Source organism: Vibrio sonorensis (assembly GCF_001854765.1).
In the GTDB taxonomy this organism is placed as follows: Bacteria; Pseudomonadota; Gammaproteobacteria; order Enterobacterales; family Vibrionaceae; genus Vibrio; species Vibrio sonorensis.
Map to the genome: position 1 here is coordinate 1 of NZ_LJJE01000029.1, position 42,804 is coordinate 42,804.

Annotated in this window: 41 protein-coding genes, 1 tRNA gene and 2 pseudogenes; 28 read left to right on the forward strand and 16 right to left on the reverse strand. The window is 43.4% G+C overall.

Annotated features, from left to right (window positions below; translation table 11 throughout):
- From BLO31_RS05300 to luxS, 7 genes are all read left to right on the forward strand, one after another.
- On the forward strand, positions 1 to 184 hold a 184-nt coding region (locus BLO31_RS05300), incomplete at its 5' end, for a biotin/lipoyl-containing protein (RefSeq protein WP_342668965.1).
- A gap of 9 nt (positions 185 to 193) precedes the next feature.
- A complete protein-coding gene (locus BLO31_RS05305; protein WP_070963232.1) occupies positions 194 to 1,324 on the forward strand; it encodes a sodium ion-translocating decarboxylase subunit beta in 1,131 nt (376 codons plus the stop codon).
- 113 nt (positions 1,325 to 1,437) lie between these two features.
- Complete coding sequence (locus BLO31_RS05310; protein ID WP_070963234.1) at positions 1,438 to 2,388, forward strand: NADP-dependent oxidoreductase; 951 nt, start codon at positions 1,438 to 1,440, stop codon at positions 2,386 to 2,388.
- Positions 2,382 to 2,843: a YqaA family protein gene (locus tag BLO31_RS05315; RefSeq protein ID WP_070963237.1), complete on the forward strand. Its 462-nt coding sequence runs from the start codon at positions 2,382 to 2,384 to the stop codon at positions 2,841 to 2,843. Before BLO31_RS05310 ends, BLO31_RS05315 begins: the two co-directional genes overlap by 7 nt.
- 9 nt (positions 2,844 to 2,852) lie before the next feature.
- Positions 2,853 to 5,720 (forward strand): M16 family metallopeptidase, encoded by a 2,868-nt coding sequence (locus tag BLO31_RS05320; protein ID WP_070963239.1) that lies wholly within the window; start codon positions 2,853 to 2,855, stop codon positions 5,718 to 5,720.
- 103 nt (positions 5,721 to 5,823) lie between these two features.
- Positions 5,824 to 7,392 carry a glutamate--cysteine ligase gene (gene gshA, locus BLO31_RS05325; RefSeq protein ID WP_070963241.1) on the forward strand — a complete coding sequence of 523 codons (1,569 nt, stop codon included), beginning with the start codon at positions 5,824 to 5,826 and terminating at the stop codon, positions 7,390 to 7,392.
- An 81-nt stretch (positions 7,393 to 7,473) separates the two neighbouring features.
- Positions 7,474 to 7,992 (forward strand): S-ribosylhomocysteine lyase, encoded by a 519-nt coding sequence (gene luxS, locus BLO31_RS05330; protein ID WP_070963243.1) that lies wholly within the window; start codon positions 7,474 to 7,476, stop codon positions 7,990 to 7,992.
- A 64-nt stretch (positions 7,993 to 8,056) separates the two neighbouring features.
- Here the strand turns inward: luxS and BLO31_RS05335 are convergent, their stop codons facing one another.
- Entirely contained in the window at positions 8,057 to 8,533 is a 477-nt protein-coding gene (locus tag BLO31_RS05335; protein WP_070963246.1) for an RDD family protein, read from the reverse strand.
- Between the two features lie 195 nt (positions 8,534 to 8,728).
- Here BLO31_RS05335 and BLO31_RS05340 point away from each other — a divergent pair.
- From BLO31_RS05340 to BLO31_RS23730, 3 genes are all read left to right on the forward strand, one after another.
- Positions 8,729 to 8,813 (forward strand) — tRNA-Leu (locus tag BLO31_RS05340).
- A 756-nt stretch (positions 8,814 to 9,569) separates the two neighbouring features.
- Positions 9,570 to 9,977: a hypothetical protein gene (locus BLO31_RS05345; RefSeq protein WP_139158945.1), complete on the forward strand. Its 408-nt coding sequence runs from the start codon at positions 9,570 to 9,572 to the stop codon at positions 9,975 to 9,977.
- Positions 9,978 to 10,323: 346 nt separating this feature from the next.
- Positions 10,324 to 10,464 carry a hypothetical protein gene (locus BLO31_RS23730; protein WP_175443175.1) on the forward strand — a complete coding sequence of 47 codons (141 nt, stop codon included), beginning with the start codon at positions 10,324 to 10,326 and terminating at the stop codon, positions 10,462 to 10,464.
- Positions 10,465 to 10,573: 109 nt separating this feature from the next.
- On the opposite strand, the gene BLO31_RS05350 is transcribed toward BLO31_RS23730, so the two are convergent.
- Positions 10,574 to 11,539: a ChbG/HpnK family deacetylase gene (locus tag BLO31_RS05350; RefSeq protein ID WP_070963250.1), complete on the reverse strand. Its 966-nt coding sequence runs from the start codon at positions 11,537 to 11,539 to the stop codon at positions 10,574 to 10,576.
- 440 nt (positions 11,540 to 11,979) lie between these two features.
- The gene (locus BLO31_RS05355) at positions 11,980 to 12,333 is read right to left on the reverse strand and encodes a hypothetical protein (RefSeq protein WP_175443176.1); all 354 of its coding nucleotides are present in this window, start codon (positions 12,331 to 12,333) and stop codon (positions 11,980 to 11,982) included.
- Between the two features lie 354 nt (positions 12,334 to 12,687).
- Here BLO31_RS05355 and BLO31_RS05360 point away from each other — a divergent pair, with 354 nt between their 5' ends.
- Positions 12,688 to 13,134, forward strand: coding sequence for a MarR family winged helix-turn-helix transcriptional regulator (locus BLO31_RS05360; protein ID WP_070963255.1), 447 nt, complete (start codon positions 12,688 to 12,690; stop codon positions 13,132 to 13,134).
- 64 nt (positions 13,135 to 13,198) lie between these two features.
- Here BLO31_RS05360 and BLO31_RS05365 read toward each other — a convergent pair whose 3' ends face one another.
- Complete coding sequence (locus BLO31_RS05365) at positions 13,199 to 13,885, reverse strand: hypothetical protein (RefSeq protein ID WP_070963257.1); 687 nt, start codon at positions 13,883 to 13,885, stop codon at positions 13,199 to 13,201.
- A 210-nt stretch (positions 13,886 to 14,095) separates the two neighbouring features.
- Here BLO31_RS05365 and BLO31_RS05370 point away from each other — a divergent pair, with 210 nt between their 5' ends.
- From BLO31_RS05370 to BLO31_RS05385, 4 genes are read left to right on the forward strand one after another with little or no spacing between them, the layout of a single operon-like run.
- Complete coding sequence (locus tag BLO31_RS05370) at positions 14,096 to 14,806, forward strand: hypothetical protein (RefSeq protein WP_084659607.1); 711 nt, start codon at positions 14,096 to 14,098, stop codon at positions 14,804 to 14,806.
- 17 nt (positions 14,807 to 14,823) lie between these two features.
- A complete protein-coding gene (locus tag BLO31_RS05375; RefSeq protein WP_245688397.1) occupies positions 14,824 to 15,543 on the forward strand; it encodes an SDR family NAD(P)-dependent oxidoreductase in 720 nt (239 codons plus the stop codon).
- A 2-nt stretch (positions 15,544 to 15,545) separates the two neighbouring features.
- Complete coding sequence (locus BLO31_RS05380) at positions 15,546 to 16,127, forward strand: VTT domain-containing protein (RefSeq protein WP_070963264.1); 582 nt, start codon at positions 15,546 to 15,548, stop codon at positions 16,125 to 16,127.
- 8 nt (positions 16,128 to 16,135) lie between these two features.
- Positions 16,136 to 17,080: a helix-turn-helix transcriptional regulator gene (locus BLO31_RS05385; protein ID WP_070963266.1), complete on the forward strand. Its 945-nt coding sequence runs from the start codon at positions 16,136 to 16,138 to the stop codon at positions 17,078 to 17,080.
- Positions 17,081 to 17,143: 63 nt separating this feature from the next.
- Here the strand turns inward: BLO31_RS05385 and BLO31_RS05390 are convergent, their stop codons facing one another.
- The 7 genes from BLO31_RS05390 to cysP all read right to left on the reverse strand — a co-directional run bounded on the left by BLO31_RS05390 (position 17,144) and on the right by cysP (position 24,364).
- Positions 17,144 to 18,160 carry a FecCD family ABC transporter permease gene (locus tag BLO31_RS05390; protein ID WP_070963268.1) on the reverse strand — a complete coding sequence of 339 codons (1,017 nt, stop codon included), beginning with the start codon at positions 18,158 to 18,160 and terminating at the stop codon, positions 17,144 to 17,146.
- A gap of 6 nt (positions 18,161 to 18,166) precedes the next feature.
- A complete protein-coding gene (locus BLO31_RS05395) occupies positions 18,167 to 19,108 on the reverse strand; it encodes an ABC transporter substrate-binding protein (RefSeq protein ID WP_070963270.1) in 942 nt (313 codons plus the stop codon).
- Positions 19,105 to 19,914, reverse strand: coding sequence for an ABC transporter ATP-binding protein (locus BLO31_RS05400; protein WP_070963272.1), 810 nt, complete (start codon positions 19,912 to 19,914; stop codon positions 19,105 to 19,107). Before BLO31_RS05400 ends, BLO31_RS05395 begins: the two co-directional genes overlap by 4 nt.
- Positions 19,915 to 20,407: 493 nt before the next feature.
- The gene (locus tag BLO31_RS05405) at positions 20,408 to 21,538 is read right to left on the reverse strand and encodes a sulfate/molybdate ABC transporter ATP-binding protein (RefSeq protein WP_070963275.1); all 1,131 of its coding nucleotides are present in this window, start codon (positions 21,536 to 21,538) and stop codon (positions 20,408 to 20,410) included.
- An 8-nt stretch (positions 21,539 to 21,546) separates the two neighbouring features.
- Positions 21,547 to 22,401, reverse strand: a complete 855-nt coding sequence (cysW, locus tag BLO31_RS05410) for a sulfate ABC transporter permease subunit CysW (protein ID WP_070963277.1) — start codon at positions 22,399 to 22,401, stop codon at positions 21,547 to 21,549.
- Between the two features lie 12 nt (positions 22,402 to 22,413).
- Positions 22,414 to 23,271 (reverse strand): sulfate/thiosulfate ABC transporter permease CysT, encoded by an 858-nt coding sequence (gene cysT, locus BLO31_RS05415; protein WP_070963279.1) that lies wholly within the window; start codon positions 23,269 to 23,271, stop codon positions 22,414 to 22,416.
- A gap of 82 nt (positions 23,272 to 23,353) precedes the next feature.
- Entirely contained in the window at positions 23,354 to 24,364 is a 1,011-nt protein-coding gene (gene cysP / locus BLO31_RS05420) for a thiosulfate ABC transporter substrate-binding protein CysP (protein WP_070963280.1), read from the reverse strand.
- Positions 24,365 to 24,545: 181 nt separating this feature from the next.
- On the opposite strand from cysP, the gene BLO31_RS24820 reads away from it, so the two are divergent.
- Positions 24,546 to 24,674, forward strand: a complete 129-nt coding sequence (locus BLO31_RS24820) for a hypothetical protein (RefSeq protein ID WP_281182205.1) — start codon at positions 24,546 to 24,548, stop codon at positions 24,672 to 24,674.
- Between the two features lie 20 nt (positions 24,675 to 24,694).
- Positions 24,695 to 25,437 (forward strand): annotated as a pseudogene (cysM, locus tag BLO31_RS05425) (cysteine synthase CysM).
- A gap of 49 nt (positions 25,438 to 25,486) precedes the next feature.
- On the opposite strand, the gene BLO31_RS05430 reads toward cysM, so the two are convergent.
- Together BLO31_RS05430 and BLO31_RS05435 are read right to left on the reverse strand one after the other, a co-directional pair.
- The gene (locus BLO31_RS05430; RefSeq protein ID WP_070963282.1) at positions 25,487 to 26,635 is read right to left on the reverse strand and encodes a DUF418 domain-containing protein; all 1,149 of its coding nucleotides are present in this window, start codon (positions 26,633 to 26,635) and stop codon (positions 25,487 to 25,489) included.
- 151 nt (positions 26,636 to 26,786) lie between these two features.
- Positions 26,787 to 28,676 (reverse strand): methyl-accepting chemotaxis protein, encoded by a 1,890-nt coding sequence (locus BLO31_RS05435; protein ID WP_070963284.1) that lies wholly within the window; start codon positions 28,674 to 28,676, stop codon positions 26,787 to 26,789.
- Positions 28,677 to 29,226: 550 nt separating this feature from the next.
- Between BLO31_RS05435 and BLO31_RS05440 the strand changes: the two genes are divergently transcribed.
- From BLO31_RS05440 to BLO31_RS05450, 3 genes are all read left to right on the forward strand, one after another.
- Complete coding sequence (locus BLO31_RS05440; RefSeq protein ID WP_070963287.1) at positions 29,227 to 29,922, forward strand: VC0807 family protein; 696 nt, start codon at positions 29,227 to 29,229, stop codon at positions 29,920 to 29,922.
- A gap of 276 nt (positions 29,923 to 30,198) precedes the next feature.
- A complete protein-coding gene (locus tag BLO31_RS05445) occupies positions 30,199 to 31,413 on the forward strand; it encodes a WD40 repeat domain-containing protein (protein WP_070963289.1) in 1,215 nt (404 codons plus the stop codon).
- The gene (locus BLO31_RS05450; RefSeq protein ID WP_084659610.1) at positions 31,413 to 32,897 is read left to right on the forward strand and encodes a sensor domain-containing diguanylate cyclase; all 1,485 of its coding nucleotides are present in this window, start codon (positions 31,413 to 31,415) and stop codon (positions 32,895 to 32,897) included. Before BLO31_RS05445 ends, BLO31_RS05450 begins: the two co-directional genes overlap by 1 nt.
- Positions 32,898 to 32,933: 36 nt before the next feature.
- Here BLO31_RS05450 and BLO31_RS05455 read toward each other — a convergent pair whose 3' ends face one another.
- From BLO31_RS05455 to BLO31_RS05465, 3 genes are all read right to left on the reverse strand, one after another.
- Positions 32,934 to 33,536 (reverse strand): TetR/AcrR family transcriptional regulator, encoded by a 603-nt coding sequence (locus BLO31_RS05455; protein WP_070963291.1) that lies wholly within the window; start codon positions 33,534 to 33,536, stop codon positions 32,934 to 32,936.
- A 9-nt stretch (positions 33,537 to 33,545) separates the two neighbouring features.
- Positions 33,546 to 34,112: a hypothetical protein gene (locus BLO31_RS05460; RefSeq protein ID WP_070963293.1), complete on the reverse strand. Its 567-nt coding sequence runs from the start codon at positions 34,110 to 34,112 to the stop codon at positions 33,546 to 33,548.
- 112 nt (positions 34,113 to 34,224) lie between these two features.
- Positions 34,225 to 34,971: a substrate-binding periplasmic protein gene (locus BLO31_RS05465; RefSeq protein ID WP_070963295.1), complete on the reverse strand. Its 747-nt coding sequence runs from the start codon at positions 34,969 to 34,971 to the stop codon at positions 34,225 to 34,227.
- A 514-nt stretch (positions 34,972 to 35,485) separates the two neighbouring features.
- On the opposite strand from BLO31_RS05465, the gene BLO31_RS05470 reads away from it, so the two are divergent.
- The 8 genes and pseudogenes from BLO31_RS05470 to BLO31_RS05505 all read left to right on the forward strand — a co-directional run bounded on the left by BLO31_RS05470 (position 35,486) and on the right by BLO31_RS05505 (position 42,667).
- Positions 35,486 to 35,791 (forward strand): PTS sugar transporter subunit IIB, encoded by a 306-nt coding sequence (locus tag BLO31_RS05470; protein ID WP_070963297.1) that lies wholly within the window; start codon positions 35,486 to 35,488, stop codon positions 35,789 to 35,791.
- Positions 35,792 to 35,884: 93 nt separating this feature from the next.
- A pseudogene (locus BLO31_RS05475) lies at positions 35,885 to 37,215 on the forward strand (PTS sugar transporter subunit IIC).
- Between the two features lie 60 nt (positions 37,216 to 37,275).
- The gene (locus BLO31_RS05480) at positions 37,276 to 37,584 is read left to right on the forward strand and encodes a PTS lactose/cellobiose transporter subunit IIA (protein ID WP_070963301.1); all 309 of its coding nucleotides are present in this window, start codon (positions 37,276 to 37,278) and stop codon (positions 37,582 to 37,584) included.
- Positions 37,585 to 37,593: 9 nt separating this feature from the next.
- Positions 37,594 to 38,907 carry a 6-phospho-beta-glucosidase gene (locus tag BLO31_RS05485; protein WP_070963304.1) on the forward strand — a complete coding sequence of 438 codons (1,314 nt, stop codon included), beginning with the start codon at positions 37,594 to 37,596 and terminating at the stop codon, positions 38,905 to 38,907.
- A 39-nt stretch (positions 38,908 to 38,946) separates the two neighbouring features.
- The gene (chbG, locus tag BLO31_RS05490; RefSeq protein ID WP_070963306.1) at positions 38,947 to 39,705 is read left to right on the forward strand and encodes a chitin disaccharide deacetylase; all 759 of its coding nucleotides are present in this window, start codon (positions 38,947 to 38,949) and stop codon (positions 39,703 to 39,705) included.
- Between the two features lie 81 nt (positions 39,706 to 39,786).
- Positions 39,787 to 40,788: a LacI family DNA-binding transcriptional regulator gene (locus BLO31_RS05495; protein WP_070963308.1), complete on the forward strand. Its 1,002-nt coding sequence runs from the start codon at positions 39,787 to 39,789 to the stop codon at positions 40,786 to 40,788.
- 69 nt (positions 40,789 to 40,857) lie between these two features.
- Positions 40,858 to 41,265 carry a VOC family protein gene (locus BLO31_RS05500; protein WP_070963311.1) on the forward strand — a complete coding sequence of 136 codons (408 nt, stop codon included), beginning with the start codon at positions 40,858 to 40,860 and terminating at the stop codon, positions 41,263 to 41,265.
- A 148-nt stretch (positions 41,266 to 41,413) separates the two neighbouring features.
- Positions 41,414 to 42,667, forward strand: coding sequence for an HD-GYP domain-containing protein (locus tag BLO31_RS05505; RefSeq protein ID WP_070963313.1), 1,254 nt, complete (start codon positions 41,414 to 41,416; stop codon positions 42,665 to 42,667).
- Positions 42,668 to 42,804 lie beyond the last annotated feature (137 nt).

Consider the following 42,804-nt stretch of genomic DNA (forward strand, 5'->3'; position numbering starts at 1 on the left):
TAACATCTTTAAGGTGAATGTTGCCAGTGGCGCATCGGTTGCTGAAGGCGATGTGCTGTTGATTCTTGAAGCGATGAAGATGGAAACTGAAGTGCGCGCTGCTCGCGGCGGAATCGTACAAGATCTTCACGTCAAAGAAGGCGACTCCGTAACGGTTGGCGCACCTCTACTTAGCCTGGCGTAAGGGAGAATCATGGAAGGATTAATGACCCTTTGGTCAGAAACAGGGATAGCCAACTTTGAGTTTGGTCAGATCTGCATGATCTTGGTTGGCTGTGCGTTGCTGTTTTTGGCGATTCGCAAAGGATTTGAACCACTATTGCTACTGCCTATCGGCTTTGGTGCGGTGTTAGCGAATATTCCAAACGCGGGCTTCACCGAGCCTGGCGGTCTGCTTTACTACGTCTATTACGTTGGTATTGAGTCAGGAATTTTCCCGCTGCTCATCTTTATGGGCGTTGGTGCAATGACGGACTTTGGCGCTTTAATCGCCAACCCAAAAACGCTTTGGTTAGGTGCTGCGGCGCAGTTTGGTATCTTCGCTACGCTATTTGGCGCTATTTTGCTTAACTATGTTCCGGGAATGGAATTTAGTATGCAAGATGCTGCTTCGATTGCGATTATCGGTGGTGCAGATGGCCCAACCGCTATCTTCTTGGCAAGCCAACTATCTCCCGATTTACTGGGTGCGATTGCGGTTGCGGCATACAGCTATATGGCTCTAGTGCCAATTATTCAGCCGCCAATTATGAAAGCCTTGACCACACCAGAAGAGCGTCAGATCAAAATGGCTCAGTTGCGCCACGTAGGTAAAGCGGAGAAGATCTTGTTCCCTCTGGCAGTGCTACTGATGACCATCTTGTTCCTACCTGCAGCAACACCGCTGGTTGGTATGTTCTGTTTGGGTAATTTGATGCGTGAAGCCGGCGTTGTGGATCGATTGTCAAAGACCGCTCAAAACGAACTTATCAATATCGTTACCATTTTCCTTGGTTTGGGTGTTGGTTCAAAGCTACAGGCAGACGAGTTTTTGAACGTAGAAACGCTAGGTATCTTGGCGCTTGGTGCAGTGGCATTTAGTATCGGTACCGGTGGTGGTGTTCTTATGGCTAAACTTCTGAACAAATTTTCTAAAGAAGACATCAACCCGCTTATCGGTGCCGCTGGTGTATCCGCTGTACCTATGGCAGCACGTGTGGTGAACAAGGTGGGCTTAGAAGCGAACCCACAGAACTTTTTGTTGATGCACGCGATGGGACCAAACGTTGCTGGTGTACTCGGCTCGGCTGTTGCTGCCGGTATTTTGTTAGCTTTGGTTAATTAAGCGGTGATCCTAACTGGATTATGACGTTCAACTGCTAACGAAATAAAAAGAAATGGTATATATTCAAAGGGATGCTTTCGCATCCCTTTTTTGATCAGTAGGGAACACTTGAGATGGAAAACAAACAAATTGCGATTACAGAATTTGGTTCACCAGAAGTATTAGCGATTCAGTCGTCTGATATTCCAGAACCCAAACAAGGTGAAGTGTTAATCAGGGTGGCTTTTGCTGGCGTGAACCCTATTGATGTTAAAACGCGCGCAGGCCTAGGATGGGCGGCGAGCCAAAACAAAGACAAGCTACCTTGGGTGCCAGGCTATGACGTTTCTGGAGAGGTGGTTTCTGTTGGTGAAGGGGTGAGTCGTTTCTCCAAAGGAGATAATGTCGCTGGATTTATTGGTTTCCCACTAGTTGGTGGTGGATACAGCCAGTATGTTTGTGTACCTGAAAGCGAGCTAAGCGCAGTTCCTGATGCAGTAACATTGGAAGCGGCAGCAGTACTGCCTCTTGCTGGGCAAACCGCGGCTCAAGCTCTGGACAAAGCTGGAGTGAAAGAGGGCGAAAGAGTCCTTATTCTGGCTGGTGCTGGTGGTGTTGGTCATATAGCGGTTCAAATTGCAGTAGCGGCGAAAGCGGAAGTCTTTACCACTTGTAGTGAAGCCAACCTCGATTATATGGCGACTCTTGGGGCTCATGCGGTTAACTACCAGTTTTCGCCAGTTTCAGAGCGAGTTGAAAATGCAGATGTGCTGATTGACTTAATCGGTGGCGATGCTGCGTTAGACGCACTGAAATGCTTGTCTGACAAAGGTCGCGTTGTCACGGTTCCAACACTAAGCGCTGAAATGATATGTGAAAAAGCGAAACTACTAGGTTTTGAAGCGACAGGAATGCTAGTAGACCCTAATCCAGAGCAATTGGATACCATGCTATATATGGTGAGTGTTGGTTTGTTGAAAACTGAAATTCAGGCAATCTACCCAATGGCAGAGGTTGTTTCTGCACACGAGCAAATCGAAACCGGACACACAAGGGGCAAGGTGCTTCTTGATATGCAATGCTAGAGTGGTTTAACACCGCTTTTCAATCTTTCGCATATTGGTTCTCAGACTCTGCTCTATGGGTACTCTTCTTTAGTGGTTTCCTGAGTGCCACTTTACTGCCCGGAGGCTCAGAAGCTGGCTTAATCGCTACTTTGAGCCTTGAGCAGTTTTCTATTTTTCATATTATTCTTATTGCGACTATCGGCAATACTCTAGGTGGCTTGACCAATTATTGGATTGGAATTTGGTTACCAAATAGAAGCCATACAGAAAAACATCGCAACAAAGCACTATACTGGTTGAATAGATACGGCTATTCAGCCCTTCTATTTAGTTGGTTGCCCATTATTGGCGACCCCCTTTGCTTAGCGGCAGGTTGGTTAAGGTTGAGATTTTGGCCTAGCTTGTGGCTAATTTTTATCGGAAAGGCGCTTCGCTATAGTTTACTGACGGCGCTTTATTACGGTCTGTTTTAAGGAAACGTTATGAGAAGCATGTTGTTAGCTGTCGCTTCTTCAGCAATTTTATTGGGTTGTTCGACCGTTTCGATCCCCACTCTTCCTTCTATTTCCTTTTTTTCGTCGTTGCCAGAAGGCGTCACACTGGTTGAAGAGGTTGAATCTAAGTCTAGTACTCCTTCGATATCCTATTCGAAATACCAGTTAGACAATGGTTTGACGGTTATCCTATCCCCTGATAGTTCGGATCCTTTGGTACATGTTGACGTTACGTATCACGTCGGTTCCGCTAGAGAAGAGGTGGGTAAGTCAGGTTTTGCTCATTTTTTTGAACACATGATGTTCCAGGGCAGTGAACATGTAGGGGATCAGCAACACTTTAAATTGATTACTGAAGCAGGTGGTACAGTGAACGGCACCACCAACCGAGACCGAACCAATTATTATCAAACTGTACCTTCAAACCAGTTGGAAAAAGTACTCTGGCTTGAAGCGGATCGAATGGGATTTTTACTTGATGCAGTGTCACAAGAGAAGTTTGAAATCCAAAGGGATACGGTAAAAAACGAACGGGCACAGAATTTTGATAATCGCCCTTACGGTTTAATGTGGGAGCAAATGTCTGAGGCTATGTACCCAGAAGGCCACCCTTATTCTTGGCAGACTATCGGTTATGTAGAGGATTTGGATAGAGTTGACGTCAATGACTTAAAGGCTTTTTTTCTGCGCTGGTACGGGCCAAATAATGCGGTGTTAACCATTGGTGGTGATATCGACAAAACGGAGACGTTAAAGTGGGTTAAGCGTTACTTTGGTTCAATTCCTCGCGGGCCAGAAGTGGAGAAAGCGCCCAAGCAACCGGCCGTTTTAGAAGCAGATAAATACGTCACGCAAACCGACCGAATTCAACAGCCTATGGTTTTGATTGGGTGGCCTACTCAATATCGAGGACACCCAGATCAAGCATCCATCGATATACTCGCACAAGTATTGGGTGGTGGCGCAAATGGACTCCTCTATCAGGAGCTAGTGAAAACGCAAAAAGCGCTCAATGCTGGTGCGTTCCAAGACTGTGCAGAGCTGGCTTGTACCTTTTATGTTTACGCGATGGGGAAATCAGGGGATAACAGCCAACTGACCCCACTTTACAATGAGCTTATAAGAGTGTTGGATGAGTTTGCGCTTGATGGTGTAAAACCCAAACGCTTATCTGAAATTAAGGGGATGGCGGAAGCCAACGCCGTGTTTGCGACGCAAAGTGTACGGGGTAAGGTGACTCAATTAGCCGCTAATGAGACTTTTTTTGGTCAACCAGACCGTCTGCAAAGCCAACTTGAGCAGCTTCAAAATGTGTCAATTTCCTCAATCTCTCAGGCCTTCGATAGATACTTAGCCGATAAACCCAAAGTGGTATTAAGTGTGGTTCCAAATGGCAAACTATCTTATGCAGTACGCGATGCAAATTTTGTTACCCCACCGAGAACTTTGCCCAACTACGCGAAAGTGGATCCTGCGACGCTTGACCTTAGAAAGCCTGTCGATGACTTTGACCGTTCAGTCGTGCCTCAGGTTTCCGAGGGGATAAAAGCGAGCATGCCCGATCTTTATCGTTTTTACTATGAAAATGGCATCGAGGTATTGGGAACCGAAAGCAGAGAGACACCAACAGTCCAACTTCTTATCAAACTTCCCGCTGGTGAACGATACGCAATAAAAGGGAAGGAAGGGTTAGCAAAACTGACCGCAGCAATGATTCAAGAAGGCAGCAAGCAGAGAACGTTAGAAGAACTTAGCGCAGCATTGGATGAACTGGGAAGTGAAGTTTCCATCAATGCTGGTAACTATACCACCAGTATTTCTATTTCCGTTTTGGAACGCAATTTGTCGCCAACGTTAGATATTGTTGCTGAGGTGCTCTTTGCTCCTGCTTTCGAACCTGCTAGCTTTGACCGGTTGAAGAAACAGATGTTAGAGGGGGTTGTTTTTCGCCACCAGAAGGCTTCTTGGTTAGCTTCACAAGCGACAAGACAAGTGCTGTTTGGCGACACGGCGTTTGGTCGCTCCAACGACGGCACCGAAGCTTCGTTACAGTCATTAACTTTAGAAGATGTGAAAACCTTTTATAAAGAGCATTACGTTCCTCAAGGTACGCAGATTGTGGTAGTTGGTGATATTCGCGAGAAAGATATCAATCGAGAGCTGGCCTTTCTCAACACGTGGAAGGAAGCTCAGGGGCACTTATTACGACCTCAAATTGTGCCTAAAGTACAGGGTCGAAAAATCTATTTAGTGAATAAGCCTGATTCTTTTCAGAGTGTGGTGCGATTTGTCCGTCAGGGGCTGCCCTATGATGTCACGGGGGAAGTGTTCTTAACGCAACTGGCTAACTTTAATTTAGCGGGAAACTTTAACAGCCGTCTTAACCAAAACTTACGTGAAGACAAAGGCTATACCTATGGAGCGTCGGGCTACTTTGCCTCGAACAGAGAAGTAGGTGCCTTGATTTTTAATGCTCAGGTTAGGGCTGATGTAACCGTGCAATCGATTGAGGAAATACACAATGAGTTAGCTAACTTCGCCAACAACGGGTTAACTCAGCAAGAGCTTTCTTTTATGCGCTTGGCAGTGGGGCAACAAGATGCGCTTAAGTACGAGACGCCGTCCCAAAAGGCTCAGATGCTCAGTATGATTCTCGCTTATGGGTTGGACGAGAACTACCTAAAGCAGCGCAATGAAGTGGTCGAAAATATCCCGATGGGCACGCTAAACTCGATTTCGAGTAAGTGGTTTAACCCCGAAGACTTCCAAATTATTGTGGTTGGAGATGCCGCATCTTTGAAGCCACAACTAGAAAAGTTAGATATTCCCATAGAAGAGCTTGAAATCATCCGTTAGAGTACACATTAATTAGAGCATCAAGATGAAGGAACGATCTTCCTTCAATCATCGTTAAAGACAACGAGATACTTTCTCGTCGCAATAGATAGGCGAACGCATTTTGACTGACTTTGCTGCACGACTTGAAAAAGTCGCTTGCGATACCGAACTGTTTAAGCAACTAACGCGAGGTGTAGAGCGAGAGACGCTGCGCTACACTGATTCAGGGCTTTTGGCCACCACACCACATCCCAAAGCGTTGGGCTCTGCGTTCACAAATGAGTGGATCACAACAGATTTTGCTGAATCTCTTCTTGAGTTTATTACGCCAGTATCTAACGACATTGACACTCTTGTCGCTCAACTGGAAGATATTCATCATTTCACGCAGCAGCAATTGGCACATGAAAAAATGTGGCCGCTTTCTATGCCTTGTTATGTCGAGAAAGAAGACGATATCGAACTTGCTCAATATGGCAATTCCAACTCAGGTAAAATGAAAACACTCTACCGAGAAGGACTTAAACGCCGGTATGGCAGTTTAATGCAAATCATCTCGGGTGTTCATTTTAACTTCTCTTTCCCTGAACGTTTCTGGGATGCTTTGTATGGTGAGCAGAGCGAACAAGATCGACAAGAGACTAAGTCCGAAGCTTACTTCGCTCTGATACGCAACTACTATCGATTCGGTTGGTTGATCCCATATTTCTTTGGTGGCTCTCCAGCGATATGCTCGTCCTTCATCAAAGGAAGAGAGTCTACGTTACCTTTTGAAAATATTGGTGAAACCCTATATCTGCCCCATGCAACGTCACTTCGACTGAGCGACTTGGGGTACACCAATAGCGCTCAAAGCGTACTGAAAATTGGCTTTAACAGTTTAGAGCACTACCTTAAGGGGCTCAACGAGGCAATTAGAACACCTTCAGAAGAGTTCGCGGAAATAGGCGTTAAAGTCGACGGTGAGTATCGACAGCTCAATGCTAATGTGCTGCAAATTGAAAACGAGCTCTATGCTCCAATTCGACCAAAGCGTGTAGCCAAAGCGGGAGAGAAGCCATCAGACGCGTTGCAAAGAGCAGGTGTCGAGTATATTGAAGTGCGCTCGTTAGATGTAAACCCATATAGCAGTGTAGGTATTACCGCCAATCAGGTTCGCTTCTTAGACTTGTTCCTCACATGGGCGGCTCTATCTGACTCAAATCCAATGGATGATTGCGAGTTAGAATGTTGGCGCGAGAACTGGAATAAGGTAATTGCAGAGGGGCGTAACCCTTCATTGGAACTACAAATTGGTTGTGAAGGTGAAGTTTTGACCTTGCGAAAGTGGGCAAAACGCGTTTTCACGGAACTCAAGCAAATCGCTACTCTCATGGACAAAGCACACGGTAATGACAGTTATACTCAAGTTTGTGCTGAGTTGGAGAATTGGATAGACAACCCAGAGTTGACCGTATCGGGTCGATTGCTCAATGATACCAAGCGAGTCGGTGGACTTGGTAAAATTGGCAGTGAACTTGGAGAAGAGTATCGCGGCAAGCATTTAGGTCACGCATATTCTTATTACAGCGAAGAAGATATGCAAAAAGAAGTAAAACGCTCGTGGGAGAAGCACCTAGAGGCGGATAAAGCCGACGAGGTAAGCTTTGACGAGTTTTTAGTCGATTATTTTACTTACCTCAAAGACTAATAAATACGCGAGTATTACACTTGCGACTGATTATTAATTACTAACAAGCTCAGCTTGTTCAACACTCAGCGGAGAAGGATTATGCCGTTATTAGACAGTTTTACGGTTGACCACACTCGTATGCACGCACCAGCAGTACGAGTAGCAAAAACAATGACTACACCAAAAGGTGACACGATTACCGTGTTTGATTTGCGTTTTACTGCTCCTAACAAAGACATTTTGTCAGAGAGAGGAATTCACACGCTAGAACACTTGTACGCTGGCTTTATGCGTAATCACCTGAACGGTTCGTCTATCGAAATTATCGATATTTCTCCAATGGGCTGTCGCACGGGTTTCTATATGAGCCTAATCGGCACACCTGATGAACAGCAAGTGGCAAGTGCTTGGCTAAGCGCGATGCAAGACGTTCTAAAAGTAGAAAGCCAAGATAAAATACCTGAGCTAAATGAATATCAATGTGGTACTGCTTCAATGCACTCTCTTGATGAAGCGAAGCAAATTGCGCAAAGCATCATTGATGCTGGTATTAGCGTAAATAAAAACGACGATCTGGCCCTGCCGCAAGAAATGCTTAATGAACTAAAAGTCGATTAGTTAACGAAAGTTAAGTGAAGAATAAAAAGGAAGGCGATTTAGCCTTCCTTTTCTTTTTTGAGCCTTAATTGGCCTTAGGTAACACTACAACACGTGTCTTGGCCCAGATATCGTGAAAACCGCGCTTTTTAGGGTCAAACGGTACGGTTAGGTTAGCAAGACCAAAACCAGAAGTCGCAATTCGAATCAAAGCTTGGGTGACAGAGATTCGAGAACCATCATCATTTCTGATCTGTAGCTTCCAAGCGCGCATTCCCAAGGTCTGACCCGCTTTAGTCCAGAAATAAACAAAAAAGTAGATCCATACTGCAGCAATATAAGCAGTAAAAGCAGGCCCCCAAATTGGGTGGTTAGTGGTGAAGTCACTGACATCCTGATAAGGAGCAGGAGAGAATATTCCCATCGCCATAGCAGCATGCAGCAGCGCGATGACTAATCCAGCGGCCATCATCACAACAGCGACAATGATTAGCGAATCATAAATAAGTGCACCCAAACGGCGAAAAAGCCCTGCTGGTGGAAGTGAAGATTGTTGCGTCATAGCTAGTGTCTTACTCATTCAAAGTAGGCGTCAGAATATAGGCTAAGTACCGATTATAAAAGAGAGCTGGCGCACAGGAATAAGGCTTGTGGTGATTTTCTATTCAAACGACAGTAATTTCAATCTTTTGCACTTGCACCCTGTTCTTTCTTACGTATAATGCCAAAACATCTTAGGGCAACAGCCCAAAAGAATGCCGGTGTGGTGAAATTGGTATACACGACGGATTCAAAATCCGTTGCCTTCGGGCGTGGCGGTTCAAGTCCGCCCACCGGTACCATATTTAAACGATAAAGCCTCGACGAAAGTCGGGGCTTTGTTGTTTCTAGGATTCGTGAATCCAAATTCGGCGTGTCGGCTTGGATGCAAGCCCAGCTATTCCGCTCACTGGTATCATATTAGAAAGGTCGCTTATATAGCGGCCCTTTGTCGTTTTGAAGGACAATGGGTGTGATACCTGAAGCGTTGCCTACGTGGTGGCGGCAGGGATGCCTGTCCAATCATTCCGCCCACCGGTACCATATTTAAACGATAAAGCCTCGACGAAAGTCGGGGCTTTGTTGTATCTAGGGTTTGTGAGTTTAAATTCCGCGTGTCGGCTTGGATGCAAGCCCAGCTATTCCGCCCACTGGTATCATATTAGAAAAGTCGCTTATATAGCGGCCCTTTGCCGTTTTGAAGGACAATGGGTATGATGCCTGAAGCGTTGCCTACGTGGTGGCGGCAGGGATGCCTGTCCAATCATTCCGCCCACCGGTACCATATTTAAACGATAAAGCCTCGACGAAAGTAGGGGCTTTGTTGTATCTAGGATTCGTGAATCCAAATTCGGCGTATCGGCTTGGATGCAGCTTATTCCTCTACCTGAAGAAATACTTCTTTATGCACGGATGAATAACCTTTAAATTATAAATATCATATGGTTATGTCTATTCCTAATGGCAGGACACTCGTCGACGTAAGCTATGCATTTTTCTAGACTTATTCTGAGTTTCGATGCTAGTTGGCGTTATCGATTGTGGTTGGAACCTTGGTTTTGAAAAAGTATAGAAGTTTTACTCGCACGAGGGCATTGGTGCTATTGCGCTACAGAGTTACTCGTACATTTTTATGGTTGGGCGCTAGTGTATTATCAGCGGCTTTGGTGCGAGGTGGGTGGTCGCAGGCCTTTGCTGAAAAACAATGGAACCCCAAATCTTTCCAATATTATGAGACAACTTGGTTTGATGTCGCTTTTAGCTTGTTGGTTTCTGGTGTCTCGTTATTATTCTGTCTTGTGAGTACATTTATCGTGTTGGGTTATATTTTTATACCCAATACCTCGAAAGTCATGTTGCGCAAACACATAGTGAGGAAAAATCAAAGGAAGGCCAAGAAACGCACCATTGCTAGAGAGACTGATGGTGTTTCAAATGATGCCAATCGAGCTGGTGAGCACAAGTAGCTATCGCCGTATTCACATCTAATTGCCTTATTTGGTGTTTTTGTTACACAGGGAAAATGAGCAACTGTTCTAGAAAAATTACGGCTTACTGTATCTATCTTAAAGGCGCGGATGATTTTATAGTGTCTCTAGAACTAAGATTTTGTGCGAAAGACCAATTTGAGTTGAACTCAGTATGCCCTCCTATGTTGATTCTTGTCTCATAATCGGTGTTGTCTCCCAATAGATGGGAAAGGAAGAATCAACTGCTTTCGGATATAAGTTCTCACAATTTATCGATATAGGTAGGGTATGGGTATCCAGTTTTTGTTTGGATAGCGAAACCAAAATGGCACGGAGTTAAACAATGGATAGCTGGACAGATTTCTTCCCTTACGTTGCTATGGCAATCAAGCTCATTGCGCTTGGTGTTGGAGGGTACTTTGCGATCAAGTGGCATTTTGACCAAGATAAAAAGCTAAAAGAACAAGAAGCCAAGCAAAAGTAAATTGCAAGAGAACAAAGCGTATTAAAAACAACGTCAATGAGCTAAAACTAAAACAAGCCCCCATATTTGGGGGCATCTTTGTGTTTCATCGCAGACAGAAAAGCTAGATTTATTGGGTTGCACTTTTCGCTTGTTGGTCGTGAAACTCTTTTTCGAGTTGGTTGAACTGACTGTAATCGGTAAACTTGATGTTGCGTTCTTTAATCACAGCTTTAAGTTCATCTGAGAACCAAATTTTGTAGTCTGAGTAACGTGCTTTCCATTGAGGGTAGACGGCTTTGGACTCCTCAGTGTCTAGCGCTGGATGAATAGTTAAATGGTAAATGCCCGGCTGTAGTCTGGAAAACAGCTCAACATATCTGTCTCGTCTTTGTTCGTAGTCACCCCAACCACCCGTCGCTTTTAAGTCATAAATCGCATAGTAGTTATCAACTACTAGGTTCCCATTTTCTCTATGCCATAAATTGTCGTGTTTCTGGTCCATAAATCTTACCGACAAATGAATACCGTGTTTTTTGGCAATTTTTTTCGCTAGTTTGAAATAGTCTTCTGCAAACCAAGGGTAATAAATATACATATGGGCATCCATATGGGTAATATTAATTCCCGCTTGTTTAATTTTTTGGATCTGCGCTTCCATCTCCTTTTCAATGTCTTCGATATTGGCGTTTTCCACTACTTCATCTTGAGTCGCCCATAGATAACCTTTTTCGTTATAGAGACTGGGCACTTCTTCTTTTGGTAACACGGCACCCCAAGGTGCTTTTTCTTGCCATTCATTAGTCAAAGTGATGTGAACACCAATACTGTAACCTTTTTCTACGGCAATTTTGGCTGCCCTTTCAAAATCTGGATTGGTCGCCATAATCGTGGCGGTTTTCACGAAATCTGTTTTATCCAGTAACTCTACGGTCGCATCAGTGTGCGGTATTGAGCAGCCATAGTCGTCAGCATTGACAATGACGACAATATCATCCTTGGTGTAGCCTAGCTTTTCCATGAAATTATCTTCTTTGGAACAGCCCATCAAAAGTATGGGGATGGCGAGTAATATCGCTGATAATTTTTTGTTCATTTATAGACCTCGTCACGTCAATTATTCTGGCTCGTTTCATTTTCTACAGTCTATTAGTTCGTTTGGTTTCAGTTTGAAGGTTAGGAGTAAAGCTATTTAATTGGCTCCGATACTAAGTCTGGAATTCTCAGGGCAAATAGTTTTCGTAAGAAATAATCGACTGTGTTGAGTTCAAGGTAGCGCATTAAAAATGAACAATAAATAGTGCGCAGATTAAACTGATATTAAGTTTAATTAATGTTTATCAACGGAAAGGTGAGGGGGCGTGGCAGTTATATAGCTGATTTAAATCAGTAGGTTAAGTTACCATGGCCTGAGGCTAGTTAATGAGATTGAAAAACCTAAAAGTTATGTCACCGCCCCTAAAGCGAAATGGGTATTTGTCTCGGGGCAATGACTCTTATACGGTCTATTTTTGAAGTTTGAAGCCGTTTATTTACTCAAAATCGAGGGTTAAATCCCATATTAATAAAGGCTTCTCTTGGTTTGTGAACAACAATAGCACGCTGAGAGAGCGGGCGAGCTTCAAACTCAATGCCTAGTATTTCCAATGAAATCATCCCAGTGGTTGCGTTGACGATAAAGTTGACAACATGGCCACGTTGCACAACACCAGTATTGGTTATGTCCATACCTTCCCAATCTAAGGTTTTTCCTGTTACTCCAACAAAAGGCGCTTCATATCCGCCTTCAGTTTCGTCCATTGCTTGAATGTCTAAAAACATGCCGTAGGAAAATAGCGTCACACACATTAGTCCGATCATTGCAAATATACGGGTAAGTAAAATCATCATTCTCTCCGGTTCTTGCTCATGCCAGCGTAATAGTAAAAAGTTTTTTCGTGGGTAAATCACAAGCTGTTTTCATATCAGTTGGGGTAACAGTTTGCGCTATTGCCATCCTCTGAGATTTGTAGCCTGTTTCACTCAATTTGTGCCCTCTTGATGATTTAATTTAGTTAGATGTCTAACCAGTGTCAATGGTTAAATGTCTAACTAAAAATAAAGAATGGGGTTATACTCGGTTAATATTTTGATTTCTGGCACTTTATAACTTAGTTGTCGTGAGTGCTGTGAATATTGGGATCAGTAGTTTCATATTGGTCGAACTTTCCCAGCACATGACTGTTTAAATAAGGTAGGTCATCAATGAGTGAATTAAGTCGTGATACGGAGCTTTTTCAGTTTTTTAATGAGGTAAGCATTATTGCGCAATTGAGTGCCAACTTGATGAACCGTGTACTGCCAGACGGGTTATCGATTTCTCATTTTTCAGCTTTGAATCACTTGGTTCGACTTGGCGATGGCATTACTCCATTGGAGTTGGCTAGAGCTTTTCAAGTGACAAAGCCAACGATGACCCATACGCTGCAGGTTTTGTCTAAAAAGGGCTTTTTAGTTTTGAGTGCCAATCCAAATGACGCTCGATCTAAGTTGGTCTACCTTACTGACGAGGGAGTGGTGTACAGAAACAAAGCGGTTAAAGTTGTCACTGAACACCTAGCCTTAATTTCAAAAGAAGTGGATATAGAAAGGGTTGTGGCAACGATTCCTGAGTTACAACAAGTTCGTAAAGTACTTGATGAGAACCGCTAGCGGATTCTTTTTCTTTACTGCGCTATAGATTTGCAAAACAAGTACTCCACGAGCGTGACTCGCTTTACGGGGTTGAAGAGACAGCAAATAGTGATTGTTGGATGTCGGCAACAAAATAACTGGTTAACTCAGCGTCTTTGGTTTTCTGATAACGCATTTTTCCGTTTGGATCCTCTGACGCGGGTAATACGCCGCTAAACCGAGTCATTTTTGTCAGGCTTGCATTCATATCAAATTCAATATCATCCATGAAAAAAGCCATGCCAAGCGACGCGGGCCCGACATTTATCGTAATGGTTTGAGTGTCTTGTTTTTTTATAGAAAATTGGAAAGGAGCAAGCTTTTTAGCTTTTAATATTGGGCCAGAACATTTGATCTTCTTACCATTTTTAAGTGTTTCTATGTTGGCTCTAGCAAATTCTGGAAACAGTTCGGGCAGACACAAAGGCAACTGTCCCCTTTCGTTACTCCAAAGCAGTCTAGCATCTGAAGAAAACGCTGTTACCTTGTTATCAGTGATCAGTACAGAGCCTATTTGAGATGGGTGCCCATGTTTAATGTGTAGCTCGATGGCATCGTTAGACCATCTAACTTCCGCATCATACATTTTATTATTTCCATTCGTGACTTGATAGCTTTTTCCCAATGGGGTTTTGGTCGACGAAATGGATATAGAATCACCTTCCGAAGATGCCACATTAAAAGATGCAATAGCGACAATTGCAAAAATCCAGCGCTTGTTACTCAACATAAATTCACCTCAGTCATAACCAAATCGATTTCCAACTTACCCAATCGATAACGTGACTTCTTGAAGAAACACGCCAACTTGTGAATTAACCGTGCTACTTACGTGAGATACTCATTGCGAGAATATTGGCGTAAATGTTCAATTTTTTCTCCTTACTCATCGTTAATCTACTTTCATCAACAAACAGTAATGCATTGGATGAGGAAAGTAATGACAAACCACAATCACCACTTCTCTGAGCGTGAGATAAAAACAACCGCATTGGTCTATGACCGAAAGCTGGCGAACAACCGAGCGTCGTTCTCTATGGAAATGAGTTTTAAGTCAGGCGAAAACGGTACTTTAAAAGGAACGAGAAAATGGTACTGCATTGGGGATGAAGCGGTGTCAATCGAAAAACTTGAATGGTGTGCAAATAAAGGTATTCATCGAGTATCGATGCACAACTTGAGCCTAAGAGAAACGGCTGAAATGCGGCATAGCGATAAGAGCGGAGATTTTGAGTTGTGCAGCCCTAAGACCAATATGCTGCCAAAGGTTAAAAGTACTCAGTTTAATACGTCTCCAGCGACACTTTTAAGCTTGCCATTTGAAGTAGCTAAACACTGGAACACGCTTAAGAAAGGTGAAAAGCTTATCTTCGACTATTCCGTCTTAAAGGTACAAGCTCATACCAAAGTGTCGCTACAAGCAAAAATTGAGGACGGTTATTTCGTTGTCGAATTAAAACCTCTTTCATGGTTCTGGCAACTCGTATTTGGCTCTACATACATGTATTTCGATCAAGATAAACCTGTGTTGAGAAAGATAGATGGACTTATCGAACCTCGTGATAAAAAGCCCAATGGACGATACCTAGAGTATTTGGCCATGATGGAGTTTGACAGCGGGGTTGATCTAAGTCGTTTGGTAAAAGTGTAAAAAGGAGCATCTATCTGATGAAAATAGTACTTATAACTGGCGGGACAAGAGGTGTCGGAGCGGCTTTGGTTGAACAATATTTGGCACGCGGATTCAAGGTTATCTCTACGGGAAGTTCTCAAACTACGGTTGACAAGGCTATAGAGAACTTTCCTTTAGTTGATTGGTACGTATGCAATCTCGCTGACGAATCGAGTATCGATAGGTTTTGTATGCAAATGGTTAATCAAGAACTGGATATTGTAATTCACAATGCGGGGGTTCAACAGTTGCGAAACTTCTTTGATTTAGAGCCCAAATCTATTTCTAGTGTAGATGAAACCATGATTAACCTTACTGCACCGATACTCTTAACAGAAAAGTTGTTCAATAATGTTTTTAGCACCAAAGGAACTTGGGTATACATCACCTCTGGATTGGCGATCGCGCCAAAGCAGAGCTCCCCAGTGTACTGCGCAAACAAAGCAGGGCTGCGCGCCTTTACCAAATCTCTGCGTGCACAAGCCAAACTGGGTAAACATCCTATACGGGTATGCGAAGCAATTTTGCCATTAGTCGACACCGACATGACTAGAGGTCGTGGAAAAGGAAAGATCAGTGCGGAAGAAGCTGCAAAACAGATCGTTGCCGGAGTAGACAAAGAAAAGCCCGAGATCCAAGTAGGTATAACTAAAGTTCTGATGAATGTAAGAAAGTTGTTCCCCAATTTTGCAGAAAGCATCATGTTGAGATCTTAACCATGACAGATAGAAAGAAAGTACCCAATGTAAACCCCACTCTGGGAAAGAGAGTTGCTCAATGGATTGGTAGAAATGGTTCTAAGAGTAAAGCATTACCAATTCTTGGTGGGATATCAATAGGCGATTTTTTTGTTCCTGCATTGCCAACTCAAACCTCTGTCATCTTGCTGACTTGGTTGCAACCCAAACGCGCAGTTTTGATTGCTCTAACTTTTTCTGCTGCGGCTGCCGCAGGAGCTTCAATTCTTGCCTTTATTGCCTACTCGGTCGATGGCTACCTCACCGCGGCTACTCCATTAACAAATTCTGATTATTACGATCATTGGCAACGGCTTCAGAGTTGGATCAATGAGCATGGATTGTGGACATTGTTGGTTATGTCGATGTTTCCCACACCGCCTAGAGTGCTGATAATTCTTAGCTTACTATCCGGAATAGCATGGACTGGCATTGTCGCCACCGTCTTTGTCGGAAAACTGATTTGGTTTAGTTTAGTGGTACTATTAGTAACCAAAGCCCCACGGTTCTTATTATCATTACCATGGGTGGGACCCAAGTTAAAACCTTTACTAAACCGGTAGGAGATAGCGTGGATAATATCGTTGCAACGAACGCCAAAACGACTGTGCCTTTCGCGAGTCGAGCTATGATGGATATCATGCTATCTGGGTTAAAATTGCACCACATCGCCTATACGGGAGTGTTGTTTCAGAGTAACGCGGCAAGGATACCACTGACAACAAAGCGAGAGTTTCTTTATCGGGTTCGAGAAGAGCACGGTCTGGCAGTGCTTTTAAAGCTTGGTCGAGGAGCGGCGTTGCATTTGAATGACCCAATGGGACGAGCGCTGGTGCCGCAAAGTGATGTAGCAAACTTGTTCTCGCGATGGCAGCGGTTAGAGCGTTACGTTCACGCCAATCACTACACCGAAATTGAACTGCGTGATGAAAATGCCGTTGTTAAGCACCTTTCAAGAACGGGTGAACCCCCAAAACTGGCAGAAGATTTGGCCGTATTAGGGTTGATGTGTGCTTTGGTCGCTCAGTCAGGAGCTAGAGATGTAGAGCTCTACACCGGTTCTAAACTTGATAAGTTGGCCTATCGATACACGGGTAATGAAGTGGATTGCAGCGTGTTAAACGCCGACCAGCGATGGAAAATTTGCTGGAAAGAGTCGAAAAAAGAGTACTCGACGCATAATGTGCCCATTAATGACAACCAAACATGGGCTTTCAGAGCTCGAATGAGCATCGAAGCCATTGGTCTTATTGACTGTAATTTGGATAAAGTGGCAAAGCATCAATGTGTTTCGGTTCGTTCATTACAGCGTCATTTGAGTAATGAAGGCGTTAAGTTTGCTCAGTTGCTACAGGATATGCGAGTCAGCAGAGCAGCAGAGTTGGTGATGGAATCAGATTCATGCCTAGCGGAAATTGGCTTTTTGTGCGGCTTTAGTGACCAAGCTCATTTTACCCGAGTCTTTACCCAGTGGAATGGAATGTCGCCGAAAGCTTATTTAGCGGTGGTTAGATAAAATGACAGAGCGAAGCGTGGTTGGTGTTGAACGCTATCGCCCTGTTTTTAGAGTTCTCTATGCTCAATGCCGCGGTGCGTGTTTGATTAATAGTAAAAACACGAACACACCACCAATAGAAGTAGTCACAATACCTACGGGCAGCTCTTGCGGGGCGAGTATAACTCGCGCAACCAAATCACTTCCGAGCAGAAAGAGGCTACCGAGAACGGCGGAAAAAAGTATCAGTCCACGGTGAATTGCGCCAGCTATCATTCGTGCAATATGAGGAACCATCAAGCCGATAAAGCCGATTATCCCCGTGAGTGACACAAAAATAGCAGTGCTAAACGCGCATACGACAAAGGTGACGTACTGTTGTTTTACCGGATCGACGCCCAAAGTGGCCGCAGTTTGTTCCCCTGCCAGCAAGGCATCGAAATTTCGGTGATTATAAAGGGCGTAGCAGAGCACAATAGCAAAACCAATAAAACCGAGTAAAAGGTTATCCCATCTCGCTAAACCGAGCCCGCCAAGTGACCAAAATAGAACGGAGTGAGCTGCCCTTTGATCGCCGGAGAAAACCAAGTAGTTGGTTATAGCTGTAAAAACAAAGGAAACGGAAAGACCAGCGAGTACCAGTTTTTCTGAACCAGAATTCGCCATTTTCCTCACTAATACAATAACCAAAATCGAAGCGGTCATTCCGCCTATAAAGGAGGCTATTGGCAGTGTCCAGACTCCAAAACTATCGCCAGTCAGGGTCATAACGGCAACAGCGCCAGCAGCAGCACCAGAGCTCAAACCAAACAAAAAGGGATCGGCAAGATCGTTTTTTGTCGTCGTCTGTAACAATGTGCCTACTATGCCTAACCCCGCTCCAACCAAAATGGCGAGAATTGCCCTAGGTAAACGCAAATCAACAATAATTCGGTATACAGGACCCATATCATTTTCCGCATTAGTCAAAAGCAGATAAAACGCTTCCCCTATTGAGGTAAGAGGGATAGAAGTAGAACCATGAACCACGGATAAAACGGTTAAGGCACTGGTTAATACGGTGCCTATAACAATCCATGTGATGGGGTGTAATGACTTCATCGTCTATTAAAAGCGATCTGGATTTATCGCTTTGGCCATCTTCTCAATTGCACCTATATTGGCTGGACCCGGAGTCAACTCGGCGTATTTAAGCGCAACAAAACGCTCATTTTTAACCGCATCGGTCTCTTTCATCGCTGGGTGCTGCTTAAGGAAATCCATCAGTTTAGTCACACCATTACCATCTTGATAGTCCAACAGAACTAAGAATTCAGGGTTTTTAATCGCGACGCTTTCCCATGCGACACGTCCCCAACTGGTTTCTACGTCTTCCATTACATTTTTACCGCCAGCGGCTTCGATCATAGCGGTAATGATTGCGTATTTACCGGCGGTAAAGGGCTTTTCCTCGCCAGAATCATAAAGGAAAACGCGAGTGTCATTGATTTCACCCACTTTAGTCTCAATTTGTGCAAGCTGCTCACGCCACTGAGCGATTAGCTCATCAGCTTGTTTCTGCTTGTTGAATACAGCACCTAATCGAGCCACATCGTCAAACAGAAGATCCATCGACGCTTTCTTTCGCTCACCATCAAGGTGAACACAACTTTCCGTTAGAACCAGAGTATTGATGTTTTGCACTGCCAAGGTGTCGGGGGTCACTTCACCACCCGGTTTCATTCCGTAATACCATCCCGCAAAGAACAGATCTGGGTCGACGGCAATTAGGTTTTCCATTGTCGGGTATTTAGGTGCCAACTCGGGTATCGAACCTCGTAACTCTTCAAACTCAGGTCCGGTTTTGTACCAGCCAGTGATACCAGTTAGACCGACGATTTTATCTTGTAAACCAAGTGCAAAAGCCATTTCTGTCATATTGATATCGTGGACGACCATACGCTCAGGCACGGCGTCAAAAGTGATTGGTTGGCCGCAGCTTTCAACGGTAACACTTGCATGAGTGATGGCACTGAAACACAAGGTAAGTGCAAAAAAAATTCTTTTCATTGTAACTCCATTACGAGAGGTTTTTTCTTAAGAGGGATATCGAGACAAACGAGTTCTCGACTTTCTTGGGGGTGCTCAAAACGATGAAATCCAACGCCAAAAACTTGCGTGACTTGCTGCTGGGTAAGAATTTTATCGGGAGCGCCAAAAGCTTTAGCGGTTGCTTGGTCAAGCAGAAGAAGTTTGTCACACATCTGTGCGGCCAGAGATAGCTCGTGTAATACGGTGATTGTGCTAATCCCCAAACTTGTTATGTTTGAGAGGACTTCTCCTTTGGCTTTAGGGTCAAGGTGATTGGTGGGCTCGTCCAAAAGCAAGATATCGGGCTTTTGACAAAGACTTCGCGCTATATAGACCTTCTGTCTTTCTCCTCCTGAAAGGTGAAGCATTGTTTTGTTCAGCAAGTGAGAAACACCGAGTAGACACATTGCCCGATCCACCTGATCTGTTATTTCTTGTTGTGACAAGTTTGATTCATGGGGAATGCATCCCAATCTAACGTACTCTTTTACGAGTAATCGCGAATCCGGTTGTTCGGATTGACTGATGAAAGCGATTTTGGATGCTCTCTGTTTGAGAGAGAGTTGGTGTAAAGGTGTTTTGTCGTAAAACACTTGTCCGCTAGTGGGAGTTAAGATCCCTGCGATCATTTTGAGGAGCGTACTTTTACCGGATCCATTTGGCCCTATGATGACCAGATTTTCACCTTTGCCAAGATTGAAACTTATATCATCGATGAGCTTTTCACCCTGTTTGGTTTTGTAGCCAAGGTGGGAAACCTTCAATAACGGAATATCAGAATACATACGTCTTTTTCTATAGATATTGGGATTAAAAAGTGCTCTCTAGTACTGTTGAATCTGGCATTTTATCCACTTGTTTAAACGTTAATTATTACGCTTATCAATTATTTGTTATGTTATAACATAGCAAATGAGAAAGTTTTATGATTTTATTTGAAGAGGGTTATGAGTTTTTTGAAAGCTCGCTGAAATACGGATATTTTTCTCTCGTTTTGTTGATGTTTGAACAGAGTTTTTACGACAGATAAATAAGGATATCGTCAAGTAAAGATATCAAGGTAATTTCTGGTTAAAAATGATTTAAATCAATTGCTTATGTTTTGATTCTTGAGCGGGGAGTAGAACTTGTAAGCAAAGGTAAGAGCAATTGGCTAGTGGAAGATCTTGACGTGCTTGCAGAGGACTTCTTTGCCTTCTTAGTAGAGATAAATATGAGGCGACTCACTTATGTAGTCGCCTTTACATTGAGAGATGCGTTTAAGTGGGTAAAAATCAGTTAGATTTCAAAGTTCACATTGCCTTTTTCTAAGAATGGCCAGCGAATAATTTCTGGCGCTGTTTGAGTGTTCTTAGAGAAAAAGTATCCCACTTGAGGAGTGGCAAACACGCGCTGCCCTTTGGTCAGCTTCTGCTCTGCAAGTTGGTCATGACTGAGCTTCACTTCCCAAATTTCTTTACTATTCCATCCCACTGGGGATAGCTCTGCTCTTACTTCGGCGCCAACAGGGTTGATGGCAACGATATCAAATGGCAAGCAAGATTGGCTGTTTTGCTTATCGGCGATTTTGAGTTCGTGCGAGCGTATGTATAACCATCCGTCTTGACTCGTGGCATCGTTTGCTGGTGGCAGTAATGATGCATCACCATCTACCCAGACTCCGTTTTGGTGCTGAGCATTAAACACATTCACATTGCCAAAAAAGTCAAAGACAAAGCGGCTGTTCGGTTTGGCGTATAGAGATACGGGATCATCCACTTGTTCGATCTTACCGTTACTCATCACGACAACGCGATCAGAAAGCTCTAACGCTTCGTCTTGATCGTGGGTCACAAACACACTGGTAAAGCCCAACTCGTCGTGTAATCCCCTTAACCAGCGTCTGAGATCTTTTCGAACTTTTGCATCTAGAGCACCAAAAGGCTCATCTAAAAGCAAAATTTCTGGCTGTGTCGCCAATGCTCGGGCTAGGGCGATACGTTGCTTTTGTCCCCCAGAAAGTTGTTCTGGATAACGGTTGGCCAAATGACCAAGCTGAACAATTTCAAGTAGCTGACTGACGCGTTTTTGAATTTCATTATTCGATGGGCGCTCTTTGCGATCCATCACTTGCAGACCAAAAGCGACATTATCCGCTACGGTCATATGACGAAACAGAGCGTAGTTTTGAAATACAAATCCAACGCGACGGTTTCTCACATGAACATTGGTGACGTTGCGATCGTTAAAGTGAATCTCGCCTCGGTCACTGCCTTCTAATCCTGCAATGATTCTTAGCAAGGTGGTTTTTCCAGAACCTGAAGGTCCCAACAAGCCAATCATCTCACCATTTTCAATTTGCAGCGATAGAGGTGACAGTGCTTGAAAGCGTCCAAATGACTTTTCTATGTTCTCTAAACGAATACTCATATTTACTTCTACTTATGATCTTGATTGACGAGGTGTTGACGTTCTTGACGCCATTCAACAAAGGCTTTCAGCACTAAAGTGATCAGTGCAATGAAAGCGAGTAATGAAGCGCTGGCAAATGCGGCTTCAGCTTGATAGTCCTGATATAGGAGCTGGACTTGCAGAGGCAGAGTATTGGTTTCACCCCGTATGTTCCCCGACACGACGGCTACGGCACCAAATTCTCCTACCGCACGAGCATTGGTGAGAATGACACCATAGATCAAAGCCCATTTGATGTTAGGCAAAGTAACCTTGCGGAACAGTTGCCACCAAGAAGCCCCTAAGATCACCGCGGCTTCTTCATCAGAACAGCCTTGTTGCTGCATCAAAGGGATAAGTTCTCGCGCAACAAAAGGGCTAGTAACAAAAATGGTCACCAGTAAGATGCCCGGCCATGCAAACATGATTTGCAAGTCACGCTCGATCAACCACTCTCCAAGCCAACCACTGCTTCCATAAAGCAATAGATAGAGCAAACCGGCAACCACTGGAGAAACGGCAAAAGGTATGTCGATCAAAGTGATTAGGATCTTTCTTCCGGGGAAGGTAAATCGAGTCACTGACCAAGCAAGCATGACACCGAACACTAAGTTGATAGGAACCGTCAATAAAGTGATAAACAGAGTGAGCTTGATGGCGTGAAGGCTATCTTTTTCAGTTAAGTGACTTAGATAGGCAGAAACCCCACTTGAAAATGCCTGCTGAAAGATACTAAACAGAGGGATCACTAATAGCAAAGAAACAAGCAGTAGAGTAAGCGCGATTAAGCCCCACTTTACCCACTTTTGGTCGCCGACACGTCTAGGTTGGTATTGATTCATCTTCCTAATCTCCTAGCGTCCGTGAATTCGACGCAGATAGCGACCTTGCCAAATGTTGATGGCAAACAGGAGCGCGAGTGACGTCATTAAAACTACCGATGCAATGGCACTTGCTGCCGCAAAGTCAAACTCTTGCAAGCGAACGAAAATCATCAGCGAGGTAATCTCACTTACGTATGGCATGTTACCCGCGATAAAGATGACTGCTCCAAACTCTCCAAGGCTACGTGTAAAGGAAAGTGCAGTACCAATCACAAGGGCTGGCCAAAGAGAGGGCATGATTACCTTACTAAAAATGGACCAGTCGGAAGCACCCAAGGACATTCCCGCCTCTTCCTCTTCAGCGGAAAGCTCTTCTAAGACTGGTTGAACCGTTCTAACAACAAAAGGGATGCTGGTAAAAGCCATAGCAACCACTATACCCAAAGGGGTATAAGCAACCTTGATTCCCCAATCTGATAGCACGCTACCAATCCAACCATTGTCAGAATAAAGGTTGGCTAGAGTGATACCAGCAACGGCCGTTGGCAACGCAAAAGGAAGGTCGATAAGAGCGTCCAAAATTCGTTTCCCCGGAAATTCATATCGAACTAATACCCAAGCGAGTAACAGACCAAACAGCGCATTAAACAGTGATGCACCTAGCGCGGCCAAAACCGTAACCTTATAACTGGCAACGATCCTAGGGTCGCTGATCATAAACCAATACTCGCTAAAGCTAAGATGGCTGGTTTGCATGATTAAGCCTGTTGCAGGTAACAACAACACCAGGCTGACAAACAGAAGGGAAATGCCAAGGCTAATCCCAAAGCCGGGCAATACCCTTTTTTGTCTTAAGCCGGCAGGAAGTTTTTGTGTAAAATTCGCCATAAAATAACCAGAGGGGAAGAGAACAAAACCGCGTGAAACCCATCAGGTGTTCACACGGTTTTTATTTAAAGACTAATGAGTGTTATCGGCGCTGTAGCTGATCTAGTTTGGCACCACTAGCAAATAGAGTCTTCATCGCGTTGTCCCAGTCACCAACGATTCCTTCAACGGTTAGCAGTTCAACTGCTGGGAACTTCTCAGAGAACTCCGCTTTTACCGTTTCGTTGTGGACGCGGTAGTTGAAACCCGCTAGCAGACGCTGCGCTTTTTCGCTGTACAGGTAGTTGAGGTATTCAGTCGACACTTCTAGCGTGCCGTTTTTCTTCGCGTTTTTCTCTACTACTGCCACTGGGAATTCAGCCAAGATAGATGTTTTAGGAACCACGACTTCGTATTCATCCGCACCGTATTGTTGACGGATATTGTTTACTTCAGATTCAAATGTGATCAACACGTCACCAATTTTACGCTCTACAAACGAAGTAGTCGCGCCACGACCGCCTGTATCGAATACGGCTACGTTACCGAGAAACTCAGCTAAGAAGTTATCTTGTTGTTCGGTGTTGTCTCTACCAAATGTTTTTTGAGCGTAACCAAGTGCAGCAAGGTAAGTGTAACGGCCGTTACCCGATGTTTTAGGGTTAGGGAAAACACTAGCCACGTCATCTTTGGCTAAATCACCCCAGTCTTGGATATTTTTTGGGTTGCCTTTACGAACAAGGAAAGCGGTAGTCGAGTAGTAAGGAGAACTGTGGTTATCCAGTAATTTTTTCCACTCTTGAGGAATGAGGTTTCCACGGTCGTGAAGGATCTGAACGTCAGTAACTTGGTTAAAGGTTACGACGTCGACGGGCATTCCTTGAAGAATCGAGCGAGCCTGCGCAGAAGAGCCGGCATGAGATTGTTTAATTTCTATGGTGTTACCCGTCTTTTCTTGCCAATGTTGTGCAAAAATTGGGTTGTACTCTGCAAATAGTTCGCGGGCAATATCGTAAGAAGCGTTAAGAATAGTTTGGTTTTCTGCCAAAGCGTTAAAGCTACTACCTAAAATTAAGGCACCTGTAAGAAGGCGAGTTTTTATCTTTAAAGTCATCTGTGAACTCTTATATATCTTGGATTATCTTTTGTTCCCAGTAGATTATGATAGAAGATTTTGATATCAAAGGTCATTTATAGAACCTATACGTATAACACCTAACTAATTGTTTTATCAAAAATAGCCAAGACCTTTATACTCAAGGGCTATTTTCAACCTTATCCTTGGAGTGTATTAGGTGTCTGAATTCCCAACTATCGAAGCTTATGTTGGTCAAACCCCACTGGTTCGCTTGCAGCGAATTGGTCCTGATAATGGCAGTACGGTGTTAGTTAAATTAGAGGGAAATAATCCAGCAGGTCGGTAAAAGATAGGCCTGCCCTTAATATGATTACCCAAGCGGAAATCAGAGGGGATATCTCTACTGAGGACACGCTGATCGAAGCGACCAGTGGTAACACGGGTATTGCATTGGCGATGGCAGCCGCGATTAAAGGCTATCACATGATTCTGATCATGCCAGATAATGCAACTCAAGAGAGAAAAGACTCTATGCTGCTTATGGTGCCGAACTGGTTCTAGTCAGTAAAGAAGAGGGCATGGAAGGCGCGAGAGATCTGGCTTTAAAGATGCAAAGTGAAGGAAAAGGTAAGGTGTTGGATCAGTTTAACAACCTTGATAACCCTGATGTACACTACCACACCACTGGCCCAGAAATCTGGCAACAGTCTCAGCAAAAGGTTACTCATTTTGTTTCAAGTATGGGAACGACGGGCACCATCATGGGGGTATCTCGATATCTCAAAGAGCAAAACGAGTCGATAGAGATTGTAGGGTTACAGCCATCTGAAGGAAGTTCTATTCCGGGTATTCGCCGTTGGCCAAAAGAGTATTTACCTGGCATTTTTGACGATGCTAGAGTCGATAAAGTGCTAGATGTTACTCAGCTAGACGCAGAAAATACGGCGCGTCGCTTAGCGAAAGAAGAAGGGATTTCTGCTGGAGTTAGTTCTGGTGGCGCAGTGTATGCAGCGCTGCAAATTGCTCAACGCAATCCCAATTCAGTGGTGGTGGCGATAGTTTGTGATCGCGGAGACCGCTATCTCTCTTCTGGTCTGTTTTCTTCATAAAAACACAGCCTCGATACATTCGAGGCTGGTTTTATTTGATAGCAATCACTTACTTACCATAAGCGACTCTTCTTAAAATGGGCTCTAAAGGCCCCTTTCCAAAATGTTTAGCGTAGCTGCCCACTAGCAGACAAGAGATGAGATAAATACCTATTGCAAGCAGGATCAGTGAGGAATAGTTCAACTGATTGAACCAACCAAATCCGTAGTCAGCAAAGCAAAAACTCGCCAATATACCCTGTAAAATGTAACAAGAAAGTGTGTTTCGACTAGCAATTTGAATGACGTTTAGCAGCTTAATGTAATGAGAGAAACGCACTATAAAGTATAAATACACGCAAGTCATAAGAGGCGCGCTAATCAGCGCAGCAACCAGGCCTTTTACTATTAGTGAACCCGAGCTATCAAACTGCCCATAACTAGTACTCCACGCAAAAAAGATTGAAGTTAACAGCCCGAAAGTAAGGTAGAGCGGAGTGCGTTTTGCCAGCTTTTTTATTCCCGAACTGTTTCGGTCAAAGAAGTCACTTTTTGCAGCAGCGAGCCCCAACACAAAAGCGGAAAACACCAAGGGTCCTTGGAGTAAAAGCAGTAGGGAAAAAGTGTCCGACCAAGTGTCAATTCTGTACTCAACGGTTTGGATAAAACTGCCACCTAGCCGCAAGTCGGTGGCGTTGTAGGCCTGATCGCCAGCGATGATGATTAGCAGTAATAAAGTGAATACTGAGAGCAAAGCTGACCATTTCGCTATTGAAACCAGTGTCTTGACGCGTCTGTTGCGAAGTGGCCACAGTACAATCGCCATGAGTCCATACAAAATTAGAATATCTCCATTGAACACAAAGATAACGTGCAGGGTACCGAAGATTATGAGTCCTATCACACGCCTAAAATAGATGGGTTTAGGGTTAATTTTGTTACGTAACAATGAATCATGTTGTATGAAGACACTCCACCCAAAAGCGAAGGAAAACAGCAAAAAGAACTTCATCATAAAAATGGATTCAATGATCATTTTTAAACTGAGATCAAAGGCCGTCTCGGGAGGCGTGTGATAGAGAAAATCAGTCATCCCCATTATTGGAATGTTGATGACACAGATACCAAACAGAGCGACAGCACGCACTGTATCGATGTAGTGGTTCCTTTGATTTTCCGCACTAGGTCGGCGGTCGGTGTAGGTGGCGATCTCAGACATGGATTACCTCAGTCACATAACGGATAAGTTGGATTTTATGTGGAAGTGTATGAGCAGTTGTGTCTGATATTGCTCTATCACCTGAGGGTGATGAGTGAAAGCCTCAAATATTTGAGGCTTTGGTGACTGATTGTATTTTGTGATTGCGAGCTTAGACTTTAAATCTCTGAATAGTCCTACTCAGTTGGCCTGCCATATCATTTAACTCGTCGGCGATAACCGTATTTTCCTTTACACCTTGGCTTGTTTCTATAGCGATATCATTAACTTTGACAACGTTTTCATTGATTTCCGATGCAACGATAGATTGCTCTTCAGCCGCTGTTGCAATTTGATTGTTCATCTGTTGGATAGCAGAGATTTTAAGCTGGATGTTTTCAAGAGACGCGCTGGCTTGATCAGATTTGTTTAGCGTCTGTTCTACACTATTTGCACTTATTGACATGAGATTGACCGATTGAACGGCTTGAGCTTGAAGCTCCTCAATCATGGTTTGAATCTCGTTTGTGCTTTCTTGTGTCTTCATCGCCAAGGTTCTCACTTCGTCCGCAACAACCGCAAAACCTCGACCATTTTCACCAGCGCGAGCGGCTTCAATAGCGGCATTCAGTGCTAAAAGGTTGGTTTGATCTGCGATCCCTCGAATGACATCGAGAATGCTTCCCACATTGTTACTCTCCTTTTGAACATTGCCAATGACCTGCTGAACTTGATTAATATCGTTCACTAAGGAAGAGATATCTTGGTTCATGTCATTTACGACTTTCAAACCTTGCTGTGAGCTTGCGGTTGCTTCGTTGGAGGCGTGGGATGCGTCGACGGCATTTTTAGCCACTTCAGAGACGGTGACGGCCATTTCATTCATTGCCGTCACCACTTGTTCAAGTTGAAGCATCTGTTCTTTTGAAGAAAGGTGAGCCTTAGACGATGCACCGCCCAGTTGGGTTGACGATTTATTTAGATGTTTAGCAGAGAGCTCAATCTTAGAAATGATCTCTTTCAGGTTGGCTGACATTTCCAGAGTGGAACCATAGATACCAGTGCAGAATTTACTTTTTGCAGGGATATCGGATAAACGGCCTTTTGCAATTTTACTTACTAGGTTTTCAATCTCTCGTGGTTCGCCGCCAATGGGTTTGTACATCAACTTAGTGATGAGTGCGTAGATACCAAGGATACCCAGTGCGATAAAGATGAGCCCATAAGTGATGTTTGTTTCGACGGCGTGTTTTGAGGTTGAGTTAATATCTTCCCATTTAGCGCCGGCCCACACTGTCCAGTTTAGCGAGTCTATTTTTGTAGAAACTGCGTAAAAATCGCCAAGTTCTGGGACAGAATACGAATGAGCACTTGTATTTTTGGTAGCGTATTGCCTATAGGTAGGTCTTAATTCGAATAAGTTTTTTCCTACGTAATCAGGATAGGCTGCGGCCATCATAAAACCATCTTCACGAGCGACAAACATATTCCTTTGCTCAGATAAGCTATTCACATAGTTGGTAATTTCACTCATTTTTAAACTTAAAGAAGCCATTGCAGCAACTTTGCCATTCTTTTTAATAGGAACGACTAAAACCATAGAGAGGTCACCCGTTGTCGCTAAAAATGGATTAGTAACAGTACGCGCTTCTCCAGACATGGCTTTTAAATACCATTCTCTTTGCTTTTGTTTTGCATTGAAGTTGGGAATAACCCCCATATTTTTAACGTCATATGTAACGCCGTTAGGCATACCGATAAACACATTTAATACGTTTAATGCGTCTTTGTTTTTTTTCATAAGTGCCAGTGTATCGTCACTAATAACGACTTCTGGCCCAGAGGTGTCAACAGTGGATGCTATCGTTTCAAGGGCGATGAAGTATCCTTCAATTTTTCCCTCAACGGCTTTTGCAACTAAGAAAGACTTGTTGGACAAGTTATTGCGATAGTCTTCCGTAGATGATTCTTTAATTTGGTAATAACCCAGCACAGATAGTAAGGACACTATCAAGCTAACCAGCATCCCAATAGATAATAAAAGCTGATTTCTAGCGCTCATCTCATTTTCCCGAAAGTATTAAAAAGTTAAATACAATATCAATGATTAGTTAATTTATTGTTATTTAGTTTAATTTCAAGGGGTATTAGAAGCAGTGTCTAATAAATATCACTTTATAATACGGGGGACCGTTATTATTTGTTCAGTATGGTTTAAATTTGGGTGTTTATATTTTCTGTCGTACTGTAAAATTTGAATTTGTTATTATTTTTTTAGGTCAATGCTATTAATTTAATATTAATAAGGTTGCCTAATAGTGGGTTTATTACAGTGAGGTAGGAGACGTGGTGTGGCGAAAAAACAATCAGCTTGTTAGTGCGTTCCGCTTAGAACGAATAATTCGGATCCCTAACGAAACGGGGTAAATGGCACATTGCTAAAATAGCGTGTTGGGGCTTACATCACTTTGAAGGTACACGGGTGAGGTTAATAGGTGACATTGCGTCACAAGCCGTTACACTGCATAGGTAACAGAGGCTTTACATCTACTCCATTCACAGGAACAATTCATCAAGCCTTAAGAAAACAGCGTTTAGTAAACCGGAAGATTATGAGTAACACAGAGACTAAAAAATCGAACCCCTTGTTTGAAATCCTATTTAACGTTTTTTTGCCGTCGTTCATTTTGATGAAGTTTAGCGGTGACGAACACCTAGGTACGGCCTTAGCTCTCGTTGTCGCACTTGCGTTTCCAGTGGTATACGGTGGTATGGATCTCATTCGCAACAAGAAGTTTAACTTTATTGCCGCGTTGGGCTTTGTCAGCGTCTTGTTAACTGGGGGAATTGGTTTACTAGAGTTAGACACACGTTGGTTGGCTTTAAAAGAAGCGCTGATCCCTGGTTTAATTGGTTTGGCGGTGTTTGCTTCCACATTCACGCGATACCCGATAGTTAACAAGTTGTTGTTTAACGATACTGTACTCAACTTACCTTTGATAAAAGAAAGACTCTCGAAAACTGGAAACGAGAAAGCATTTGAGCGCAGTTTGATGATTTCAAATTACCTGTTTGCAAGTACCTTTGTTTTTTCTTCGGCAATGAATTACTTTTTGGCGACTTGGATTGTCACTAGCCCTGCTGGAACCGCAGCCTTCAATGAGGAGTTGGGTAAAATGACGCTTTACAGTTACCCGATGATTGCTATCCCAAGCATTTTGATGATGTTTGGCATTTTCTATTACATTTGGCGTCAAATCCGTTCTATGACTTCGTTGGAGACTGAGCAGATATTCCACACAAAATAAGATTACAGTTTAGTTATTGAATACACTCAAGAAAGGTCGCTCTATGCGGCCTTTTTTTATTGGAATAACGCGTGTTGGTTGTTCAAGCCCTTATTTACATTGGGGTTAAACCGTATGCCTTTCATTAAATCGCTTCACGGATACATATACGTTTGAGGTAATATGAAACTCGTAACTATGTCACATTAATATAATTAAACTATTGAAATACATGCCGGCTTCGATACTTAATTTTCCTTAATCGGTAATATCAGTTTAATTAAAGGAGGTATTTCAATGATCCCAGAGCAGCCAGTATGGATGGACACCCCAGTCGAGGGTGAGCAAATTAATAGTGCCGCTATCAGCCAAGATGGTATGCGTTGTGTTTATGGTACTTCCAGTGAATACGATTCAGGCGTTTTTTCAGTTTATTGCTATGACCGAAGTAAAGGTACAACAGGAACGGTTCTTTGGAGCAATCCCGTAACCTCAGAGCAGATATATCAAGGTGTTTTTTGGGTTGCGATCAGTGGTGATGGAAACTTTGCAGCCGCTGGAGGTGAAACCAAAAAGCACGGCAATGATATTGGTTTTCTTCGCGCTTATGATGCGAATAGTGGCGAAGACCTCTTGTCTATCACTCTGCCATCTCGCGTAAATCAAGTAGCGCTCTCTGAGGATGGAGAATCTTTGGTTGCCGTCCATGGTGATACCATCTCTTTATATCAGCTCGGCTCAAATGGATACCAGCTGAGTCATCAATCACAGGTAAAAGACTACTACCTCAATAGTTGCGTTCTGACTCCTAAAGGTGATCGTGTGGCCATTTCTGCGACGTGTTATGTCAAAGAAGAGGGAAAAGTATCGAAAACAATCGGTAAGGTTTTAGCGTTAAACATCGATAATGGTTCGTTTTTTGAGTTCAGTAGTGTTGATCTACCGGTCGGTTCAATGCGAGTTGCAATTGCGGATGACGGCAGTTACTGGGGCGCCTCTCTACACGATGGTAGTTGTGCGGTGTTTTCCGCAGACAAACCCAATGAAAAACTTTGGGATTACAAACTGCCTGATTGTGCCTTGAGTGTGGCTTATGGTTTTGACCTGACTAAGACCTCAGACGGTAAAGTGATATGCGCTGTTGGTGTCAACTTAAGATCACCTCGTAAAACCCAAGACTTGGGCGCTCTTTATGTTGTTGAATCCGTTGCTGACAAACCGGAGCTTAGCTGGTGGCAGTACATTCAATACGAACCGAACCCAGGTATCAGTTTGGACAAAGAAGCAACCTATGTGACTGCGACGGATGGCAAACCAGATTCACATCCAACCGAAGGAAGTGTCCACGAGTCTCCAGGGAATTTTTACTTGTATAGCAATAGTGGCAAAGGAGAACTGTGTTGGAAGTATTCAACTCCAATTATGAATTGGCCTATGGTTATCTCTTCTAAGGGGAATGCTATTGTTGGGGCAAGTGACACTGGACAGGTTTTTTATTGGCAGGATAGTTAGTGGACCTCTATAAAGAAGCGGAAAGCAGTAGCTCCGCAATCGACAAAGTTAGCCTTTGGATCAAGGATTCGCCTTGGACTCAGGCTTTCTTGTTTGTACTGGGTTGGCTGGGGGTTTGGTTACTGGCCTACATTGTTGAGTACGTTAACCACGCAAGTGTTTGGTTTCCCGCTGCGGGGTTAACCTTTGCAGGGCTTCTTGTTGTCGGCTCTCGGCTTATTCCCGCTTTGGTTGTATGTGCCATTATTTCAACATTATGGACGGGTTATCTATATCAGCTGGATATGACGGTTTCTGAACTGTTTATGCCGGGGGTCGTGTTTGCATTTACTCACATTGGCCCTTACTACATTGCCACCACCATTCTTAAGAGGTTAGCAAACCACCAAGTCAATCAATTGCCCACCATGCTCATTACTTTCTTGGTTGTCGCAGTCGTGAGCAGCTTGTTAACTGCATTTTCGGTTATATATGGATTGGTCTATACCGGTTTGATGGCTCCAACCGATATCGCGACCGCTTGGTTCCCGTTTTGGGTTGGTGACATGGCTGGTATTATCGCGATGGGGCCTCTGTTTGTTGGTATTATCTGTAAGTTCTATCCCAACCCAGAGTTTTGGATTGGAGAGTTACGAGGCATTTCAGCAGTAAATAAATCAAATAAATACAGTTTAAAGTTACTGATTTGTTTGCTTATGGTGACTGCTATTATGTTTTTGGCTTACCTTTATCCATCCCAAGAAAGCAATCTATCCATCTTTATTTTGATCCTTCCTTTAATGTGGATTGCTTACACTGAAAGCCCGATTAGAACGGCACTGAGTATTGCTTTGTTTAGCTTTAGTGTAGCCTTTTTAGTCAATATGTTGAGCTTGATGGAGTTTGTTCTGATTTATCAGTTCGCCATTTGCATTGTGGCTGCGAGCGCTTTCTTTGGGCTGTCAGTCCCTTCTTTGTTAGCGCACAACCAAGAGCTGAGAAACAAAACGATCACCGATCATTTAACCGGTGTCGCGTCACGCAATCATTTGATCAGCCAAGCTGAAATAGAAATTGTAAAAAGCAAGGTAGAAAAAAAGCCAGTTTCAATGATTATTTTTGACTTGGATAACTTCAAGAAAATCAATGATACACTGGGTCATGTTCAGGGTGATAAAGTACTGATAGAGATAAGCCGCGTAGTATCTAAAGCCATTGATAAGACTGCCTTGCTAAGCCGATTTGGTGGCGATGAGTTTGTTATTCTCATGCCTAATACGGACCTAAATAGGGCGGAAAAAATAGCAGACAGAGTTTTGAAAGCCGTTCGACAAGTAGATATGAATCTGGAAACCTCTTTTACTTGTAGTTTAGGAGCAAGCCAGTTTATCGAGACTGAAGAGTTCAGTCAGTGGTTTGAGCGGGCAGATCGAGCGCTCTACAGAGCAAAAAACAGTGGTAGAAACCAAGTACAAGTTTGCCAAGCGATTGAGTCTGAAGTTTGATCGCTTAGTCATGGATGCAATCAAAAGTTATCGGCTTTAGGCATTCTGTAAACTCTTGCGAAGCAGGGTAACGGTCTGTGACAAATAGGACTTAGCCAACTCAATATCGTAGTTATCTTCAGTGAAAAACAGCTGGTCAAATCGCGTAAATATGGTGACGATCAGCTGTTGAACATACTCTTTGGTGAACTCTGGAGAAAATGCGCCGCTGTCGTATAAATCACCAACCCAAGAAGACAATTTGTCTTCGCCATCGAGTGACAGATCCCTTATAACTTTGTGGTATACGGAGTTGCTTTTCTCGGCAGAGAAGCGCTTTGCCAACTGATAATAATGAGGGTGTTTAGCCGCGAACTCATAGGAAAGCTCGGCTTTTCTCAGCAATAAGTCAAACAGATCACCTTCAGTTACCGTCTTATTCTCTAATGCACCTTGGATAAAGGCGTCTTTTTTTTCAACACTAACCTGAATTAAATATCGATATAGCTCGTATTTGCTTTTGAACCGATAATAGAAAGAGCCTTTTGCAATTTTGGCTGACTGTAAAATGCGATTTAAAGAAGCGGTTTGATAAGTTTGCTCAGTAAACTCAATCAAGGCCGCATCTAGCAATACTTGCTCGTTAATAGTGGGTTTCATTGTCGGCGGTCAGCTCTTATCAGTCTTGGTATAGCGACTATAAGCCAACAGACCAATAACACAAAGGGCAAACCCCACAAACGCAGGTACGATGGTAGACAATCCACTGTGGCCGCCTTGATTAATACTCCATATCACTTTCAATCCCGCCATCGCTAACATCAATAACACCCCAAAACGAATACTTCGATACCAAAATGCTATACACAACAATCCCATAAATACCGGAATAGATAGGGATAAAATGATTTTAATTAAGTTCCAAGGGCTGGTTAGGTACTCGATTTCCATCGCTAAGAACTGAGCTACATTAGGGTCAACGGAGTCGGGGACGGGAAACCAAACCATACTGGTTAACAAAGCCAGAAAGCTAAGGCAAATGCCAGTTAATGAACGCTTATAGGCAAAGAAACATATAGGTAGCAGTAGAACAGGACGAATATACCAGCTTAATAAGTTCTGGTGACGCTCAAACGCCCAGTCTAATAGCCATGGTGTATTTATAGTATACGCTACCAGTACTAGCGTTAAGCATAATATCAAGGCGGCAGCAATAAGGTCATAAGTTCTTGTCATACTCGTTCTCTCGTCATTCATATTTAAAACTAGAGCTACTAGACTAGGTGGTCTAATAAATGTACAAGTATTAGACTAGGTGGTCAAATTGAGTTTTAAATGGAGAAACAGGTCATTTAGATTCGTGGGGGCGCGTGTATCTTTGTCTAATTTTAGTGAACTCGGGGCTCTTTTTTAGCTTGTCTAGTGCGACTTGCCAGCTATCGAGAAGCGTTTGCGGAGTATCTTTGGAAAACGCGATGTACAAGTCAACATCAAACAGTTTTATTCCTGAGTTCTTCACTGAGCTCATCGCTATATTCTGTTTAGACAAAAGATTCGGCACCGCAAACTCTCCTGCGACAAAAGCATCCACGCGTCCACCGATCAATAAGCGTACATTTTCAGAAGGGTTAGAGGTGAGCCATAAATTGGTAAAACCGTGGTTTTCCAAAAATGCGTGTTCGGGGTAACTGTCCGTTACAGCTATGTGATCCCATGTTTTTGCGTCACTAAATAGGCGGGTAGGTTGAGTCGAGGTACTGCGGTGGTAAAAGTAGACACCATCTGACAACAGTGGGCCGACCCAGCGAAATTTCGCTTCGCGCTCTTCAGTTCTTGCGACGGAAAACAAAACCATGTTGCTTTGGGTCTCTATACGCTTCATGGCCCTTGACCAAGGCAATACTTGAATCTCTTGTTCAAGCTCCAACTCTTTCATCACAAACTGAACCATTTCCACTGCGATACCAGTGAGTTGTTCATCTTTATTGATATAGCCAAATGGAGGGAAATCTTCAGTCATTACGGTGAGAGTAGCCAAAGTAGGGCTACTTAAAGTCAGAACCAGCGCAATGAGCAGTACTCTAAACTTTGCCATAGTCGTTCCAGTTGCAAACGTATTTCGGTCATAGTTAAGCGTATATCGACCAATCTAGTTATGCCAACTTACCACTTAATTCGTCTCTTGATAGGAAGTGTTATAGAAAAACAGCTCGATCCGCGATCAATGGGAAAGTGAGCCTACAGCAGGTCGCTGATTGATTTGGTGTTTAACGGATGTTTTGGTGTGCTACATGGGCATCTCTCTTAAAATATATATAAGCGAATGACTAAACTTTAGTTGGTATTAAATAATGCCTTTGGTTTATTTATATTATTTTCACGCTCCAAAATAATATTTTAGATTATTGGGTATTTTATTTCTGATCTAGTTTGTCCATAGAAATAGAGAAATAAAAACGTAATAAAATGCTAATAATTCCCATTTATAAGTGATGTTTTTCTTAAAATGAGATCTTGTTCACGCACAACGCAACCGGTTGCGCTTTTGTGCGTAATCTCTTTTTGATAAAGTTATTTTAGTTTGATTATTAGTTCGACTGGAGTGAGTTATGAAAAAGATTTTACTATGTTGTAGCGCAGGTATGTCTACAAGCATGCTAGTGAAGAAAATGGAGCAAGCGGCGAAAGAGCAAGGTATTGAGTGCAAAATTGATGCATTGTCTGTGAGTTCTTTTGCTGGTGCCGCTAAAGACTACGATGTTTGTCTGCTAGGTCCGCAAGTGCGTTTCCAACTAGAAGAAATGAAAAAAGTCACCGACGAGATCGGTATTAACATCGCAGCTATCCCACCTCAAACCTATGGAATGATGAAGGGCGACGAAGTACTTAAGCAAGCCCTGTCATTAATTAAATAAGTTTAATTTAAATACAAAAAATAATATCTAACTCTGCCAGTTTAATAACTGGTGGAGCGGGGTTTTGCATACTAAAAATAAAGGATTAACACCATGAAATTATATGATGCAATAATTGCCGGCGTTGAAAAGCACGTCGCGCCATTGGCTGCTAAGGTAGGTAGTCAACGTCATGTACGTGCTATGCGTGACGGCTTTATTGTCGCCATGCCATTCATCATCGTCGGTAGTTTCGTACTCATTCTGGCGTTCCCTCCATTTGATCAGGACACTACAAATGGATTCGCTCGCGCTTGGCTAGATTTAGCGGCAACACATTTTGACGTTATTATGATGCCTCACTTTATGTCGATGGCCTTGATGGGACTCTTTGTCTCTATGGGTGTGGCATACAGTCTTGCCAAGTCTTACAACATGGATGGAATCACCTGTGCTGCATTAGCACTGATGACCTTCTTGTTGATTGCAGCTCCTGCAACAGACGGCAACTTATCTATGTCTTACTTAGGTGGTACAGGGGTATTCTCAGCAGTAATCTCTGGTTTCTTCTCGGTAGAGCTTTACCGTTTGATGAAGAAGTACAACATCACTATTAAGATGCCTGAGCAGGTACCGCCAGCGATTCAGCGTTCATTTGAGGTACTACTACCAGTAGTAGCAATTTTCTTAACGGTTTACCCTCTAAGTGTATGGCTGCAATCGGCGCACGGTATGCTCATTCCAGAAGCAATCCTAGAAGCGTTTAAACCTCTAGTAAGTGCATCTAACACACTACCTGCGATCATCGGCGCAATCCTTCTTTGTCAGCTATTGTGGTTCGCTGGTATTCACGGTGGCGCGATTGTTGTTGGTCTAGTAACACCTATCTTCCTAACTAACGTAACGGCAAACATTGAAGCTTTATGGCAGGTGAGCCAGTAACGAACATCTTTACTCAAGCGTTCTGGGATTACTACATCATCATCGGTGGTTCAGGTGCAACATTAGGCTTAGTTGCTCTAATGGCGTTCAGCCGCTCTGCTCACCTTAAGAGCTTGGGTCGCATGAGTGCTATCCCTGGTTTCTTCCAGATTAACGAACCGGTTATCTTCGGTAGCCCAATCGTAATGAACCCAACACTATTCCTACCGTTCGTATTTGTTCCAGTGATTAACGCCATTGTTGCTTACATTGCCGTTCACTCTGGTTTCGTAGGAATGAGTATCGCAACTCTACCGTGGACAACACCTGCACTTATCGGTGCGTCATGGGGTGCAGGCTGGACATTTATGCCAGTGGTTCTCGTGAGTTTGATCTTCGTAATGGACATCATCCTTTACTACCCGTTCTTCAAAATGTACGAGCGTGAACTACTTGCTCAAGAAGAACCAAAAGAAGAGACAGAAGCGCAAGCAACAACAACGAGCGCTGGTGCAACTGCATAAACAAGAAATACCTTTGGCCGCTAATTTGGCGGCCAATTTATCTAAATTTTGGAGAGAAGTATGGACCAAGAAATTACCGTTATGGAAATCATCTGCAACGCAGGTGAAGCAAGAAGCTTATGTTTTGAAGCATTGGCAAAGTCACGCAGTCAAGAGTTTGCAGAGGCAGAAGAAAAACTGGTTCAAGCAAAAGAGTGTTTAAACAAAGCTCACCTTATGCAAACGCAACTTATTGAAGCAGACCAAGGTGAAGGCAAAGTGCCAATGACACTGGTTATGGTTCACGCACAAGATCATTTGATGACAACCATTCTTGCCCACGAATTGGCAACAGAAATGGTTGCATTGCACAAACAGATTGCCAACTAAGGAGTCGTTATGCCCAGAGGTGCTTTGAAGCTTGCCATTATTGGTGGTGGCAGCAGCTATACCCCAGAACTTGTTGAAGGGGTTCTAAAACGTATTGAGCGCTTACCAGTTAAAGAAATGCATTTTGTCGATATCGAGCAGGGTGCTGAAAAACTGGAAATTATTAGCTCGCTCGCCAAGAGAATGGTAGAAAAAGTTGGTGCTGATATTGAAGTTAAAGCCAGCTTTGACCGTCGTGCCGCTATCGCAGGTGCCGACTTTGTTATGACCCAGTTCCGCGTTGGTGGTTTGAACGCACGTGCTAATGACGAGCGCATCCCACTGAAATATGACGTGATTGGTCAAGAAACAACAGGCCCGGGTGGTTTTGCAAAAGCGCTAAGAACGATTCCTGTAATCTTGGATATCTGCCGCGATATCGAAGAACTATCTCCAGATGCTTGGATGCTCAACTTTACCAACCCAGCTGGCCTTGTGTCAGAAGCGGTTGCTAAATACAGTAAAGTGAAAAGCATCGGCTTGTGTAACGTTCCAGTGTCAATGGAGATGATGATCTCTGAGATGATGGGTTGCGAGCCAAAAGATCTGCAATTGGAGTTTGCTGGTCTTAACCACTTAGTATGGGTTAAGAAAGCATGGCTAAATGGTGAAGACATCACTGAAGAAGTACTAGCGAAAGTTGGTGATGGTGCAAACTTCAGCATGAAGAACATTTTTGAAGAGCCTTGGGACCCAGATTTCCTAAGAGCACTGAACGCTATACCGTGTCCTTATCACCGTTACTTCTACCAAACAGACGCAATGTTAGCAGAAGAGAAAGAGAGTGCGGCAGACAAAGGTACACGTGCAGAACAAGTGATGAAAACAGAGCAATCTTTGTTTGAACTGTACAAAAATCCTGATTTGAATGAGAAGCCTAAAGAGCTAGAAGAGCGCGGTGGTGCTTACTACTCAGACGCATCGCTAAACTTGGTAGACGCTATCTACAACAACAAGAACAGTATCCATGTGGTCAACGTTCTCAATAACGGTGCAATCAATACCCTGCCAGATGACGCAGTGATTGAATGTAGTGCTGTAATTGGTAGTTGGGGTGCAAAACCTCTAGCAGTAGGAGAGTTGTCTCCAAATATCACTGGTCTTTTGCATCAAGTAAAAGCGTATGAGCAGCTCACTATTGAGGCGGCAGTACATGGCGACTACGATAAGTCTCTGATGGCGTTGGCTAACAACCCATTGGTGCCAGATATCGCACGTGCAAAAGCTATTCTAGATGATATCTTAGAGGTAAATGCACCGTATTTACCACAATTCTCATCTTAAACAATCGAAGAAATGTCAGGCAGTACAACTGAGGTATACATGAAAGTTATTTTTAATGCGGATGATTTTGGTCTCACTACCGGAGTGAATGATGGCATAGTGGCATCGTTTAAACATGGTGTAGTCCGTTCTACCACTATGATGGTTGGTATGAGCGGAGAAGCTCATGCGGTAGAGTGTGCGAAAGAGAATCCAGGGTTGAAAATAGGTGTACACCTGCGGTTTACTGCCGGTGCTCCTTTGACATCTCACTCGTGTTTAAAGGGCGAAGACGGGCAATTTTTTGCTCAAAAAGACTTCTGGCCTTTCAGAGGTTTTACGCCAGAGGCAATCTATGACGAAGCGGTAGCGCAAATTGAGCATTTCCTCTCTTTAGGCCTACCCTTAAGCCATCTTGACAGTCACCATCATGCACATACTCATGAACAACTGTTACCTGTAATAAAACGCGTCGCGCAACAATATAATGTTCCCTTACGTGGTGTGGGTATCCCGGATATGATTTATCCGCCACATTACTATGCGTTTACCGACCAGTTTTATGATGAGCAAGTAACATTGAGTAAACTGATGAATCATCTTTTAGAGCTAAAAGAGAATCATCAGTGCGTTGAGGTGATGTGTCATCCTGCATATGTGGACGATGAATTGCGTGCTATCAGTGGTTATTGTTATCAGAGGGAAACTGAACTTTCTGTGCTGGCCAACCCAAACCTAGTCCGTCAGCTTGAAGAGCATGCAATACACGTCACGGATTACTCTGAGTTAGTTTCGCCCAAATTTAATACCTGTGTATGATGTTAGCCGTCAGTGCCAACCCCCCATTCACCTTAATGGTTACTGACGGTTATTTTTATAGGCAAACAGCAAAAGTAAACTATGGCCAGAATCAAAGATGTCGCCGCTTTAGCGGGAGTAAACCGTTCGACTGTATCCAGAATCATTAATGGTGAAGGTAAGTTTCGCGAAGAAACAAAAAGAAAAGTCGAGCAAGCAATGGCTGAGTTAAACTACAGACCTAGTGCAATAGCTCGATCTTTAGCAACTTCATCAACCAATATGGTGGGGTTAATGGTTACCTACTATACCGGTGGCTTCTTCGGTGAAATGATGGAGCAGGTACAGGCGGAACTAGATTTACACAAGCAGTTTTTGATCACCGCGCAAGGACATAGAAGTAAAGAAGGTGAAAAAGAAGCCATTGAGCGCTTTAGCGATCTCAGATGTGATGGCTATGTACTCCACTCTCGCTACCTCAGTGACGAAGACCTAATAGAGCTCGCTAAACTACCCACCCCATTTGTTTTGCTAGACCGCCACGTAGAAGGTTTAGAAGACCGCTGTATTACCTTCAATCATCGTCAAGCAAGTACCATGATGGTGAACCACCTCATAGAGCAAGGCCACAAGAAAATTGCTTGTATCTCTGGCCCTTCTCATAGACATAACAGTTTACAGCGAAGACTTGGTTACTTTGATGCCATGTTTAATCATGGACTCACTGTCGATGAATCATGGTGTGAAGAAGGGGACTATGGCTACCAAAGCGGTTTTAAAGCCATGGAAGCACTATTAGAAAGGCATCCGGACCTTACCGCCGTATTCTCCTGTAGTGAAGAGATGACGGTTGGTGCCGTACACCATCTTCATGAACATAACTATCAAGTTCCCGAACAAGTGTCAGTGGTCAGCTTTGACAGCGTTGACCAATGTGCGAGCTTATATCCTATGGTATCCGCCGTGCACTTCCCAATCAGTGAAATGGCAAAAGCAGCCGTTCAAGTGTTAGGTCATTTGGTTGATGAAACGTCTGGTGAAGTGAAGCGTCAGTTTGAGGGACAGCTCATATTGCGCAAAGCCGACGCTCCAATTAATCAATAAATCACCGCAAATTTTTGAATTAACGCCAGTTTTGTCTATCTTTTTATATATATTATAAGGAGATAGGCCATGTTCAAACTCACCCCTTACCTATTCTTTGCCGGTCGTTGTGAAGAAGCATTAAATTTTTACCGCGATTGCTTTGGTGGCGTCGTAGTGAGCAAGCAATATTTTAGAGATGCGCCGCAAGAAATTGAAGGTGCCGATCCAAACTGGATTATGCACGCCGAGTTTGAAGCATTTGGTCTGAAAATAATGATGTCAGATGGCATGGTTGGCAAAGAACGATCAGGTAATAATGTAGCCCTGTCTTTAGTTGTGGATGATCTAGATTTACAAGCGCGAATTTTCGATCAGTTATCGATGGGCGGACATGTCATGATGCCGCTAGACGACTCCTTTTGGGGAGCGCGGTTCGGTAAAGTAGAGGACCAGTTCGGCATACGGTGGATGCTCCATTGTGACTTTGTAAAGTAAAACTTTGAGCTAGGTAAAAACTTAGCATCTAAATGCTTCACATTATCAGCCCTGATTGATTTATCATTGACAATCGTTTGGATGAATTCAAACATGAGTTCATCTAAACTTATTTAGTACAAAGTAAATCGAGAGTTGTAGACAACCAGTGGCTAGTATCAAGATTACTGTCGATAGATTGCAACCTGGCCTGCATGTACGCTTGCCAGTCAAGTGGAATGATCACCCATTCCTATTCAACAGTTTTAAAATAAAAAGTGAAGAACAGATCAGGATGATTCGTCATCTTGGGATTAAACACGTCTATATAAACCTAAATCAGAGTGACACCAAGCCACTCCCACCCTCAGAGGTGAAAGAAGAAGAGCAAGTATCCGCGGAGCAGATAGACAAAGAAACAGAAAAGCTGTGGAAAGAGAAACAAGATAGGATAGAAAAACTCAGTTCGTATCGACGTCGTGTTGTCAGCTGCGAAAAAGAGTTTGAACGTTCGTTAGCTAGGATGCGAGCTGTCATGAATAAGATTCGCAACCGTCCAGAGCAAGCGGTTGATGAGGCGACTCAGCTTGTTAATGATATCGTTGACAAACTATTAAGTGACGACAATGTCACATTGCATATCATGAACGGTAAGAGTGAGTTTGAAGATATCTATTTTCACTCTTTGAACGTGTCTGTTATCGCAATGATGATAGCTAAAGCGAAGAACATGTCTCCTCAAGAGATAAAAGACATCGCATTTGCATCACTGTTTCACGATATGGGGAAAGTAAAAGTCCCTACAGCCATAGTGCGCAAACAGACGCCGCTTACCGAGCCAGAAAAGAACTACCTAAAATTACACACCAAATACGGAATCGAGCTAGCTAGTAATATGGACAGCTTTCCGGAAAGTGCTAAGACGGTGATTGCGCAGCACCATGAGTTGAACGATGGGTCAGGGTATCCCGAGGGACTAAAAGAAGACCAAATCGATCCACTGACTCAAGTGGTCGCCGTTGCGAACGCTTATGATAACTTGTGTCACCCAGCAAATCCTGCTGATGCCAAAATACCTTATGTAGCACTTTCTCACTTGTACAAGAACCGCAAACACCACTATAACAATGAGAACTTGAGCATCTTAATTAAGTTCATGGGCGTTTATCCCCCTGGAACAGTGGTACAGCTTTCCAATGAAATGGTAGGGCTGGTTATTTCCGTTAATGGCAAAAACATACTTTGCCCAAACGTTCTTATTTACGATCCATCAGTACCACGTACTCAAGCGCCGATCATTGACCTTGCAGAAAAAGAGATAAAAATCGTGAACGCGATTTTACCAACTAAGTTGCCAGATAAAGTAAGAGAATATCTAAATCCAAGATCGAGAATATCTTATTTCTTCGATACAGATGACTAGTTATCCACAGAGGCCTGTGTGTATTTTCTGTAAAACATGCGAGTAAAGTGAGGGTAAATAAAGGTCTGAGTGATTAGTAATCATTCAGGCTTTTTTTTGCGAAAAACATCATTATTTTGCTTGCTAAGTTTATCTGA

Coding starts and splice junctions, on each gene's coding strand:
- BLO31_RS05305 (WP_070963232.1), top strand. CDS start 194: ATGGAAGGATTAATGACCCTTTGGTCAGAAACAGGGATAGCCAACTTT.
- BLO31_RS05310 (WP_070963234.1), top strand. CDS start 1,438: ATGGAAAACAAACAAATTGCGATTACAGAATTTGGTTCACCAGAAGTA.
- BLO31_RS05315 (WP_070963237.1), top strand. CDS start 2,382: ATGCTAGAGTGGTTTAACACCGCTTTTCAATCTTTCGCATATTGGTTC.
- BLO31_RS05320 (WP_070963239.1), top strand. CDS start 2,853: ATGAGAAGCATGTTGTTAGCTGTCGCTTCTTCAGCAATTTTATTGGGT.
- luxS (WP_070963243.1), top strand. CDS start 7,474: ATGCCGTTATTAGACAGTTTTACGGTTGACCACACTCGTATGCACGCA.
- BLO31_RS05335 (WP_070963246.1), bottom strand. CDS start 8,533: ATGACGCAACAATCTTCACTTCCACCAGCAGGGCTTTTTCGCCGTTTG.
- BLO31_RS23730 (WP_175443175.1), top strand. CDS start 10,324: ATGGATAGCTGGACAGATTTCTTCCCTTACGTTGCTATGGCAATCAAG.
- BLO31_RS05350 (WP_070963250.1), bottom strand. CDS start 11,539: ATGAACAAAAAATTATCAGCGATATTACTCGCCATCCCCATACTTTTG.
- BLO31_RS05355 (WP_175443176.1), bottom strand. CDS start 12,333: ATGATGATTTTACTTACCCGTATATTTGCAATGATCGGACTAATGTGT.
- BLO31_RS05360 (WP_070963255.1), top strand. CDS start 12,688: ATGAGTGAATTAAGTCGTGATACGGAGCTTTTTCAGTTTTTTAATGAG.
- BLO31_RS05365 (WP_070963257.1), bottom strand. CDS start 13,885: ATGTTGAGTAACAAGCGCTGGATTTTTGCAATTGTCGCTATTGCATCT.
- BLO31_RS05370 (WP_084659607.1), top strand. CDS start 14,096: ATGACAAACCACAATCACCACTTCTCTGAGCGTGAGATAAAAACAACC.
- BLO31_RS05375 (WP_245688397.1), top strand. CDS start 14,824: ATGAAAATAGTACTTATAACTGGCGGGACAAGAGGTGTCGGAGCGGCT.
- BLO31_RS05380 (WP_070963264.1), top strand. CDS start 15,546: ATGACAGATAGAAAGAAAGTACCCAATGTAAACCCCACTCTGGGAAAG.
- BLO31_RS05390 (WP_070963268.1), bottom strand. CDS start 18,160: ATGAAGTCATTACACCCCATCACATGGATTGTTATAGGCACCGTATTA.
- BLO31_RS05395 (WP_070963270.1), bottom strand. CDS start 19,108: ATGAAAAGAATTTTTTTTGCACTTACCTTGTGTTTCAGTGCCATCACT.
- BLO31_RS05400 (WP_070963272.1), bottom strand. CDS start 19,914: ATGTATTCTGATATTCCGTTATTGAAGGTTTCCCACCTTGGCTACAAA.
- BLO31_RS05405 (WP_070963275.1), bottom strand. CDS start 21,538: ATGAGTATTCGTTTAGAGAACATAGAAAAGTCATTTGGACGCTTTCAA.
- cysW (WP_070963277.1), bottom strand. CDS start 22,401: ATGAATCAATACCAACCTAGACGTGTCGGCGACCAAAAGTGGGTAAAG.
- cysT (WP_070963279.1), bottom strand. CDS start 23,271: ATGGCGAATTTTACACAAAAACTTCCTGCCGGCTTAAGACAAAAAAGG.
- cysP (WP_070963280.1), bottom strand. CDS start 24,364: ATGACTTTAAAGATAAAAACTCGCCTTCTTACAGGTGCCTTAATTTTA.
- BLO31_RS05430 (WP_070963282.1), bottom strand. CDS start 26,635: ATGTCTGAGATCGCCACCTACACCGACCGCCGACCTAGTGCGGAAAAT.
- BLO31_RS05435 (WP_070963284.1), bottom strand. CDS start 28,676: ATGAGCGCTAGAAATCAGCTTTTATTATCTATTGGGATGCTGGTTAGC.
- BLO31_RS05440 (WP_070963287.1), top strand. CDS start 29,227: ATGAGTAACACAGAGACTAAAAAATCGAACCCCTTGTTTGAAATCCTA.
- BLO31_RS05445 (WP_070963289.1), top strand. CDS start 30,199: ATGATCCCAGAGCAGCCAGTATGGATGGACACCCCAGTCGAGGGTGAG.
- BLO31_RS05455 (WP_070963291.1), bottom strand. CDS start 33,536: ATGAAACCCACTATTAACGAGCAAGTATTGCTAGATGCGGCCTTGATT.
- BLO31_RS05460 (WP_070963293.1), bottom strand. CDS start 34,112: ATGACAAGAACTTATGACCTTATTGCTGCCGCCTTGATATTATGCTTA.
- BLO31_RS05465 (WP_070963295.1), bottom strand. CDS start 34,971: ATGGCAAAGTTTAGAGTACTGCTCATTGCGCTGGTTCTGACTTTAAGT.
- BLO31_RS05470 (WP_070963297.1), top strand. CDS start 35,486: ATGAAAAAGATTTTACTATGTTGTAGCGCAGGTATGTCTACAAGCATG.
- BLO31_RS05480 (WP_070963301.1), top strand. CDS start 37,276: ATGGACCAAGAAATTACCGTTATGGAAATCATCTGCAACGCAGGTGAA.
- BLO31_RS05485 (WP_070963304.1), top strand. CDS start 37,594: ATGCCCAGAGGTGCTTTGAAGCTTGCCATTATTGGTGGTGGCAGCAGC.
- chbG (WP_070963306.1), top strand. CDS start 38,947: ATGAAAGTTATTTTTAATGCGGATGATTTTGGTCTCACTACCGGAGTG.
- BLO31_RS05495 (WP_070963308.1), top strand. CDS start 39,787: ATGGCCAGAATCAAAGATGTCGCCGCTTTAGCGGGAGTAAACCGTTCG.
- BLO31_RS05500 (WP_070963311.1), top strand. CDS start 40,858: ATGTTCAAACTCACCCCTTACCTATTCTTTGCCGGTCGTTGTGAAGAA.